This is a genomic window from Enterobacter cloacae complex sp. ECC445, from assembly GCF_021892025.1.
GTDB classification, from domain to species: Bacteria; Pseudomonadota; Gammaproteobacteria; order Enterobacterales; family Enterobacteriaceae; genus Enterobacter; species Enterobacter chengduensis.
Genome location: NZ_JAKLRZ010000010.1, coordinates 1 through 57671, shown reverse-complemented (window position 1 = coordinate 57671; position 57671 = coordinate 1). Strand labels below are relative to the sequence as shown.

Annotated in this window: 61 protein-coding genes (1 of these 61 running past the window's edge); 15 read left to right on the top strand and 46 right to left on the bottom strand. The window is 46.1% G+C overall.

From position 1 onward, the window contains the following. Positions 1 to 595: the 3' portion of a DUF1173 family protein gene (locus L6R44_RS11085; RefSeq protein ID WP_237424219.1), read on the top strand. 695 nt of this gene lie to the left of the window's left edge; 595 of the gene's 1290 nt are visible here — the last part of the coding sequence; the start codon falls outside the window, past its left edge; it ends in the stop codon at positions 593 to 595. 122 nt (positions 596 to 717) lie between these two features. Then, complete coding sequence (locus L6R44_RS11080; RefSeq protein ID WP_237424218.1) at positions 718 to 1071, top strand: hypothetical protein; 354 nt, start codon at positions 718 to 720, stop codon at positions 1069 to 1071. Here the strand turns inward: L6R44_RS11080 and L6R44_RS11075 are convergent. Together L6R44_RS11075 and L6R44_RS11070 are read right to left on the bottom strand one after the other, a co-directional pair. Next, entirely contained in the window at positions 1068 to 2276 is a 1209-nt protein-coding gene (locus L6R44_RS11075; RefSeq protein WP_237424217.1) for a hypothetical protein, read from the bottom strand. The genes L6R44_RS11080 and L6R44_RS11075 overlap by 4 nt on opposite strands. Beyond that, positions 2273 to 3076: a DUF4942 domain-containing protein gene (locus tag L6R44_RS11070; RefSeq protein WP_237424216.1), complete on the bottom strand. Its 804-nt coding sequence runs from the start codon at positions 3074 to 3076 to the stop codon at positions 2273 to 2275. The genes L6R44_RS11075 and L6R44_RS11070 overlap by 4 nt, the downstream gene beginning before the upstream one ends. A 1171-nt stretch (positions 3077 to 4247) precedes the next feature. Between L6R44_RS11070 and L6R44_RS11065 the strand changes: the two genes are divergently transcribed. The 4 genes from L6R44_RS11065 (at position 4248) to L6R44_RS11050 (ending at position 6636) form a co-directional block, all read left to right on the top strand. After that, on the top strand, positions 4248 to 4703 hold the full coding sequence (locus L6R44_RS11065) for a hypothetical protein (RefSeq protein WP_237424215.1): 456 nt from the start codon (positions 4248 to 4250) through the stop codon (positions 4701 to 4703). Between the two features lie 105 nt (positions 4704 to 4808). Next, the gene (locus L6R44_RS11060; RefSeq protein ID WP_237424214.1) at positions 4809 to 5102 is read left to right on the top strand and encodes a hypothetical protein; all 294 of its coding nucleotides are present in this window, start codon (positions 4809 to 4811) and stop codon (positions 5100 to 5102) included. A gap of 176 nt (positions 5103 to 5278) precedes the next feature. Continuing rightward, complete coding sequence (locus L6R44_RS11055; protein ID WP_237424213.1) at positions 5279 to 5683, top strand: H-NS family histone-like protein; 405 nt, start codon at positions 5279 to 5281, stop codon at positions 5681 to 5683. 674 nt (positions 5684 to 6357) lie between these two features. Continuing rightward, entirely contained in the window at positions 6358 to 6636 is a 279-nt protein-coding gene (locus tag L6R44_RS11050; RefSeq protein ID WP_237424212.1) for a hypothetical protein, read from the top strand. A gap of 352 nt (positions 6637 to 6988) precedes the next feature. On the opposite strand, the gene L6R44_RS11045 is transcribed toward L6R44_RS11050, so the two are convergent. From L6R44_RS11045 to L6R44_RS11025, 5 genes are all read right to left on the bottom strand, one after another. Beyond that, positions 6989 to 7792 (bottom strand): HNH endonuclease, encoded by an 804-nt coding sequence (locus L6R44_RS11045; protein WP_237424211.1) that lies wholly within the window; start codon positions 7790 to 7792, stop codon positions 6989 to 6991. A gap of 81 nt (positions 7793 to 7873) precedes the next feature. Then, on the bottom strand, positions 7874 to 8086 hold the full coding sequence (locus tag L6R44_RS11040; RefSeq protein WP_237424210.1) for a hypothetical protein: 213 nt from the start codon (positions 8084 to 8086) through the stop codon (positions 7874 to 7876). Between the two features lie 145 nt (positions 8087 to 8231). Next, the gene (locus L6R44_RS11035) at positions 8232 to 8597 is read right to left on the bottom strand and encodes a hypothetical protein (RefSeq protein WP_237424209.1); all 366 of its coding nucleotides are present in this window, start codon (positions 8595 to 8597) and stop codon (positions 8232 to 8234) included. Positions 8598 to 8709: 112 nt separating this feature from the next. Continuing rightward, entirely contained in the window at positions 8710 to 9231 is a 522-nt protein-coding gene (locus L6R44_RS11030; RefSeq protein WP_237424208.1) for a hypothetical protein, read from the bottom strand. Between the two features lie 427 nt (positions 9232 to 9658). Beyond that, complete coding sequence (locus L6R44_RS11025) at positions 9659 to 10042, bottom strand: hypothetical protein (RefSeq protein ID WP_237424207.1); 384 nt, start codon at positions 10040 to 10042, stop codon at positions 9659 to 9661. A gap of 222 nt (positions 10043 to 10264) precedes the next feature. On the opposite strand from L6R44_RS11025, the gene L6R44_RS11020 reads away from it, so the two are divergent. Both L6R44_RS11020 and L6R44_RS11015 read left to right on the top strand, forming a co-directional pair. Beyond that, on the top strand, positions 10265 to 11182 hold the full coding sequence (locus tag L6R44_RS11020; RefSeq protein ID WP_237424206.1) for a restriction endonuclease: 918 nt from the start codon (positions 10265 to 10267) through the stop codon (positions 11180 to 11182). A gap of 91 nt (positions 11183 to 11273) precedes the next feature. Further along, on the top strand, positions 11274 to 11969 hold the full coding sequence (locus L6R44_RS11015) for a hypothetical protein (RefSeq protein WP_237424205.1): 696 nt from the start codon (positions 11274 to 11276) through the stop codon (positions 11967 to 11969). Positions 11970 to 12033: 64 nt separating this feature from the next. Here the strand turns inward: L6R44_RS11015 and L6R44_RS11010 are convergent, their stop codons facing one another. Further along, on the bottom strand, positions 12034 to 13098 hold the full coding sequence (locus L6R44_RS11010; protein WP_237424204.1) for a competence protein CoiA family protein: 1065 nt from the start codon (positions 13096 to 13098) through the stop codon (positions 12034 to 12036). 164 nt (positions 13099 to 13262) lie between these two features. Continuing rightward, a complete protein-coding gene (locus tag L6R44_RS11005) occupies positions 13263 to 13472 on the bottom strand; it encodes an Hha/YmoA family nucleoid-associated regulatory protein (protein WP_174341324.1) in 210 nt (69 codons plus the stop codon). A gap of 175 nt (positions 13473 to 13647) precedes the next feature. Between L6R44_RS11005 and L6R44_RS11000 the strand changes: the two genes are divergently transcribed. Further along, entirely contained in the window at positions 13648 to 14817 is a 1170-nt protein-coding gene (locus tag L6R44_RS11000) for a tyrosine-type recombinase/integrase (RefSeq protein ID WP_237424203.1), read from the top strand. Positions 14818 to 14889: 72 nt separating this feature from the next. Here the strand turns inward: L6R44_RS11000 and L6R44_RS10995 are convergent, their stop codons facing one another. The 26 genes from L6R44_RS10995 to trhI form a co-directional block, all read right to left on the bottom strand. Beyond that, on the bottom strand, positions 14890 to 15243 hold the full coding sequence (locus L6R44_RS10995) for a hypothetical protein (protein ID WP_237424202.1): 354 nt from the start codon (positions 15241 to 15243) through the stop codon (positions 14890 to 14892). Between the two features lie 17 nt (positions 15244 to 15260). Then, a complete protein-coding gene (locus L6R44_RS10990; RefSeq protein WP_237424201.1) occupies positions 15261 to 15704 on the bottom strand; it encodes a hypothetical protein in 444 nt (147 codons plus the stop codon). 64 nt (positions 15705 to 15768) lie between these two features. After that, complete coding sequence (locus L6R44_RS10985) at positions 15769 to 16113, bottom strand: hypothetical protein (RefSeq protein ID WP_237424200.1); 345 nt, start codon at positions 16111 to 16113, stop codon at positions 15769 to 15771. A 16-nt stretch (positions 16114 to 16129) separates the two neighbouring features. Next, the gene (locus tag L6R44_RS10980) at positions 16130 to 16930 is read right to left on the bottom strand and encodes a hypothetical protein (RefSeq protein WP_237424199.1); all 801 of its coding nucleotides are present in this window, start codon (positions 16928 to 16930) and stop codon (positions 16130 to 16132) included. Positions 16931 to 16939: 9 nt separating this feature from the next. Then, positions 16940 to 17890 (bottom strand): DNA replication terminus site-binding protein, encoded by a 951-nt coding sequence (locus L6R44_RS10975; protein ID WP_237424198.1) that lies wholly within the window; start codon positions 17888 to 17890, stop codon positions 16940 to 16942. Then, complete coding sequence (locus L6R44_RS10970; protein ID WP_237424197.1) at positions 17859 to 18479, bottom strand: DUF2913 family protein; 621 nt, start codon at positions 18477 to 18479, stop codon at positions 17859 to 17861. The genes L6R44_RS10975 and L6R44_RS10970 overlap by 32 nt, the downstream gene beginning before the upstream one ends. Then, positions 18472 to 18804, bottom strand: a complete 333-nt coding sequence (locus tag L6R44_RS10965) for a hypothetical protein (protein ID WP_237424196.1) — start codon at positions 18802 to 18804, stop codon at positions 18472 to 18474. Before L6R44_RS10965 ends, L6R44_RS10970 begins: the two co-directional genes overlap by 8 nt. A 129-nt stretch (positions 18805 to 18933) precedes the next feature. Continuing rightward, positions 18934 to 19461: a hypothetical protein gene (locus tag L6R44_RS10960; RefSeq protein WP_237424195.1), complete on the bottom strand. Its 528-nt coding sequence runs from the start codon at positions 19459 to 19461 to the stop codon at positions 18934 to 18936. 73 nt (positions 19462 to 19534) lie between these two features. After that, the gene (locus tag L6R44_RS10955) at positions 19535 to 19792 is read right to left on the bottom strand and encodes a hypothetical protein (protein WP_237424194.1); all 258 of its coding nucleotides are present in this window, start codon (positions 19790 to 19792) and stop codon (positions 19535 to 19537) included. A gap of 6 nt (positions 19793 to 19798) precedes the next feature. Continuing rightward, positions 19799 to 20389: a hypothetical protein gene (locus L6R44_RS10950; RefSeq protein ID WP_237424193.1), complete on the bottom strand. Its 591-nt coding sequence runs from the start codon at positions 20387 to 20389 to the stop codon at positions 19799 to 19801. 42 nt (positions 20390 to 20431) lie between these two features. Then, on the bottom strand, positions 20432 to 20704 hold the full coding sequence (locus L6R44_RS10945; RefSeq protein ID WP_237424192.1) for a hypothetical protein: 273 nt from the start codon (positions 20702 to 20704) through the stop codon (positions 20432 to 20434). 270 nt (positions 20705 to 20974) lie between these two features. Continuing rightward, complete coding sequence (locus L6R44_RS10940) at positions 20975 to 21922, bottom strand: hypothetical protein (RefSeq protein ID WP_237424191.1); 948 nt, start codon at positions 21920 to 21922, stop codon at positions 20975 to 20977. 101 nt (positions 21923 to 22023) lie between these two features. Beyond that, entirely contained in the window at positions 22024 to 22965 is a 942-nt protein-coding gene (locus L6R44_RS10935) for a hypothetical protein (protein ID WP_237424190.1), read from the bottom strand. 65 nt (positions 22966 to 23030) lie between these two features. Beyond that, the gene (locus L6R44_RS10930; protein ID WP_237424189.1) at positions 23031 to 23951 is read right to left on the bottom strand and encodes a hypothetical protein; all 921 of its coding nucleotides are present in this window, start codon (positions 23949 to 23951) and stop codon (positions 23031 to 23033) included. A 105-nt stretch (positions 23952 to 24056) separates the two neighbouring features. Then, positions 24057 to 24935: a hypothetical protein gene (locus L6R44_RS10925; RefSeq protein ID WP_237424188.1), complete on the bottom strand. Its 879-nt coding sequence runs from the start codon at positions 24933 to 24935 to the stop codon at positions 24057 to 24059. Between the two features lie 76 nt (positions 24936 to 25011). Further along, on the bottom strand, positions 25012 to 25536 hold the full coding sequence (locus L6R44_RS10920; protein ID WP_237424187.1) for a hypothetical protein: 525 nt from the start codon (positions 25534 to 25536) through the stop codon (positions 25012 to 25014). A 267-nt stretch (positions 25537 to 25803) separates the two neighbouring features. Continuing rightward, entirely contained in the window at positions 25804 to 27036 is a 1233-nt protein-coding gene (locus L6R44_RS10915; protein WP_237424186.1) for a DUF7146 domain-containing protein, read from the bottom strand. Between the two features lie 116 nt (positions 27037 to 27152). Beyond that, a complete protein-coding gene (locus L6R44_RS10910; protein ID WP_237424185.1) occupies positions 27153 to 27371 on the bottom strand; it encodes a hypothetical protein in 219 nt (72 codons plus the stop codon). Positions 27372 to 27440: 69 nt separating this feature from the next. Then, a complete protein-coding gene (locus L6R44_RS10905) occupies positions 27441 to 29423 on the bottom strand; it encodes a VWA domain-containing protein (RefSeq protein WP_237424184.1) in 1983 nt (660 codons plus the stop codon). Positions 29424 to 29492: 69 nt separating this feature from the next. Then, positions 29493 to 30605: a DUF3150 domain-containing protein gene (locus tag L6R44_RS10900; RefSeq protein WP_237424183.1), complete on the bottom strand. Its 1113-nt coding sequence runs from the start codon at positions 30603 to 30605 to the stop codon at positions 29493 to 29495. Between the two features lie 77 nt (positions 30606 to 30682). Next, positions 30683 to 30970, bottom strand: a complete 288-nt coding sequence (locus tag L6R44_RS10895; RefSeq protein ID WP_237424182.1) for a hypothetical protein — start codon at positions 30968 to 30970, stop codon at positions 30683 to 30685. Positions 30971 to 30981: 11 nt separating this feature from the next. Next, complete coding sequence (locus L6R44_RS10890) at positions 30982 to 32043, bottom strand: ATP-binding protein (protein ID WP_237424181.1); 1062 nt, start codon at positions 32041 to 32043, stop codon at positions 30982 to 30984. Between the two features lie 56 nt (positions 32044 to 32099). Continuing rightward, entirely contained in the window at positions 32100 to 33089 is a 990-nt protein-coding gene (locus L6R44_RS10885; RefSeq protein ID WP_237424180.1) for a hypothetical protein, read from the bottom strand. Between the two features lie 61 nt (positions 33090 to 33150). Continuing rightward, positions 33151 to 33528, bottom strand: coding sequence for a hypothetical protein (locus tag L6R44_RS10880; protein WP_237424179.1), 378 nt, complete (start codon positions 33526 to 33528; stop codon positions 33151 to 33153). A gap of 53 nt (positions 33529 to 33581) precedes the next feature. Continuing rightward, positions 33582 to 34472, bottom strand: a complete 891-nt coding sequence (locus L6R44_RS10875; RefSeq protein ID WP_237424178.1) for a hypothetical protein — start codon at positions 34470 to 34472, stop codon at positions 33582 to 33584. A 387-nt stretch (positions 34473 to 34859) separates the two neighbouring features. Beyond that, entirely contained in the window at positions 34860 to 36650 is a 1791-nt protein-coding gene (gene trhI / locus L6R44_RS10870) for an IncHI-type conjugal transfer helicase TrhI (RefSeq protein WP_237424177.1), read from the bottom strand. Between the two features lie 175 nt (positions 36651 to 36825). Between trhI and L6R44_RS10865 the strand changes: the two genes are divergently transcribed. Next, complete coding sequence (locus L6R44_RS10865; protein WP_237424176.1) at positions 36826 to 37701, top strand: hypothetical protein; 876 nt, start codon at positions 36826 to 36828, stop codon at positions 37699 to 37701. A 37-nt stretch (positions 37702 to 37738) separates the two neighbouring features. Here the strand turns inward: L6R44_RS10865 and trhN are convergent, their stop codons facing one another. The 4 genes from trhN to lepB all read right to left on the bottom strand — a co-directional run bounded on the left by trhN (position 37739) and on the right by lepB (position 44261). Next, entirely contained in the window at positions 37739 to 40924 is a 3186-nt protein-coding gene (gene trhN / locus L6R44_RS10860; protein ID WP_272930077.1) for an IncHI-type conjugal transfer protein TrhN, read from the bottom strand. Between the two features lie 15 nt (positions 40925 to 40939). Beyond that, entirely contained in the window at positions 40940 to 41995 is a 1056-nt protein-coding gene (trhU, locus tag L6R44_RS10855) for an IncHI-type conjugal transfer protein TrhU (RefSeq protein ID WP_237424175.1), read from the bottom strand. A 144-nt stretch (positions 41996 to 42139) separates the two neighbouring features. Then, a complete protein-coding gene (locus tag L6R44_RS10850; protein ID WP_272930076.1) occupies positions 42140 to 43762 on the bottom strand; it encodes a TrbC family F-type conjugative pilus assembly protein in 1623 nt (540 codons plus the stop codon). Then, positions 43749 to 44261, bottom strand: a complete 513-nt coding sequence (gene lepB / locus L6R44_RS10845) for a signal peptidase I (protein WP_237424174.1) — start codon at positions 44259 to 44261, stop codon at positions 43749 to 43751. The genes L6R44_RS10850 and lepB overlap by 14 nt, the downstream gene beginning before the upstream one ends. Before the next feature lie 282 nt (positions 44262 to 44543). Here lepB and L6R44_RS10840 point away from each other — a divergent pair, with 282 nt between their 5' ends. Further along, positions 44544 to 45491, top strand: coding sequence for an IS30 family transposase (locus L6R44_RS10840; RefSeq protein WP_237424173.1), 948 nt, complete (start codon positions 44544 to 44546; stop codon positions 45489 to 45491). Between the two features lie 91 nt (positions 45492 to 45582). Here the strand turns inward: L6R44_RS10840 and L6R44_RS10835 are convergent, their stop codons facing one another. From L6R44_RS10835 to parM, 6 genes are all read right to left on the bottom strand, one after another. Continuing rightward, a complete protein-coding gene (locus tag L6R44_RS10835) occupies positions 45583 to 49887 on the bottom strand; it encodes a hypothetical protein (protein ID WP_237424172.1) in 4305 nt (1434 codons plus the stop codon). A 114-nt stretch (positions 49888 to 50001) separates the two neighbouring features. Next, positions 50002 to 50574, bottom strand: a complete 573-nt coding sequence (locus L6R44_RS10830) for a plasmid transfer protein (protein ID WP_237424171.1) — start codon at positions 50572 to 50574, stop codon at positions 50002 to 50004. Next, positions 50562 to 50993: a hypothetical protein gene (locus L6R44_RS10825; RefSeq protein WP_237424170.1), complete on the bottom strand. Its 432-nt coding sequence runs from the start codon at positions 50991 to 50993 to the stop codon at positions 50562 to 50564. The genes L6R44_RS10830 and L6R44_RS10825 overlap by 13 nt, the downstream gene beginning before the upstream one ends. Beyond that, entirely contained in the window at positions 50983 to 51429 is a 447-nt protein-coding gene (locus L6R44_RS10820; protein WP_237424169.1) for a transfer repressor, read from the bottom strand. The genes L6R44_RS10825 and L6R44_RS10820 overlap by 11 nt, the downstream gene beginning before the upstream one ends. Positions 51430 to 51801: 372 nt before the next feature. Beyond that, a complete protein-coding gene (locus tag L6R44_RS10815) occupies positions 51802 to 52518 on the bottom strand; it encodes a hypothetical protein (RefSeq protein ID WP_237424168.1) in 717 nt (238 codons plus the stop codon). Positions 52519 to 52531: 13 nt separating this feature from the next. Then, entirely contained in the window at positions 52532 to 53575 is a 1044-nt protein-coding gene (gene parM / locus L6R44_RS10810) for a plasmid segregation protein ParM domain-containing protein (RefSeq protein ID WP_237424167.1), read from the bottom strand. A gap of 382 nt (positions 53576 to 53957) precedes the next feature. Here parM and L6R44_RS10805 point away from each other — a divergent pair, with 382 nt between their 5' ends. Genes L6R44_RS10805 through L6R44_RS10790 form a run of 4 tightly spaced genes read left to right on the top strand, consistent with a single transcriptional unit; the run spans position 53958 to position 56627 of the window. After that, entirely contained in the window at positions 53958 to 54905 is a 948-nt protein-coding gene (locus L6R44_RS10805; protein WP_237424166.1) for a hypothetical protein, read from the top strand. Next, positions 54902 to 55723 carry a hypothetical protein gene (locus L6R44_RS10800; protein ID WP_237424165.1) on the top strand — a complete coding sequence of 274 codons (822 nt, stop codon included), beginning with the start codon at positions 54902 to 54904 and terminating at the stop codon, positions 55721 to 55723. Before L6R44_RS10805 ends, L6R44_RS10800 begins: the two co-directional genes overlap by 4 nt. Next, complete coding sequence (locus tag L6R44_RS10795; RefSeq protein ID WP_237424164.1) at positions 55720 to 56238, top strand: hypothetical protein; 519 nt, start codon at positions 55720 to 55722, stop codon at positions 56236 to 56238. The genes L6R44_RS10800 and L6R44_RS10795 overlap by 4 nt, the downstream gene beginning before the upstream one ends. A 2-nt stretch (positions 56239 to 56240) precedes the next feature. Continuing rightward, entirely contained in the window at positions 56241 to 56627 is a 387-nt protein-coding gene (locus tag L6R44_RS10790) for a hypothetical protein (RefSeq protein WP_237424163.1), read from the top strand. Positions 56628 to 56979: 352 nt separating this feature from the next. On the opposite strand, the gene L6R44_RS10785 is transcribed toward L6R44_RS10790, so the two are convergent. Continuing rightward, complete coding sequence (locus tag L6R44_RS10785; protein WP_237424162.1) at positions 56980 to 57165, bottom strand: hypothetical protein; 186 nt, start codon at positions 57163 to 57165, stop codon at positions 56980 to 56982. Between the last annotated feature and the right edge of the window lie 506 nt (positions 57166 to 57671).

Genomic DNA, 57671 nt, shown 5'->3' with positions numbered 1-57671 from the left:
GCGCCTGCTTCTACTTTCGCTCCTCCCCCGATATGATGAAGCCAAACACGAAGCCGAACTGAAGTTTCTGCCCTACCGCTTTTTTGGCGGACTGCCATTAACCTTTTTCTCTTCAACGGGCCAATGGCAAAGCGTTAAAAAGCGTTTTCCGGCAGAATATGCGGCCTGGAGAAAGGGCGGAAAAGTCGTTGTATTCGTGGTAACGTCGCCACCGACACAGACGAAGAGAGGAGTCTCTGTCCGTGCGCAACAAATCGCTTTAATGATGGTCAGTGAAAACTGGATACCACTGGACTCATCTTACGAAGCGACGGTTGCGAGTAAACTGGATGCGGAGCAACGGAGCTATGTTAAACCTCTACGCTATGATGCCAGTCTCAGTGAGGTGTTCCCGGATTTCTGCCTGTTGGACACGCGGGCTAAAGATCCATTTCCGATGGAGGTATTTGGTATGACCTCACCGGCCTATCTGGCGAGAAAAGCACTTAAAACCGACTATTACAATCGTAACTTCGGCCCGTATGGCTGGTGGTTCTGGGATGCGGCGGTAGCGGGAGCCGATGATGAGTTACCGCCCTTTCCTGCCCGGAAATAACATCCGGCACTGTGTGCCACTGCCTTAATCATGAGCATAGTGATGAACATTAACGAGCCTGAAACGAATGCGAGTGTTTCCGCAGAGCTGTCCGCCATGGCCAGTCGATTAGTGAAATATTTTTGCAAATTCTAATAGCGACCACACCGGGCGGGCAGACTGTCGGCACCTGTGCCTATTCGGTGCTCTTACTGAAAACCATGATAGAGCAGTTTACCGACTATACCGCGATTCCTCGTGGTGGTGACGGCCATGCGGACGGAGGGTATTTTGATAGTGCAGGTACAGGTCACGGGCATTACTGGCTTGAGGTCCGGACCTGCACTGGTAATTTCATTCTTGATATAACGGCCGACCAGTTTGGGGAAGCGCCGGTACTCATTGCTGATGCTGATACATGCAGCAATTACGTTCCCGGCAATCAGGCCCTGGTCGAATCCCATCTGGCGGAAATAGCGCTGAGCTTGCCGGTTTAAGGCTTATCGTTCTTCTTGCTGCCCGCTTTGACACTCTTTACCGGCTTAACAGCGCGTGGTGTTGCGGCACCGGAAAGCATGGCTACGGTCTCTTTCAGACTGGACGAAATAGCCTTCTCTGCGGTCAGCAGCGAGTTGGTTGTTAACAACTCTTCTTTCAGTGTCTGCATGCCCTCGACAAGATCCTTATTAATCTCGGATTTCTCATTCAACTGACCCGACAAGGATTCGTTCTGAACAAGGACCTCCCTGTAATTGCCTTTCAGCGTGTCGAGTTCAGTAGTTGCCGTTTCACATTGCTCACCAAGGTCACGCAGCTGGCTTTCGGCTTGGGCCAGACTTTTGAGGGCTGAATCGAGCTCCCGTGCATGCTCCGTTTTCATTGTGGTTATCACTGTGGCCGCAGCCTCTAACTTGTCGTTTAACTCAGCTACCGCTGAATTCAGGGTATCCCGTTCACTGCGAAGACTGCTGATCTCACCCTGCTGGGTGCGGGATTCGCTGACCAGTTGTTTGAGGTAGTCCTGCTGAGTGGCCAGTTCCTCTCGACGTTCTTTCAGCTGACTGGTCAGGCTGTCATTCGACAGCTTTAGCCGGTCTGCTTCGGACTGTGTTTTATTCCTCTGTTGCTCAAGTTCGAGATTCTCATCCCGTGACTGCTCATATTTTAAAGTGGTGTCACTCAGCGACAGTGTGCATCTTTCCAGTTCTTCAGACAGCTGTCGGTTGATGTTTTTCAGGTGACCGATCTCTTCTTCATTCGTACGGTGGCGGGTTTCGTGGTTTCCAATGTCTGTCTGCAACGCCTGGATGTGGGAGGCCAGCTCTTTCACTTTATCGCTCTGAATGTCCTCATAGCTCATTCGGTAATACCAGTTGATCAGTGACATCAGGTCATCTACCGCCGTAGTGATCCCTTTAGGTATCGCCAGCTGGCGGGCTTCTTCAGGGACCGTTTCAACGTATTCAATATATTTCAGGAACATTTCCTGAGCCCGTTTGAACGAACCGCCGACGGCATCTCTCAGCCAATGAACCCGAAAGAACTGGTCCAGGTTCTCGGGCGAAATTTTTTTCTCTTCACAAAGGCGCTCGATTGCACTGAAGTAGGTAAGCATGCCAGTGGCAGTGTTCCGAGGCTGCTTTGCTTTGTTACCTTCGGCGTCACGCTCCTGGGGAAGAGACTGATCTAATTCTGAGGTCATGCGATTTCTCCGGCCGGGAGTTGACCGGCAAAGTAGAGGCTGATGAGATCGTTAAGGGCATTCAGCAGTGACGGCGAATCAATGTGAATATGCACGTTGCCGTTCTGAAACAGCTTGCAGCGCCAGCCATGGGAGTTAACCAGCGTACCGGCAGTTTCCTGTGTTCTCAGAGCGGTCAGTCTACCGGCCATATCGACGCCATTGGCAGGCGTACTGACCCCGGTACAGATGCACACGATATTCTCAAAGTCCCGAATATAAACAAGATTGTCAGGATTATACCCGTTATACGTTAACGGATCAGTGTGCTGGAATACACCGCGAAGAACAAAACGCGATGGCATGGTTGTTTTCTGCCGGTTACGGATAAAACCCCGGTCCAGTTCGGTCAACAGGCCTACAAAGCCATCAGCAAGAGTCTGTGGCCGGTTTGCAACTGCTGTACGCAGAGTTGCACGGATAACCGAAATGGAGGCAATCGGCGGATCGGTACGAAGTGACACGCTGAACGCTTCGCGCTGTTTGTGGTTCCAGTACCGGTCGAGCCCAGTTTCACTAAACAGCTTATTCCACGTCACCCGGTCCAGCGCTTTGCGGCCGGTCTCGATAGACCCCGGTAGCGACTGCGGCAGGCCAAAAGCGTTTGGCTTCATGATGTCACTGCTAAAGAGACAGACCCCGGCCATTGTTGAGGCTTCTGCAATGAGCTGCATGCCCTCTTCAAATTTCTGCATTGCAGTATCGCGTATTGCTGCCAGCTGCTCGGCCCGCGATTGCATCTTCAGTTGTTGTTCAGCCATCACTTATCACCCTCATATCTTTCTGGAACGGGCTGACTGCCAATTCAGTCCAGCTCCGCCCGGTTCGGTAACCGGCAGCTGCGTGCCGTGCCGTATGACTTTTAGGCGCGGAATTCAGCACCTGCATTCATCGCGTTGAAATTTAAAATCCAGCGTAAATCATCAGGCCATCTTTTTTAGATTTCACACAAACTCACCTTTAGTCACTGCTTTACTATTCATTATTTATTATAATTCTATCACCTCCCGGCTCAGATCTAAGAGTTCTGACGGGGTTAAATTGAGTCATTTATGAAATTCATATTTTTCAGTGCGTTATATGTAATTAAATGTCAAGCGATGCGATTTACCTATAATTAAATCTCATCGTATGTTTTCCGAACGCGAAAAAGTGACCTTGTCACGTAAAGGGTGGGCAAATCACGTTGCATTTGGTATTTAGTAACTAATTAAGCAATGACTAAACGTGACAAGTACGTGACATTATGACGCGTGCGCTCGTTGTACTCGCTTTCTGAGGCATGACCGATCGGTCATGTCACAATGACTTGAATGAGCGGATACTTCGGCTGAAGGGCTAGTGGTTCAGTTGTCGTGCATAGGACGTAATCGAGAGGTTTTTGTGTGAATCGATTAAATCAGGACTACTGGCCGAGAAAGAATCGGCCAATGTTGAAATTGTCAGGCGGATCCTGGAGCTGGTGGTCAATAAGGGGTCCGCTTGGAATAGTGAAACTATCCTACGCGAAGACTGTTTTTTAACCATCGTCTGTTAGCAAACGGTCCAGGCGGAGGGGCTGTGTCATTTCTGCGTCCGAAACTGAGCGATTACGTACACCATGCCGCCCCGTCTGTACGAAAGTCGGCAAAACCAGAAACGGACTGCCTGACCCTTCCGTACACCACTTAAGGTCAGGGGTTTGCGCTCAATGGAACGAAATCGCCCGTTAAGCTAAAAAAGCTAAACACAGGATAATTTCCGAATTCTAAGCGGACGCCTAGAAGCATTCATAATTAGGAGTTCTACTAGAATGATGAAAGACCTGGAGTGCAATATGTTGTGCCTGAATATAAAACTGGCTCAATACATACTTAAAAGTGGTAGTCGTTAGATCTTGCCTGTTTATGATACAATTCTTCTGATTTCTTAGTTTGTTAAAAGGGCTCAAAAATGTTTAAAACCAGACTTTCTGTCTTGTGTTTCGCTGTGGCTTCATTACTCACGCTTTCTTCCTGCGATGCGTATGAAGCAGCCTATGACGAAACCCTGAATGATAATGCGCCCCAAATCGTAATAGCTGGAGGATTCAAAATGGATATCCAGGGTAATTCTGTTCCGGTTGAGGGATTTGACAAATGCACTCAAAGCACTATTCAGGGGATCGTTGGTCACGAAAAATCAAATTGTATCGTTCTGGATAAAATACGTAAAAACGTACCGGTTTTAGTTCATTGGTCATCCGGCCCTTTAAAAGAAGAATGGAAGATCGAGCATCTGGTTAATAAAACCAATAATGGGAGAAGTTATGTCCTAACGCGTTTGATTAGACCTGACGGTAAGTTTGTAGTGCCTGCATCCTCAGAACTGGGCTTCTTTAGTGGCAAATATTACAGTCAAGCAAGCTAGGTAAGCCTGTCCGTTCAATCCAAAAGATGGTTTCTGATGAATGTCGCGTCCAACTTACTCGTGTTATTGCATCAGAATGAAATCTCTTTGAGGAAAGTTACTTTTATGAACGTAATTGCAGCTGGGATTTTTTGCTTTGTTTTTTACCCTTCAGCTTTCGCTTATGCTTTTTATAAAAAAAGATGGCTGGAGTGGATTTTCCTTACTCTGAATTTGATTCTTGCTTCAGCCATTTCGATTCAACAATACAATGATTCGACTTTTGTCAGTGAGTTAAGTTATCCGATGTTTATTTCAGCTATATATGGATTGTCTCTGGCCTGGTTTCCTTTTCCGATTCCGTATGTTGTTCTGCGTTTCCTTTGTGGTGAGTCACAGCTGGACAACCCAAAGACGTGATTTAATTTTAAGACCACGGTTCAACTTTGAAAGCACGACTTAGTCAGCATAAGAAAGATAAGGAGTATTCTTAGCAAACTATTTTTGAACATGGAAGATAGAGCTGGCATCTTTTTCCTTATAGAGTGTATTATGAATAAGTAAACCCTTTTCAAAGAATTAGAAAGAGAGGTCGTATGTCTGAAGCACTCAAATCGTTAAACAATATTCGTACTCTTCGCGCCCAGGGTCGCGAGCTACCTTTAGAGGTACTTGAGGAAATCCTCGAAAAGCTTAATGTTATTGTTGATGAGCGTCGTAAGGATGAATCATCCAAAGCTGCCGAACAGCAGGCTCGTCAGGAGAAACTTGACGCTCTGCGTAAGTTAATGGAAGAAGACGGTATTAACCCAGAAGAACTACTTGGCTCATTCCAGGCCAAATCTTCAGCTACAAAGAAAAACCGTGATCCACGCCCAGCCAAATACTCATTTACTGACGAAAATGGCGAAACCAAAACGTGGACTGGACAAGGGCGTACTCCCAAAGCTCTGGCAGAACAACTTGCAGCCGGTAAAAGTCTTGATGATTTCCTGATCTAACTTTTGCCACTAGCTTTGATGGAGGCCACTCCGGTGGCCTTTTTTTCATACGGAACCTAATTTCAGGTACAGAACATATGAAAAATTCAGAACCTAAGAGCCGTGATCACTATGTGGACCGTTTGATAAAAGATGCAGATGCAAAGGAAGCCAGGTCATTTCTTAAAATATTTATGCCTTTACCATTCATTATCGTTATCATCGCAGTATTCTTTTTTGTGTCCTCGTTTTCCCGGTTATTATCCCAGATCGCGTAAAACCTTTTCAAAAGACACTTATGATCCAGAGACGTTTCTTCACCGGGATAGCGTCAACCTACTTATTTTCCAAGACTGACAAAACGGTCAGGAAATAAGACGATATGTCACTCAAAACGCTTCCGCTACACCTGAAAGGTCATAATGATGTGGTATAGTTATGTTATTCTGGCACAGTGGGAGCTTGCCTGATATAGTAAAATCAACTGGCTGATGCAAGTATGAGGTTGACATGTTTTATTGTTTAAACATCATTCAGGTTTTTTTCGGCTATGCCGGAAACGAATCACTAGAACCTCACATCATTGTTGGTTCAAAGTATAGTCTGGTTTAGTGAAGATCGGCATTATGATCACAGGCAGGCAAAAAGCCAAAGACTAACGCAATTATTTTTAGCAAATATAGGATATTAAGGCAATGCGTAACCACGACTCTTCTAATCCAACCAGAGCTGGCAAAGTCCAAAAGGTGCCTGAACTGAACTCTGATACTGCCGCTTGTAAGAACAAGCGTAACACTATTAAACCGCCATTATTCTTTGCCACGTTCCTTATTGTTGGACTGATTGGGCTTGTTCTTTCATTAATGTTTGGTGTCAAAAGTATGCAGGTGGTTTCAGTGTTCGCAATTTGTATTGGCTTCTTCTATCTCACGGTAAAGCCGAAAGGCCAAGCCTCCGTTAAATGTGATAACTAAGCTGAAGGTTGACAGTGCCTGAAGAGCCAACCGTACTTGGGGTTTGAAGTCCATTGGATTGAAAACGCACGTTAGTGATGTAACTGTCTGATATATAAAATATAATAGACAAGGAAAGCAGACCTTCAATGGTGACTTTTTTAATCAGAAAAAGGCATTTATCGGACAGCGCTGCCTATTAATCGATTTTTCAGATGATAATTTCCCTCTTACCGTACGTTTTGGTACGGTTGGCCCTCAAACCCTGTATATGAAGATTATTCCACGCTTTTTCTTGCGTGTCGGCTTCACCAGCTCTGACTAATATACGGTTATTGTCAAAAACAAACCTGCGTATAGACTTATAATCCTTTCAATGCCCAAGGTATTCCGCCCAACGCACGGCAAGACGATTTATATCGAGGTCGTACACTTGTGGGTTAATTTTTCTTCCTTCGAACTGCTCCCCCAGTTCGATGCCTGGCTTGAAATGGACGGTAAGGGTAGATGGATTAATGCCCATCAGATCTGCGTCATACAGCGCATGCATTGTCGGCGTCATCAGAATGCCGTTTGAGGGGTTATATCTTGTCCCGTGTTCGATATGTGCTGCTTCCAGCACTCCACCATTAACCCATCCCGTTACTGCACAACGACCGGAGAAGTTCTCGATCAAGAGTTCCTTAAACTTACCCTGAGCAACGCCGCTGCGTTGCGTCACCACGCGCTCACAATGTTCACCCTGAATATTCACGTCAGGTTTCCGATTCGGTGTACTGGAGGCTTTCTCAGCGTGTTTTACGGGGTTACGTGGATATGCGAGGTTATAGGCGGCGCCCGTCGTCATTTGTTCAATCACCGCTGGCGCATAACCTTCAGCTTCCAGTTTGCGGTATGCTGCGCGGTAGTCGCGTTGTGTTTTGAGTGGATAAAGCTCGCCACCTTTCCCGTTAAATGCAATAAACCAAAAATCGTCTACACCCGTAGAAAGGTTCCGGCATCGTTTGAGGTGCCAGCCTCCACTTCTTGCCCATGCTGTTCGGTTGTTTCGGGCGTTTGTCGTGTCGTAACCGTGTGATTCAAGCCAGCTCTGGAAACTGGTTAATCCCAGGTCAGTGACGTCCAGCGATGGTACACGAACAACCTGTAACGTGTGATATGGCCGTGGTTCTCTCACGTTAGACCCTCGTAGATTTGAATACCGACAGTGTGACTAACCTCCGAATAGTGAAATTTGGCCACTGATCGTTACTTTGGGTCATATCCGGTCCAGAAGTATGGAAATAAGTGCTGGGTCATCATCAAAATGCCCCTCTTCTCCGAAACCAAATTCATCTTCAAGAAGTGCGCACACATTGATAGAAGCCTGAGATGCATCTCCTTGTGCCGAACGGATCGCTTCTAGAATCTGAAATCGAAGTGTTGGGGGGGCTAAATCACCCTGTTCCAGATTTGCTGGTTTATTGGTCATTGCTGAGACTCCAGTAACAGTAAATACATTCAGTTTTGTTGATGACTATGATTGAAGGCCGAAGAGATGTCACTCAAAACACTTCCGCTACACCGGCCAATCAGAATTCTTAACGTCCTAACTGTGACAATTTACCCTTTTGAAGCTAACCAGGCGGCCAGTAATACCTGTTCAGATGCCTGAGGTGAAAATGCCGGATGCCGAGCCTGCCAAACAGGACATCGTTTGCCGGTTTGTCGCGTTCACTGGCAAACCAGGCACAACGAACTATGGATTCGCGTTCGTTAATGCTGAGGGGACTGCTTGCATACGATAATGTGCCACACAAACCGTCGATCAGTGCGCCGCTAACCATCCGGTTCAGATTCATCGAATCACTTTCCGGATTTACTGCAAATGCCATGGAGGAAACCATCATCATCGGAATAATTGCGAATAACTTACAGAACATCATTGAGGGTTCTCTTTTGCTAAAGGCAATGCCGGTGGCCATGATGTTATCATCTTCCAAGGTAACTCCTCCGGTTAATCACCGCTGTGTTAGGGACTCTGATAATTTACGCACCCAATTATCGGGCGGTAAATATGACTGACACTGCTTCAACTTATTGAGTTGCGTTCGGCTAATCGCAGTTTTGGCCCACGATAAATATCACCAGTCCCTCACTGACCTGAAGCGCCCCCAGGTCAATCTGATCATCGGAAAGAATGGAGAGATTCATTTCCGTGGCATCTACTGGATAGAGGGCCTGGGTCAGCTGCTTCAAATTCTGCTCGTTACAGGACAAACCCACACTGTGAAGTACTGAAAGATAGGCCTCTCTGATTTTAGTCCGGGCCTGGTTGTCCATCATGTTAAAGTAATCCAGACCGTCGCTGGTGAAGCGCTCCTCAACGATACTTTCCAGAACTGTAGCAATTTGAGAGCGTATTGAAAGTGGCAATACGGCCGCGTCAAAAGTATCGCAAGAAAACCCACCACAATCTTCAGATGCCAGTCGCCACTCACTGGAGCCAACAGCGGGAACCGTTTCGCTCGATGCCAGGACAAGGGATGGCCACCTTTCATTTGGGTCAAACCCATATCCGAATTCCTCTTCGGCGATTTGTGAAATATGCATGCCGCAGTATTGAATGTTAATCATGGTCATTAGCCTTTAAGTTCTGTTCATTAGTCGCAGCATATCCGATGTCACCGGCACCGCAGACTGTTTCCTTAAACGGAGCGCTCATGAGGTTTTAAGTATTGTGCATGTCATCATCCCAATATAAAGAGTGGGCAGGTCAACACCGTCAGAAACCTCACCATTTCCGCCCATACCTGACCTCCCCCAACATGCAACACTGTCACCCTGACGGGCGCCCCGCGTGTTTCGAGGAGATGACGAGGAAATAAAAAGAAAACAAAGAGTTATCGTCTTGAAGATCGGCGATAAAGTCAAAATCAGGCGAAGCCTGACAGCTCCCTTGGGCTTAGCAGGGGCTTGTGGGATGATGACATGCAGATTGCTTACCCTTCCCCGGGTACGCTGCTGGTTTAGCGCCCGGGTCTGCATCGAGTATCGCATCCGGTTACCAGCCTTCCGGATAACGAGGCCAGCTCAGCCACATATCCATGACCTGGGTTTCACTGATGGCCATGGCATATACCCCGTTGTGCCGGAAAAAATACACCGGAGCCGGGGAAGCATCATCGCGGGTCACCGTGCCGATGACCTCGTGTGGACCCGCCAGCCAGGGGATAAAATATTCATCCGGACGGATGCCGTTGTGCGACGTGGCCATCTCAACAAATTCTGCATTGGTGTGGCGCCCCAGATATCCCCGGTACACCTCACAGGATATCGAGACACACTCGCCCTCTTCCGAAAATGTCGCCCATGCCGCCCGGGCTTCCGCACTCAGGTTTTGCATATGGGCCACAGCGTGCTGCTGAAACTGTTCCGTGATCGTCACTCGCTTCCCCTCAGTGAAATGTGAAAACTGACAGCGTCCATTGTACTGGTTCGCTGGCGCCGTTTTTTTCACTACCGGCCTGGATCTGCCGCTATCAGGTAGTTTCTTTCCATCTGCCGGTTGCCTGTGTGAGGTGCCGTTAAACCGATCATGCGAAAGTACGCGTCAATTCGAATTCAGGCGTAAAATCTGAATCATATCCAGTCAACAACGTGAGGCTTAATGGAAAAGATCCAGGCAAGGGAAGTGAAATACATCAAACTGGGCGAAGGGGGTGAATGGGAGCCCGAGTGTCTTGCTACCGGCACTATCCGGTTCGGATACCATGATACGCCCCACCAAATGTGCCTTGAGGGAAAGTGGGAGGACGTGCATAAAGTCTGGTTACCGCTCAGGAATAATAATCCGTCGACGGCCACCAGTGATGTCAGGCAGATAAAAGCGTTTTACACCGCCACCCCCGACATAGTCTTCATCACCTTCAGTCAGGGATTGATGCACTGGTGCCAGCCCTGCGGTGACGTCACCGAACTGGAAGATGGCAGCAGGATGCGACCGACAGTTAACGGCTGGCACAGCATCAGTCTGGCCGGTCACCTTCTTTCCTACAGCGTCCTCAGCGGTGAGCTTCTCGCGACCCAGAACTACCGGGGGACCATCTGCGATGTGCGCCTCGCCAGCTACGCTCTTCGCAAAATCAATGACGAACTTTCACCAGAGATTATCGCCGCCGACCTTGCTGAAGCGCAGTACCTGAAGGCTATATCAGGGCTGTGTAGTTTGCTGACCTGGCAGGATTTTGAGCTCCTTGTGGATCTGATTTTTTCCGCCAGTGGCTGGCGGAGAACCGGCGCCCTTGGCAGGACACAGAAGATGGTCGATATTGAACTGGAGCTGCCCACCACCAGAGAGCGGGCCTTCGTCCAGGTGAAGTCTGTCGCCGACGAGTCGGTATTGTCTGAATACCTGTCACTGTTCCAGGCAAGCCACAGCTACAGCCGGATGTTCTTTGTCTGGCACCGGGGGGCTTTGCGTGAGGATCGTGTGCATGATGGCGTCACCCTGATTGGCCCCAACCGGCTGGCAGAACTCATCGTATCCACCGGGCTGACCCGATGGCTCAGGGACAAGGTGTCGTAACTGGCCATTCTGGCTTTTTCATTTCTCCATTTTACCTGCCCCGGCCCGTACACAAGCGGGCCAATCGTCCGTATATGACCGGGAACACTGAATGAAAACGTTAAAGAAAATTCTGTTTATGGTCGGCGTTTTTATTGCCTTTAAAATTATATTTTTCTTCGCCGCAGAACCAAAACGCAACAATGTGCAGGCTGACCCCTCCACTGCGGTTTCACAGCTGCCTTCACCGGACGCACTCCCGTCCCCGGGCCATCATCGTTATGTGGTGGGCAATGGCATGAGTGTTGAGCTTCCTGAAAGCTGGCATCTGTTGTCTTCAGACCAAATAACCGCGATTAAAAACCGTGTACCGGCTGACGGCACTCCCCCAAGTCTGACGCCGCTCGCCGCTAATTCAGACTCCGACGCACGGCGGAATTCCGGAATTTTTCGGGCCTCTTTTTCATCAGCAAGGTTGACCGACGCAGATATCAAAGGCGCCAGCAAAGCGGATCTGGATGAAATGTGCCGTCTTATGGCGGGTCCATTGAGAGAATCCCTTGGTAAATGGGGAATGAAGATCGTCACCGCCCCTGCCTGCTCGGTCGGCGAACTGGCAGGCAAAGCCAGTGTTGTGACACGCTATCAGCGAACGGATGGCAAAACAGATGCTTTCTGGCAGGTTGAGATGCAGCAGGTTCCCGCCGGGAACGCCACCGCTATCGTGACCACTTCGTTTAAATCGAGCGGAGATGACAAGGTCAGGACACAGCTGCGTGACGCACTGCACAGTATCCGGTGGAATTAAGGGGGCTACCGGCCATCGGGCTCAGCCATCCCTGTCGGACCGGCAGATGATGGCCCCGATGGCGCTAGAAGAGCTCCCCGGAATACCCTTTCTCCGGTTCCGGGTCATCGCTTTTCGTGACGAACGCCTCGCAAAGGCGCTGGTTAAAGTACCCGATGCGGACCAGCTCCCCCAGATAGTCCCGCTCCTCCTGAGTGAGGCGCTGCCCCTCTTCGGTGGCGGCTATCATGTCTGAAAAGATTGCCAGTTTTTCGATGCTCACCGTGTCGCAATTCTCAAAACAGTGCAGCCGGAAGTAACGCAGGAATAGTGGAAATTCGTCGGTCTGAGCTATCTCGGTACCCCGTACCGTCAGCCGACTCAGACAGGTTATCGTCGCCCGACGCTGCATGATTAACGCATTCTTGCTGGCAGGTAAGGTGTCCCGCATGACAATGGCATGGTCGGCCAGCCGCTGCCGAAGTGGACCGGCTTCCGCTGGCTCCCGGCCATGATAGATTTTTTGCTTTTCACCATTGAGCTGATGAAGCACCGGATGATACAACCACTCGCGGGACGCAGCATCCCCGGTGATGAGCTCCTCGATACATTCGCTGTAGGTACAGTGCCGCTCGCCTCGTTGTACCCGGCCCAGCTCGAATTCGAGATCAGGCACGTCTATCCGCAGGGCGGCGACCGGCTCAGAAGGATGGAGCTGCTCAAAGGACAGGCAGGATGCCAGCGTTCGGTCTAGATCCAGAAATACCCCGACCCGGAGCTTATCAATAGTGACTACCAGATCGGCGGTAGCGCCAAACATACGCTGGCTTTCTTCCACTTTGTCCAGCGTGACTGTTCCACCTTCGTACCCTTCGAGCACGTGCGGCACCGCCAGCTGACATTGTTCGTTCAGGATCTCGATGATCTTGGCCCGGATAGCCTGCATCAGTCCATCACAGTCGCCGAGCAGCGCCGTCGAGTGAGCGAAATGCCAGAGGTTGACCTCTCCCTGCTTAGCCACCAGCTCTGTCTTACAGCCGGGGCAGATACAGCCGCAGTCCGTTCCCCGCTCCACCTCGGTGATATCGAGGATCTGCCCTGTTTTTTTGTGTATACCGAACGGTATGCCGTAGGTGTAACTCTTTCGCATATTCGCCATCCCCCTCTTCATTCCGGAGACAGTATATCGAATGGGCAGTTAGATATTTTCTCTCAGGGGGTCAATATTCTTGTACTCACAATTCAGTGTTTGAATATTAAAAAAGTTACTTTTTATTATTCGGATGCAAAATATATTAATTTTCGACATTCCTGTTATCTGACAAATGCCCAGACGCTGGCTGGGACTTTATCGTAAAGCTTCTTCATGGTCAGCTCGGCCTTACGGTGATCGTAAGCGCCGGATAACTCCATTGAATCGACATTCGCGGTTTTCTCACTAATGCGTTCGAATACAAGATCGAGGGTTTCAAAGGTAGAGCATTTACGGAATTTCATCAGATATTGCTGCTTACTTTCAGACATGTTTGGCCTTATGTTAGTACTTGTCCGTCATAATTAATTCTCGCATCAGCGAGCCTGGTCCCATAGTCTTATGCACCTAGCATATCCTACTTTTGGTGCTGTCAGCTTATTTTATCTGGATATAGGCAATGTTATCATTACTGTTGATTCATCCAGTGGCGAGGCAACGCGATTTATGAAAGAAATAACCCACCGTATTGCGGAGGCCGACGTGCTAACGCAGGTTGCACGGTTAAACACCGACGGCCGGTTAATGACCCGCCTGGTCCGCTATTTCTCTCATCTCAAATTCAACACAGCCAAAACATACCTGCACTGGATGCGAGTCTGGGGGGACTGGTATTACGCCAATGCAGCCCACGAAACCAGCTGGCCCGCCAGCGCTATACCGGCACACCCGGAAGCTTTTGAAGCTTTTGTCGAGCACCTGGGAGGCAGGCTTCGCCGCAGTAGCGTCGTCAGCTGCGTCCAGGCTTTAAACAGCATTCATAAAAAAGGGCTCGATGCACCCGGCGTTCTCTCTTCAGAAATCTGGTTCATTCTGGAAACCCTGAAAAATGATGAAACCCGGCGTCAGACGGTAACGCGTCAGGCAACGCCCTTTATGCTTCCCGATCTCAAAAAACTGATAGCCCTCTATGCCGGGACCCACTCCGTCAGGAAGCTTCGTGACCTGTGCCTTATCTGGCTGGGATTTGAGACGCTCCTCCGCTCAGTAGAAATCCGCCGGATCCGGCTCCAGGATCTCCGGCTGGATGATATGTCTCTTGCATTCACCCTGTCGGTATACCGTACTAAAACCACTGCCAGCACCAATCTGTCCTATCGCCTGTCACCGCAGCTCTCCACCAGCCTCCTGCGACTGATGAACCTGGTTGGCAAGGATGGGCGCACCCACCCGACGGAATTTCTCTTTCAGGCGGTGAACGCGCACGACACCGGTTATATGCCTGAAGGCTGGCGACTTCGCAGCCGGGGCAACGATATCGATACGCTGCTTCAGCGCCACAACATGCCCTATCGGGCCAGCAGGACGGTAGTTCAGGAAGTGGAGGAGGAAAAGGCCGATGATGAAGGAATTCTTAGCAAGGACACCCTGTTAAGGGCGTTTTACTCTCTCTGGCACACGCTGAACCCCGATGAGGATGAGAGCCTGTGCTGGACCGGTCACAGCGTTCGCGTAGGCGGTGCCATTCAGCTTGCGCAGAACGGGTTCACGTTGGTGCAAATTATGGAAATGGGGAACTGGTCAAGCGAGGAAATGGTGCTTCGTTATATTCGCAATATCGAAGCCGGGAACAAGGCAATGACGCTGTTTATGCGTGAGGCCTTTCGGGAGGCGTGAAGCGGCAAATCGCGTTCGGGCCCGGTTGATGGCCCGTTTTTTCCAGGCGAGTAACGTGTACTGCCCTGTTTTTTAATTCGATGACTCAGGCACGATGCGATACACACCGTGCCACCACGCGGTAGCGGAGAGCGCATGATCACAACGGACAAAGTGCCCGTTGATCTTTTCCGAAAAGGCAATCATACCCCGTGTAGGGCCGCACACTTTATCCACATACTCGAACAATCCCCCATCGGTCATGGACGGCGGATAATTCTTTATAGCGAGAGGTTTTGCCAGCCACGACGGGTATTTATCGGCATGAACCCAGATCTGGAACTCTGTAAAAGAGGCTATAAAAATGACCACATAGATGGCCACTATCGTTTTTAGCAGAGCTTTTAAATATTGCTTTTTTCTGACCACTGGTACCGTGTTATTCATCTTCCAAGCCTTAATTGTCATTCAGCAGAATATGACATGCTCCACTGACCGCTGGTGCCTTTCCACTCACTGATATACGTCTTATCCGGACGCTTCAGCCTGATAACATCATCAGGAGCAGCACCCGACCGCTCAACGAGCCAGGTTTCATGTTGTGCTTTATTGATGCCGGAATTAGCAGCAAGAACACTGACCGTGACGGTTTTATCAGCAGGTTCAATTACCAGACATCCATTCTCACTCACGTTGCTGAATATACCCTCCGGACAGAGGTTGGTGCCGTACACCGTTGCAGGCTTGCCATGATCGTCCATCGTCCAGCCAGGATAGATGACAATGGAGGGGATCTTCATCGCATCACGAGCGATATCCTGCTTTAGGGTATTCACACCAGTTTCACAAAATTGATCGCAGCCGTACAGCAACAAACTCATGGCCATTAGCAAGCATCTTTTATTCATGCTTCCCCCTTTATTTTTTTAACAATTAAACGCCAGTACTTACAGGAGCTGGCAGTTATCACGTTCATTTCTTTTTAAAGGGATTAAACCGGGCCAACGGCGAAACTGGTTTGACCGGCATAGTGCCATTCCTGCGCTTAAGTTTGTAGACCCCATTAAGCTTCATGGTCTGTATTGCAATATTGGCCAGTGAAATCAGTTTCAGGGTGTAGATCAGCTCAAAGGTGGGAATAGCCAGTACGAAGACATACAAAATGCCCGCGAACATAACCCGAAGCCAGGCAAAGTACTCCATGCTCAGCGCCTGTTTAAAATAGAGTTTTTCCAGCACCGTGACGCAATAATTGGTGAGAAAAGAAGCACCGATTGCCATGAAGATGACAATGCCAATCATAATTGCCAGTTGCACTAATGCACTCCTTTTTTTAGTTAACCGCGACGTTGGTTTTGGGTTTACGCCTGGCCGTCTTACCGCTATTTTTTGGTTTGGTATGATGGAACAAAAACGCATCGACCATCATCCATTCCTTCCCGTGAGTGCGGACCAGCAGCAATTTCTGGCTCGGGTAGTGCGAATGAAAGTACATTTTGACGTCTTTCGTCCCGAACATCTCCTGCTTGCGACTGAGTTCCTGTGCCTCCATCTCAAACTCGATAAGAAACTCTGACGTCAACCGGCGGCTCAGCATTCGCAGGGCACTCGCATTGGCATCATGTTTGGCCATGGTGCCGAACCGGACCAGTGCCTTTTGCGTCACCTGCACCGGCCCCAGCACAGACTCGACGACCTCGTTACGCCAGTAGTAGCGCATATCCACTTTGACCCAGCAAATGCCATCTTCCATCGCTGACGTCCGGAGAGTGCCGGTCATGGGCACCATGGTTAAACCCTGCCAGCGCATATGCATATAATCGGCGAGCGGACGCAGTGTTTCCGGGACGTCTTTCCCCAGCAGCAGGGACTGGAGGGCGGGTGTGTAAGCCTGCCAGCTTAGCTCATGGCCGTTCCAGAGATGATCAATCTGATTTTCCTTGCGCAACAGAAAATAGTTTCCGCACAGCAACTCTGCCCGTACCTGATCCTCTTGCGCTGGGTGTCGTGATTTTTGCAGATCCACGGTGTAGACCACCCGGTGAATAGAATCGGCATGGTATTTTTTCGCCCACAAGAACACCATGTAGAGGCGCTCATCAATTTGCTGGCTGGCGGTAGAAATCCATTGCATATGCTCTCCTCAAGCATCTCTGACGATATAGATACCCGTCTCCACCCCGGGCAAGAGGTCGGAGTACTCCAGATCTTGTTTACGCACTTTGCCTGGTTCTCGCGGATACCACGTTTTCAGAACAGTCACTTCTGGGTCATTACCCGTTGCGAAAAACGGCAGCGAAGCCGGTTTAACAAAATAATTCACATCGAGGTACTTTCCACCAGCTCGTTGCTGATCCTCTGGACGCTTCACAAACAGATGGGCAATCGGAACAGGGAAAGCATTATCGCGACGTAGGCGAAATGACTCTCCCTGTTTCAGCACACGGTTTTCCAGAGCATCGATAGCTTTCTCAATCTCGACCAGTTTTTCGGGTCCGTTGGTGGCAGGGGACATTTTGGCCACTGCGAGACGCTTTTCCAAAAGACTCATCAGCTGGGAATGGTCTTTCACATCCTGATTACGGTGCATTCGCCATGAAAAAGTAACTTTATTAAGTTGCCCCTCTACAAAGTAAATTTTTCGCGTTGCCTGCTGAACAATAAGCCCCGGGAACTGTTGGTGTACCTTCTCAAAGCGGCGAGATTTATCTGCCGCCACTTTTCTCAAGGCCGAAGCAAAAGTAATTTTTGCAGTATTAATGGCTTCGATGTGCCGATTAAGTACCTTAGGATCACCCGGTACAATAATAATACCGGGATATTTCTGGGTGATTTTGGTCGATTCGGTCGACAGTGTTGCGATATCTGATACCTGAAAGTGCTTCAGAGCATCCAGGATCGCTTTCGGTGATACATCATCAGTGGTATCAACATCCAGACTGTTGATTACCTGCATCCGCTCGTTATGCCGCGTTACGGGGTGGATCTTCATCAACGTCGAACGGACGGGTAGATGAGCATCGAGATACTCTCCAAGCCGGTCGATCTCAGTGAGAATCACATCATGCAGCTCTGTCAGTCTTTCGGTCGTCATAGACCTCTCCCGAATAAATGTCGCAGCGCCAGACCAGGATGTTATCCACCGATTCCGGCTGTCCTGCCTGGCAATGAAATCCGCAGAGATGCGCCTCTTTCGCAAAGTCCTGGCACTCCCCGGTAAAGTACAGGGATAAAGGCTCAATCTGCTGACCCCGAAAATCGAAGCAGCGTTCGACGTCGGTAAGCAGACCAAAACAGACGGTGCGGCTTAGCAGATCCAGCCTCTCCCAGTCCGTCTGGGTTCCGAATTTTACCCACCAGCCACGTCGGGTCAATGCATCACGCAGATCCTGTACCCGGGCTAAGGGAGAGTTCGGAATTTCCGGTATTGCGCCATCACCCTCAATGAGCAGCTCAAGGATACTCATCAAATCCTTCACCTGGTTCTTTTTGGCTTTTTTAAGCGCGTTGCGAAGGCACTTGAGAGCAGGTCGTGAGCACAGCCCGCGACGTTCTGCGGAGTCCAGCCAGTCCAGGATCAGGGCATTGGTCACGCTTAAACCATTCCCGCGTTTATCACGGTACTGATGAACATACAGCAAACAGGAAGTCGCCGCGCTGACCGCTTCTGGATTTTCACTCATCGGTGCTGCTCCTGGTCGAACTTATAATTTCTGGCGTCAGAAATAACGGCAGCTGGCACGGGCGATACGGGTAATGCACGGTATGTCCATCCTGCGTGATCCTGTTCAGCCGATAGCGTCCGTTCACCCGGTCAACAGACCAGGTTCCCGGCATCAACGGCACCCGGCGGGTGAAAATGTTAATCCCCGCCAGGTAAAATGACTGTACCAGCATACTGTCCAGTTCGACGGCCCGGACCTTCACCATAAAACCCGGTAAGGGAGATAGCCAAATCAAAAGCCATACCGGGGGTAAAATGGAGTGGCCCAGGAGATAGCTGGTCATTAGCAGTCCAAATAGCTGGATAAAACTGATCCCTGTCCACAGAACCATCCAGCCCAACCAGGCCCGCGACTGACAGAGCTTCCACTCCAGAAGAAACAAATTTTTTTGCAAGCCTTCCCCCTGTGTCGGTTAATGGATTGCGGCCGTATTCATCAGCTGGATCGTGGTACGCGGATAGATTTCATTTCTCCACAGCTCGGCCGATGTCCCCCAGCCATGGAAGACCCCGTCCCCCGCCAGCGCATTAAAACCGTTTATTTCATCCCGGATCTGATAGGCAAGAGGTCCCGGCATATCCAGATATTCCGGCAGAGACAACAGCAAACCGTTAACCAGTTCGCCGGTCAGTACAGTCATTCGTTCGAATTCTGAAAACTCTTCGCCCGGTATGGCGTCACGCGGCATTGAAAAGCAGCATAAATCCAGACCGTCAGCCTGCTTTCCGGCATCAAAACCGTCTTCGTTAACCACAAAGCGGAAAAAGGCTTCCCGCCGGGGATCCGGACCCACATTTTCACCAGGCGCAACCTCAACGCCATAAAAGATCCGTGTGTCCCACTGACTAAGCGAGGAAGAGAAAATCCAGCATGACAACGACAACGCTAATTCTTCTTTATAAATTCTCTCTACCACGGTGCTTTTACCCTTACTTTGCATGTTGATCCCTGATTTATCGGCTATACCCGCTATCTAAACACAGCAAGCAGGAAATCTAACAACCTCCGGTACCCTAATAATCACAAATGCTATTCCCACGTTGTTTAAGCAGGTGTTCCAGATAAATACTGGCCATGTCAATCGGCTGGTGTTCCTCCAGACAGGCTCGCAACAAATCTTCAATGGCTACGTCCTCAAGCCCCCGCGTCTGAAGTATGGCTTTAGCACCCGCCAGCATTTTATGTGTGCCGCGACTTAAATGCAGGCGCACCTGATTGCGGGTATCAAACGGAATATCGTCACGGCTCAGAGGGTCCAGTTCACTTGTCATGCGTTCTCACTCCAGATCAGGGATCAAATGAAAATTAACAGCAATAGAGGTTTGCGGGTCACCATTCTCAACCACGCTCAGCCAGCTCCTGGCTGCGACTTGCCCTTCACAAACCAGTAGGTAGCCGGTACCCGCTGAATGAAGAGCGGAGAGTCGACTCAACACATCATCCGAACGCGGCCCGAGAGCTCCGGGTACATGTATAAAAGCGTCGTCCGTTAAGGCCTTACGCAGCCGGGACAGAAGCACTTCTTTTTCTTCTTCACCTTCAGGCAGAACCAGTAAGATCCGACATCCTGCCCGCACCCGTTGCGCCAGGCCTGAAGTCAGCTTCTGAAATCGCAGCGCATAGACAACCAGCCTGAACCGGGTCATGCATAACCCGCTGACTATGAAAATGACAATGACCCCGCCCAGAGCAGAACGGTATAACCACCAGTTGGTGGCCGCAGCGACAACCAGAAGGACCGTTAACACCACACTCCCCCAGAAAAAAACAGACGCAAAGCGACTTTGCTTGTTTTCCCAAAATGCAGAGATGAGGATCACCGCCGTAACGGCATATATCACGCAGTCATAGAACGATTCGGTTAACATTAATTTTAATTCTCAGGGTATTTAAAACAGCCTTACGAAACGCTACTCCGGCACGTGGCCTAGACAACCATTTTCCGCAGAAAAATTACTGCACGTCACCGTCGTTATATATTGCTCTCCACGGAGGAACCTCAACATCAGTTCCTCCCGTACCGCATCAGCAGGCCGCTCAAACAGATATTCAAGCTGACTATCATCGGGATTATTCAGTAAACGCTCGATGCTGAAAGCCGTGTGTTTGTAAAGGAATTCAGACTCAACCGGCGAAAAGGCATTTACCTGCACGGACTGGCTATGGGAACTGAAGCGGGTCATAAAATCTCCTTTCACGCTGTTGAAAACAGTATACAAATCCGGGTGGGCTGATTTTTTCACTAACCGGCCTGATTTCCCTGCTTTAGCACATTTCTGATGATGGGTCAGGCGTGTTTATAAATGTCATTGTCCCGTAAAGTGTTACCCGGTGTACTGGTGAACCAGATCGCCACCCGGCACGGTACAGGCAAAAAAAAAGGCACAAACCCCCTTCGCGGGAGCTCGTACCTTTTTATCGTTACATCTTACATATTTTAAGGACATCTACATCTAAGCTGCACGGGAGGCAGGTAATGTCATGATGTTTCTGAGTTCGTGGAACGCCTCACTCAAAAGGCTTGTCCGGTCTGCAATTTTCAGCATCCCATTTTTTTCTTTAGAGACATACGTTCCTGAGTATGAAGAATAAACTTCGTCTCCATTCTCATCAGTAAATAAAATGCGCATCACAGCAGGAAGGCTCGACTCGTCAGCTGCACTATTGAAAATATTGATAATCGTTTCATTGTTACGCTTCTGAATAACTTTACCGTTAGGCAATGTTACTTCATCCATATAACAGTCTTCGTATCCAAAAGAGTCCATCTCGTCCATTAGAGTAATATTAAGCGTTAAACCGTCGTAAATCCGGCGGCTATACTCATATTCACTCAGTCCGTAGATGGCCATACTTATACTGGAAAAGGTTGCGTATGCCCGGTACAAACTCTCGGTCAGTAAATCCTGTAAATATTCAACGAATGCTTCGAATTCAGTATCCCAGAATTTTTGCAGGGCAAAACGTGCAATATGCACTTCCCCGTTCACTTCCATTAAATGGTTGTAGGTCCGGAGATCAAAACCCGACCGCTGGGTTACGTCAGCACTGTGGGCAAGGATTTCATCCACGACTGGTTCAAACTCCACCAGGCTGCTGGCATAGTGTTTCCCTTCAATGATAATTTCCTCATAGGCCAAATTATCATATGCCGAGAGAAGGGATTTAATTTTTTTACTGAGGGCCGTGTGCTCTGCACTCAGAGGCGTGCAAGCTGATAAAGTGCCTATATAGATATCGACGGCATCTATAAGGTCAGAACCTTTTAGCTTGCAGGATAGTGAGACCTCATCGCCTTGTGTATGACATACAGAAGCAATAATGTCAGCCTCATCAAAATCAATCCCCATGCCGCCCAGTTCAGCACGCACATAATTTTTCATGTCATCATAATTAAACATATTGTCTTCCTTCTTAATTACAAGGAAGAGCTTCCCCACGGGAAAGCTGCTTCCCCGTGAGGTGAGTTAAATTTAAATGCTTTTTCGTGTTTAACGGCTAGTTAAGCTACATACTGCCGTTCATCCTGGAGACATCTGATTACAGGAATGATCTCCTTCAGGAGCTCCTTCCGGTTGTGGATTTTTATCTCTGCTTTACGGCTGTACGCTGCACTGGCCGCAAGTAAGCCTGAATAGATACACACACCGCCCTGAGCCATTACATCCACTTTAATATGAACAGGCACAGAATCACCTGACGCGACATCCATATAAAGTTTATTGATAGCTTCATTATTGCGGTTAATCAGTTGTTCTCCATTCGCAGTATCACGCTTAATATATCGTTCATGCATGTGAAGAGGATATGATGTGTCATCAATAGATAGAGACAACGTCCAATCCTTGTTAATTTTTCGGCTGTATTGATACTGGTTCAAAAGTGAATACGTGCGTGTCATATCCACAAACGTCCAGTATACAGCCCCCAACACATCGATAAGCTTATTACGGCAGTAGCTAATAAAATCTAAATATTCGGAATGATAGAAATGGGTTAATGCATGGCGAGAAATCAAAACTTTCCCTTCCACTTCCATTAAACTTCTATATTTATCTTTTACAGAATCTGGCGTCGAACAGGTGAGTTCTATTCGCTTCTTAACTAAATCACATATATCAAAGAAGCCAATATCCGCTGCCGAAGTGTCAGAATGTTTAAGCAAAAAGGTGCCATAGCCGAGTTTGTCGAATACCTGAAGAAAATACTTCAACTTCACCCGTAAAGGTTCAGTCTGAAGGAAGGGGGCATTCGATGCGATCAACTCGTCCACATACATATCTACTAATTGAGACAACTCATGTGATTTAAACTCAGCACGGATTGAGGAACTGTTGTTCCCGGATTTTGCGAGTACTAAAAACACGTTATCAGACTTTACGTTAAGTCCTAAAGAGTTAATCTTCGCGCAGACAAATTGCTTATTATCAAATTCGCTAAACATAGGCACTTCCTTAATGGAAAGGGAATGCCTCCCAAGGGAAGCGAAATCCCTTGAGGGTTAAAAATTTACATGTAGAGGGCATCCTGATCACGCGAGCACTTGACGTCTTGTAACGTCTTCACTGCGTGGTTGATGGCCTTCTGAAATATAGCATCGCATTTTATACCGGTTAGTCGGTATTCTGTGACGATAACCGGTGCTGAATATTTTCCAGCCAGAGTACTCACTGTCGAAACCCCATTTTCCGGCTGATGTATTTCAGCATAGATATGGCGTTTCATGACTCGACCTGAAAGATACCGTTGAAGGTGGATCAGATATTTGTCGGCTTCGGAAAGCGTTTCAACGGTCCACCCATTACAGAGTATTTCGTCAACCATCCCGGGCACGACCTTTTCCACCACGATCTTGGCAGTCACGCCATAACGTTCGCTGATAAACTCACACAAAGGGCGCGTAACGCTGTTCTCCAGCACTTTTTCCAGCAGAGACCGGGCCAAAGGCATCACAGCCATCAGGCACGTCTGCAACCGGTCGAAAATGAAGGATATAAAGTCACTGCCCTTCTCAACCAACCCCAGTATCAGATCCTTTCCGGCCGTGGAAGTACGGTAAAAAACATACTCCAGCCGGTCACGATTTGGGCCTGAATGAAGCAGTTCAGGCTGACCACTGAGCAAGTGCAGGTGGGTAAGAGTTAACGGTACCGAGAACCGTAAAGAAGATAGATTCACGGGCCCAGCAGACAGCAAATGCGCGCTCCGGCAGTACATCCCTAACGGGTGGTCATCAGCAATCCCTGAATATCCCTGGCAATTTGATGCCAGATATTTTCCAAGGAATGGCAGTAACGAACTGACCGGAATATCAACGTCGACAACAAACCGTTTGGCCTGAAGGATGTCCTGCGTAATGCGAATGCCGGAACACTGTGCAAAGCCATTCTTAATCAACGTTGCTGCTATCAAATTTTGGATGCATTTCATTTTTCATTCCTCGATAAGAAATGAGGAACAACTCCCTGAGGGAGAGTCCCTCAGGAGAGTTAAATTTTGGAAGCTATTACAACTGACTACAGGATCTGGTCTGCATCAAAAATCGCACAAACCAATATCCTGATTCCTTCCTCCAACCGTATCAGTAATCAGCCGGTTCAGTTGTTTCCGATCACTGCCAAGCCCTCTGTTTCGCAAAAACGCGGGCAAAGAGCGGCAGACAGGTACACCTGATCTGAAATGACGGCAGGTTACGTAACCCAGACGACCGCCGGTTTGAGCGAACGACTGAATCCGTCGGATATAATCAGCTGCATTTTTTCTGGTGCTCACAGGCGTGTTATTGCGCAAATGCCCGTCAATTGTTTCTGAGTCTAACCGAGACAACTCTATCGTAAGCACGTCAGTACCATGCGTTACGGTCTTAATGATCTGCGGTATACTGCGGCTGAGCGCAATGTGATGCAGGTCATCAATCAGGGACAGCATAAACTGCATCTCCCGGGACAGGGTATTTCGGACATAACGCATAAACTCGTCCATGTGCAGCAGCCATGAGCTGGCCATTTGACTGATGTTGGGCTCCCAAGCATGCGCCAGCTGGTTCGCCAGTTCGCAATGAGCGTCCGACAAACCAAAGTAGCTTTTCCTGTAATCCCGTTGCCGCTGCGGCTCTCGGTGTAGTTCTAACCATACCGAAATATACCCCAGCGACTCATACTCATCACAAAGCACATCAGCACCCGACAGCAACTGCTGGAGTTCAAGCTCGACATCAAAAGCCAATACGCTTTCTTTGAACGTAGCTATATAACCGGGGATAAATACGGCCAGCTGAGAAACCTTGCAATAAATACTTAAAGAACAGTCATCAATAGGTTGTTCCAACGAAAATCTCGTCTTCACTTCCACATTTACAGGTTCAACACCATTTTTTAATAAAACAGCGGTTACCAGTTTAGTTAAAAATTTCATAAGGCCACCATAGATATGAGGGCCTCCTGATGGAGAGCCCATCAGGGATTAAGATAACTAAATGTGCAATTAGAAATCACATTAACGTCATCACTTTATCAATATAATTAACCAGCGAAGGACGCCCGTCATCTTTTGCAAACTTACGCAATTCATCAAGGTTATATGCTGGCAAATAATCGGCATAACCCTTGTTGCGCAAATCATCCACTACTTTTGTCAGATATTCAAATTTGCCAAGGCCATTCCGGACAGGCAGCGACATAGGCTTAGACAGAATTTTTTGCGCTTCTTCCCAATCAATATTACGGTGATCTCCGGTCTGCAAATCAAGGTGAACATAAGAAAATTCACGGTAATTCCCACGGCAGGTAACATAATATTCCGGAAAGAAATAGCGGTCGCAACGCAGCATACAGGTACCTGTAGGTCTTACTATATACAGCAGGCTTCTGTCACTTTCATCAATGCTCTGTTTCAAAATTCTCAAATCTACCTCATTGTCATAGAGATGATAAATCGCTGACGGGTTCGGTATAATATGTGACTTGATCACAGAAGCTAATTTATTATAAATCTCAGTTTTTAAAGATACTTTCATAATGCTCTCCAGGATAAATGAGAGCATTACCATAACGGTAATACTCCCGTTATGGGTTTTAGATTTTATGGATATACCATGTCGCAAATCCGACCGTAGCCAGAAATACCGCACATTTATTAAACTGAGCAAGCATCTCAGCCGTAAATCTCACCCAAAAGGCGAGTGATTTTCACGAAGAAAAACGGTAATTCCTTTTTAATAAAGGTTGCATAATCTTTATTAAAAAGGATACCCCCCCCGCAAAATGCGGGGGAGTTATCGGGTTTAAAGCTGAGCCAGTTTCGAAGGTCCCCAGATAACAGGGAAACCGTCTGGACCAGCCAGATTCAGCACATCGTTCCAGTCAATCCCCTTCTTGCCTTCAGGGATCTCACTATCTGGTTCGAATACTGTCACTGTCAGTTCTGAAGCTGGATAGCGCTTTGTCAGAAACTCTGTCATGCGAGCCTGAAGCTTATTTGCAGCTTCACGACCGGCACACAGGCCCTGACTATTAGCACGATCCTTATCCGACCAGATGTAAAACTGAATAGTTTTAACGTCCGGAGGGGGCAATAAAGAATCGGGAATGACAACGTTCTCCAGACACCAGGCTGAGCTTGCAGCCCAGCACGGTGTTGAAGTCGCTTCAGTTACAGACAGCGCGTTTTCAATTCCTTCGGCCACACCGAGCGTCCAGGTCTTAGACCCTTTGGCATAGTGTGGATCGAACAGCTGAATTGAAGCACCAAGCAGATCCGCAGGTGGCTTCATCATCAGTTTCGGAGTCTCTACAGGCGCCTTATCACCACTCTTTTCAACGTACGTTCTGTGCAAGGTCAGGGCCCGCCCGCGAGTATCCCGCAGAATGGCCACCATCCCCGGATAAATCAGACTGGACTGCGCGTCTTTATCCCAGTAGTACAGGCGAGGGTTATAGCCCAGGTCGGCGGGCAGGTGACTCAGGATACGTGAAAGTCCACGCTTCCGGAGATACTCAGCAACCGGTGAATCAGGGCTAATTTCGCGAGTGTAGTGATACATAACTTCAAGTTTACGAAGCCGGGTCGCAATCTCTTCAGCTGACAGAGACTCATGTTGCTTCACGATTTCGTGATATTTACGCTCACTTTCTATGTCCGAGCGCGTCATCGGTGCAGCCAAATCCATGCCAAAAAAATCTGTCAGGATCTTCTTACACGTCTGCGTTTTGCTCATCTGATAATATTCAGCCAGCACGTCAATCCCATCACAGAAGGCATTTATCGGGAAGTCATTGTGAATGGCACAACCCGTGTACAAATCTTTGTGGCGGAATCTGAACTTAGACTTACCCGCATTGGTAAAGGGGCAAGCCACTTGTCCAGGGGCTTTCGTGACGGCTAAATCAAAAGCAGCGATTTTTTCAAACACTGAACGCCATCCGCCCACTTCCGCTATGCGGGCGTGGACAAGTTTTATAAAGTGTTCGGAAATTTCCTGCGGGCTGCCCTGAACTGCTGAGGAAACATAAGTCATTTTATTCTCTCTTATCTGACATTGTGGGTTTCGCAATGTCTTCTGCGTATCAGAGGACATTGAGAAACCCACAACGCAGAATTTAAGAAAGAGGGCCAGTTAAGGCCCTCATAAAATTAAGCTTCAGTGAAGCCCTGTTTTTCCAGTCGTTGAATGAAGTCACCAACGAGCACCTGAGTTTTATGAATTTCATCCTCGGGTATAGAAACTTCCCGAAGAATAATTTCCTTTGGCTCAGTGTCATTAATGACTTCACCTATACGACCAAAAATACGGATCTTATGTTTTTGCCCCTCAACTTCATGCACAACACGGTAGGTTTTTATCTGACTCATAATTTGCTCCATTAACCTTCAAGGAGCAAATAACCCCAAGGGGCCGTTTGCCCCAATCGGGTAGAGTTTTTAATTGGTGAGAATATCCATAACCAGCTTATTAACTTCTAAAGCCAGCATTGAGATATCCTCAACATTTACGAAAGTACCGGACTTAAAACCTTCAAGTTCGTCGGTATTAATTCCAATACCTGCGACTTCTATTCCGTTCTTATCAGCCAGTTTTAATACTTCCTCAACTGAATAATTCGACCTTGTTGGTTCCCCATCGGTAATCAACAAGACAATTTTTCTGTCGAACTGACTCTCTAACAACAGATCGTGTGCGACCTTTAAAGCATCCCCGGTGGGAGTATGACTACCGGGTTTACCCAGGTCGAACCGTGAAATTGTTTCCTCCACCGACTGGTCGAAAGATTTAATAATTTCACAGGCTTCAGTTCTGTAGGGAAAAAGCATATTAGCAACATGCATATTCCCGTAACTTTGCAATGCCAGAGACAATGCAAGGTCGGCTTTTATTGCGTGGATATAACGATCATCACTGGCCATGGAGGCGGAGATATCTCTGAGGATAACAATGCCTATGTGGCCACGACTCTTCGATGCGCCCGGTGTCCGGAATACATCCCGTACACCCATGGGGGCCTGTATCAGCCGCCCCGGGTCAAACGTAACGCCTCTGTCCCGTGTCTTATTCATGGTCCGGACATTTGCCTGTTGTAGCATCGACAAATCATCGGCCACGGTCTGACTCAGACGCACTGCTTCGTTATAAACATCAATATCAATTGGCAGGTCTGGCAAATCCCATGGGCTACCACCAAATTCAGCCTTAATGGCCGCAGGGCAAGCCTCAGCGATTTGCTCCACCAGACCGGCGAGTTGGTCATGGTAATCCGGGCTTTCTTCATCACACTCCAGAAAATCATTCAGAAGTGCCTCAAGCTTCGCCCATTGCTCTGAGGAAAAGTTACTTTCCTCTTCACCAGCAGTTTCATCAGCTTGACCGTTTTCCTGGTCCGATTGCCCATCCTTTTCAGTCTCGTTGCCGTTCTGTGCTTCACTTTCACCCGTCGCTTCCTCAGTATTGTTTCCTGAGTGTTCATCCGGGTCTGGTTCAGCATTAGAATCATCAGCATCAGACTTCTGGTCATCACTCTGAGCATCACTGTCATCCGCGTCGTCATCAGCATTACTGTCTGATTCTTCCTCGGCTTCAGGTTGATTATCAGAATCATCAGCATCAGGGGTCTGATCATCAGTCTGACCTCGGTCCTGTTGCCGCTCTTTTGCCTCATCGCGCATGCGCTCGATCAGGCTGAGAGTTTGTTTGGCCAGTCGAATAGCATCACCGGTACACCTGCTGCTGTGTGCGTCGTGAATGATATCCGTAAGTTCAGACAAATAGGGTTTCAGAAGCGTAGCCGCGAACTCAAAAAAAGGTTCGAGTATCGCTGCCTGCCCTTCCTGTTTAAGGACCTCAACTCGCATTGAATTGAGTAAAAACCCTTCCAGGAACCTTACCGGATCAGGCTGGGATGACGTTATATCGCAGGTCATCAAACCTGCCTCAACCATCAACTGATAGGTTCTGGCAAGACGGGGACCCGCCTGGGCAAAATCGCCACCAACTTGTCGCTCCATCTGTATATCATCAAAGAGGTTTATCAACCCCCCCAGTCGGCGCGATTTAGCATATGCCGCCCTTTTGAGTGCAGGGGTATCAAACATTCCTTCATGATTGCTGTCGAGAGACTGGAAACCTGGGGAGGAAGACAAGACAGCTTCCATTTCTTCCTGCCACTGGTCACTATCAGTATATCTACCGTGTCCTGCCTCATGACAAATAAAACCTTCAGTTAACTCTACAAATTTCTGGTCGCTGTAATCTCCATTTGGAAGAACACAAAGATTACGTGAAGGACTAAAATACGGGCCTTTTACGCCAGAGGATATAATAACGGTTATATCAGGTATTCCACTGATGACGTTTGCAATATTCTTAAGACGCTGTATGTGCCGAGGTGAATTTTTTAAATCGAATTTCATTTGAGTACCTTAAAAAATTAGGGTACTCACCCGGAAGGTGAAGTACCCATCCGGGAAATTGAAATATGATTACCAACCGTTTAGAGACATTTCATCGTCCTCTTCAACTTCAGCCATGGATTGCGCTGGAGCGTTAGACGATTTCAGAACTGAATCCTTCACTTCGGGCTCGGCTACGATGACTTTTGAAGCTGAACCAAAAACATCAGCCGACATTAACTCGTCAGCCAGGTCCACACCAGAAGCCAGCGATTTATTTACAGAAGGCATATTGAATGAGTGGGTAATAGATTCCAACCAATCCGTTATTTTTTGCTCTCCTGAAATAATTCGCTTCAGCATTGCTGCGTCACTCATGAATAAAAACCATTGATGCAGAACAGCAACATCACGCGGCTCATTAATTGCACCCGCAGGTAAATTACTTATGATGTGGTTGATAGCATCTGCAAGAACCGACGCTTCTTTATGAATAAACATAAAGCTGATGATCTTGTTTTGCATTTGCTTAAGTCTGGAAATAGTGCTTGAGCGCATATTGTCATTTTTGCTGATTTTTGCATAAACCTTAGATGCCTCATCGGCAAGGTCAATCAGCAACTGGTCCTGATAGAGACTGTCAGTCTCCTCCCCTTCAACGCTTATCGGGTTAAAAGGGATGAAATGCGCAAGATTGAATCGGAAAGAATTTTTGAAATCCTCTTTCGATAACTTGAGCTGGTCAATCAGGTTTGCCATTTTCGGGCTGCGATCTTTTTCAGCCTGAATATGCACTTCATAGTTTTCAAGAACCTTTTCAATACCTGCCTCGAACTCCCGCTGGATTTCCTGAGCTTCTTCCAGGAACTCCTGCATGCTTGTCACCGGTAAAATCCACATATGACTGTAACGGATGCACAGGCGGGAACAGAGAGATGATATTCTGCTGGTGATCGTGCTCTTGAAACTTAGTGCCTTTACATCTATCCAGCGAACCTCGCTTTTGGCGACACTCTTCTGGTTAGTGACATCGGTGCCCTCGTAGGAGAGTTCAATCTCCCCGGTACGACGTGCCCCCTGACACCCACTGATTTCAAGTTTGGTTATTACTGCACCTTCAGCAAGCTCAGGATAGCGCTTAATGAAATTAGAGCTAATCACTGCGGCATTTTCTGAAGTTAAAGTAGAAGTATTAAGAGTCATGAGTTTTCTCCAAAATAAATATGAGGGGAAAACTCCCCATACGGGAAATTTCCCCGCGTGGGTTTAAGACAATCGAATTAAAGAGTTATAAGTTCATTACCTAATTCAGTTAAGAGTGAATCAAATTCGATATTACCCTGAGGAACATATCCTGCTTCAGAATATTCCTTAACCACATCAAATATGTCCACCTTTAATGGCTTAACTTCATACAATGTTCTATCTGCATCCACCGGGGAAAGTAAAATCATTTCAGTACCGGTTCCCGCAATCACTATGAAAGATTTACCATCATAACTTAATAAGTAATGAAACTTCAGATGTGATAAGTTATTTAATTCAAGTTTAATTCTTGAATAGCTCACCCCATCTATTGTTACTTTTTTGCGAGCAAATCTCCCATAGATGAATTCTTCACATCACCAAGGACAAGGTCTATGGCTTCTGTTACGAGTTCATTTGCATGGAGAGGCAAAGCTGCTGAAAACGCGATTTCAAAGGTCTTAAGCAGTGCCAGGTTTGATAACGTCAATGACGTTGCCACCCAGGTCACCAACTGACGCAAATCCATCACGCAATCTTCAACGCCAATGTTATTCACCGAGACAGCCGTCGATACGAACTTCGAAACAACCGCTGCTGGCAGATGATTGAAACGTTGCATAAGAACACCAGTCAAAAACACTTCGTCAGGCCTTTCCATTTCAACGATCAGAAAACGCTTTATGAAAGCCGCATCCTGACGCTGTGACGAAACAAAGCGACGAGCCCCACCATTCATGTTCGTGTTGGCTGTGCCCATAAAGCGAGTAAACTCGCTAGGATGAACTACCTCACCACCATTGGCACTCACGGACCAGGGTTTGCGTTCGATTGGCATGTGCAATTTTGCCGCTGTATCAGGGTCGATCTTGTCAATTTCATCCAGCAGGATTAGATGACCATCACGAAAACCCTTAACCAGTTCACTCAATACAAATCCAGTATTTCCGTCAATCAGACTTCGTTCACCTTCGAGCTCATCAGCACGTATGTTGCTGTTGATTTGCTTTATAGTGAGTGGCCAGTTCATCATATGACTGATGTACATCGCCATTTCCGTTTTTCCCGACCCCGACTCTCCTTTCAGACAGAGACTTAAATCCAGATTCGTCGTCACCAAAAGCTTTACTACCTGCTCAAGGATTCGTGGATTCGGGATGTAGTCTTTATTCAGAGGGGCACGGTAAGGTGTCTGTTTTTTGAATACTGGTACAATCATTTTAGGATCCAGTTCCGGTATGCCGAATAAATCAGTTGCATATACCAGATAGAAAAGTTCTTTTGAATTACTGCGCTTGGGCTCGCGACATGCATCCGGAAGAAGTTCTTCAACAGGGACATTGGAAACCATTGCATCAGTATCTACTGCATTAATTGCTATAGCGGTGTTATTCATATCATTTCTCCAGATAAGCAAACACCGCACCCAGGCGAATGTTTGCCGGGGGCAATTTAATGGAATGCCATTTGACACGTCGTCATAATCTGTTTTCTAACAGACTCAACGTCATATCCAAGATGGGTTCCTATAATGTTAAATACATCAGACTTAATCCATTCTAATTCCGATTCGAAAACAGGATTAATCTGGACCCAGCCTTTAGCATCTCTTGTCGTAAGTTTATTAGTTACAACAAGGGTTTCAAATAAGTCAATTGCATCGGTGAAGGATTTCTTAAATAAAGTAACAAGTTCAGAGTCCGACCATTTCAACGCCAGCTTTTTGCTGGAGTAAAAATAATCACCATCAAAAAATGTTTCCCAGTCCGTACCATCAGAACAATCATGGAAAACCATGGTTGGATCTGATTTATACAATTCACTTTTCAATTTCATCTCTTTATAGGCATGTGTTTCGCTATACAAGAAATCCCGAAGCTGGTGACGAAATTCAATTGGATCAATTCCGTTTACAGCACAGGCCATCTCGAAAACTTCAGACATATACCATTGTGTTTCCACTATGAGCATAGGGTTCACGACTAATGAACCATCATCCTCAACATTAAAGAGATTTTTGTTTTTAATCATAAACCGCAGATTTTCAAAAGACTCCTCCATTGCGGCGACATAAATTGCCACTACAGATTCGGTATTCCAGTTGAAAACTGCTGCACCTAATTCAGCATCATATTCCGGCATACGGAAAAGATAATCATTTTCAGTGGCACGGATAATAGAGTATATGATTGCATCAACAGGAAGGTTTTTGATTTTCCGGTTCTGCTGATCGGAGTCAGAGCCAGATGGGGTTATAGCATCCGTTGGCAGGTCGTATATGTTTCTTACATTGCCATTGACGAATTCTGGATTATTATCATAACCAAGAGGTTTCCCGGTTATGTCTATATGACTTTCTTCTTCTTCATCATTCAAGTTAAATAATGCGAAAAAGTCGAGTTGCTTATCGCTACTCGAAGTGGATTTGAGCTTTATTCTCATGGGAACTCCTTGAGGGAGTCATCCCATGAGGGATGTCTCCCCCACTGGGTAAGTTAATGTATCAAGTCTGTTTGAAGCTACTTGCGCTAAATCCCTTTGTTGGTTTCGGGATATGCGCTAATTTGCTGATGGCAGTCACTCGCATATAGTCGAGAGGTTGATCTCTCCCTGCCAACTGCACAGTGTCTACAACAAGATAACCTGCAACCATCAATTCATCTCCGGATTGAACATTGGAAAAACATTCAGAATACAGCTCAGGTGACACTTTGATTTGAATTGAATATTCTCTCTCAGTTATTTCACCATTAATTTCCGTTTTCATTCTGTTTTTCAGTTTGATTAGTAGACCGGTGGAACAATCGGACACCTCTCGCTCTATTGCACTGATTACAATGCCGGAAACTTTCACTTCATTTATATACTCAAGAAATGACATATTATCTCCTTACGAGCTTAAGGAAAGCCCATAAGGGTTTCCCCTTTTCAGGATTAAAAAAAGAATACATTGATTACGATAGCCCCAACAAATATGGCCGCTGCCGATTTGCCGAGAATTTTATAAAATTTGTCACTTCTGCTTTCTGTCTGTTGCTCAAAAAGCGGATGATCAGATTGCAACCGAATGATTTTCTGTTGCTCCTGCTTTAACGCATCTTCTTTAAATTGGGCTTCCCGTTTTGCGAGAAACTCCATTTTTGGCATTATTGCATTGTCCCAACCTTTAGGACTGAAAACCGTCAACTCAGAGAATGTGTGTTCCTTCAGCGAGTCTGGGAATCCAAGTTCAAACATTAACGGTCGAACAGCACAATATAACTGCTCCACGCCTTCATAATGTGCTTTTGTCGCATTATCGAATCTCTGCCGTAACAATAAAACGTCACGTTGAGAAATGATTTCACTAAGCCAACTATTAAGTTGTGGACTGCGAAGTTCATTGGATTTATCAAGTGAATACTCAAGGTTTTCAGCATCAAGAAAAGCCTCTAATCCAAAGCGAGTAAACTCTTTCACGACAAAATCCTTTAATTCTTCTAGCGTTTTAAACATAGGTACGACTGGAGATTCCTTCAATAAATGCAAGGCCTCATCATAGCCAATTTTGTTGACTGTGATATCAATCATACTCACATAAAAAAGCTGAGTATTTTCGGCAAGATTTACCCCTAAGATAGACACTGGCTTCAGAGTTCGCAGTTCTATTGCAACCGGTTCCTCATCAGAAAGAATAACTAAAACATCATTATCTTTGTCTGAATGATTTAACAAGACAGACTTCAGGTCATCTAATTTCTTTTCATTACCCGGTGATTCCAGTTCAGGAACGAGGGTACCGAAAACTTTAAGTAAAACATTGCTGCGAGCTTTATTTTTAGCCATTTTAGTCACCTTAAATTTTTTGAAGGAAGAAATAATAAAATTTCAACACTAAGGCAAAGCCTGTCATTCATCTCCCGTAAGCTATGAACCGCCTGATTTATACTTTCTGGCATTAAAAGTACGCAACTAAATTAGCCCCTTGAGGGAGCTAAAGAAGTTACGATTTGGTAAATCGGGTTGGCCTTATGACATGAGGTATCGCACCTGCGAAAAGAAAAGTAACTTTTCCGCAGGTGTCTAGCAGCCCTGGTAGGCTGGCCGCTTTTCACGGCATATTGGCGCTGGAGCGCAAACTAAATGTGTAGCAGGCGCTACATAAAATTTGAGAACAAAAAAACTGTTCCTTTCCTTTATAGCCTATTTATCGAAACTTGTAAATCGAAGTTCCTATATATTTTCAGAACTTTTTTCCTGTGTATGATTAATTGCGGCATTTTTTACTTTTTCTTCACCGCATTCATTCAGAAAGAATGACGGATCACCGTACCACATGACATATAACTCCCGTTCAGCCCGCGTCATTCCAACGAAAAGTAATCTTCGCTCTTCTTCTATCGCTTCAGGACCAACTGACCGTTTACTGGGGATTTGGTCTGCATTGCAACTCAATATAATAACCCGGGGCCACTCAAGACCTTTTGACCCATGGAGAGTCGAAAGAACTACTTTATCTGGCGTGTATTCCTGATTTTTAAGTTTTGGACCAAGGCACATCGCCGCCGCTCTATTTATCATGTTTTCCCAGCCGCTTTTTTCAGCCCACTGCTGGCATGTATCAAGTGCGATCCGGCTCAGAGAAGGTGTTCCCTTATTTGTTTTCATTTTAATGGAAGCCATTTCCATCCATTTAACAAGATTTCCAATACGCCGTGCGATTTCAGCTTTGTCGTGGCTGTTTTCCTTAAACCGCCTGAAATGCGTATGCAATGTCCGGGATTCAGTACTGCTTTCTTCCGGAAGACTCACGTCATCAAAAGTTACTTTTCTCGATTTCATTCGCTCATGAACCTGGTCAAGGATTCGCTCATGCTCACCAAATAGCGCAAGGACACGCTTCATAAGTCGCTTATCGCTGGCCTGCCGAAAAAATGCCATAAGGTGTAAAACGTCGCTTGTTTCCTTTTCATCCCAAAATGATTTACCACCATACCGTATCACCGGCTGCGTAATGAAACTTTCTATCTGATCCAGATGTGCATTCCCTCGGCTTAAGATGGCCCAGCCATACGGGTCCTTTTCTATCAACTTTAGGACTGCTTGGATCTGATCCTCCATGCTAACAAAACTTTGAAAAGTGACTTTTCCTCCACCTTTCTTCGATGAGCGCAAATCCTTTGCGTACCGGTATACGTTTTTGGTTATTAGCGCATCTGCTATAGATAAGATTTCCGGCTCACAGCGAAAGCATGTGTTCAGGTAAAAAATATTCGGTCGAAAGTTTTTTTCAAATTGTTGAAAAATTTTCACTCCGCCAGAGGCCCGGAATGAATAAATTGCCTGGTCATCATCTCCGACTATGCTCGTATTCACACCAGCACGTGTGTGCTGTGCAATCCAGGCGTACTGGATAGAGTCCGTGTCCTGGACCTCATCTACGATAAGATGCGTCAAATCAAGCGGCCTCATTTTTCCCGAATGCATCTGACTGACAACGAAACGGGACAATGCATTCAGGTCGGCAACATTATCCTTTTGGCAGAGTGCCTGGTAAACGTTGAAAAGGTGGATTTGCTGCCGCGTATGTCTTACGGAAATGATATCCGGGTCCATTTCCCGTCCAATGCCGTCAATGGCAAATTCGGCCTCAGGGTATTTAAATATGACACCGGCTTCTTTAATAGAACGATGAATGACAGATCGTTGTGCGGAACTGATGAGCATCTTCCCGGGCCAGCCGACTGCATCCAGCTGCATTTTAACGAACCCGTGAAACGTGTTCACCATGACTCTTTCGTACTGTTCGGCATTGAGCTTTTTTTTAAGCTTTTCTGCCAACGAATTAGTTGCAGCACGGGTAAAAGTTACCATGCCAATCCGTGCGTATGGGGATTTAGCCAGAATAGCCACCACACCCTGAATCATGGTGAAAGATTTCCCACTACCGGGGGCAGCAATGACCATATTATTTGCACTGATATTATCAATTATTTTTTGTTGTTCCGTCGTCGGACTGCCCATATCTTCCCCTTGTCATACTGGCTCAAAATTATACCTGCTACACACCTCTCAGTTTTTTGGTTGAAGGCCTCAACTTACGTTCATCTCTCTTTTTTGTGTGTAGGGGTTATCAGGTTTTCAATCTGGTGTGAAATAATAGGTTCATAAACCACTGAGACCCTAGAAGGAAAATTGAATGAAACTGAGCCGTAAACCAATTCTGGCTGCTGTTGCAGTTCTGGCCACCAGCCTTACCGGTTGCTCCACTAACACAGGTAATGCGCCCGACACGGCGATGACAACTTCAGATCACGGTGTTTATTGGAAAGCTAATCCAAAAGATTCCATTGCTAAAAATGCTTACTCCCTCGCTGGAGTTGATGTCTCATTTAAAGATGAAGAGGTGACTCCTGGAAGTTCTGATGAAGCTGGCCTTTCGAAGTATTTAATTAACGGCACAATGGGGGCAGTAACTGGTGGGGTCAAGGGTCTGAGTATCATGTCTTTGGCTTCACTCTATAGTACTGAGGACGCTGAATTTATTACAACTGAACAATATGTTGCATTTGTGCCTAATCCAAATAATCTTCCTTTTGACGATGAATCTTTGGTAAAAGCCGGTGCCCGCACTACATTTGAATTTGTAAAAGGCAGTGCATCCAACCGGGGATTCGACGCATCAAAACGTATTGCAGCTGTGGATCAATGCAAAATCAACCGTTCGATGATGGCCAAGTTTGATGAATGCCTTTTACCATCCAAGCCTACAAAAGATATTGCATTTGATAATCGGTTATTCGAATTTCAGGCCATTCGTCCAGCAACCGGAAATGAACTCGCTATTTTAGGGCTGAAAAAAGGGTCATACTCCGTTATCCGCTATGGCCTTATGCAAACAGATCTGGCGCAAACCTCTAAAGGTTACAGCGGTTTTATCATGCGCCCAAATGTTCCCTATACTACTCCACAGCTTCCAGCAATTTCAATTAATGGCCAGGACTATTACTTGTTCAAAGGCACACTGGGGCTGAAAGGCTTCCCTGAAAAAAAACTTACCAAAAAGTTTTGGTAAATCAGAAAAGGGGCTTACGCCCCTTATTTATTAGTAACTAGTATTTTGGTATTGTGCGCCCGGATATAGGATCAACTGAGGTGGAGCCTACATCACAAATAGCGGGCCTCGGTAAATAACTGCAATCCACATTTTGTTCCTGTATTGCCTGGGAGTTTTCCTGCCTGGCCTTAATCATATTGTCCTCCCCTCCCATAGCCTCTTTCGCTCGCTCTGAAGGTAACTGATAATCTTCGTTTTTAAATGGCAGATTCCCTATAACAGATTCTTCCGTAAATGTACTGTATTGATCAGGTACCTCGCCAACTTGGACAGCATCATTAATCCACTCAGTTAAATCAATCTTATCGAAATCGAGTTGCTGGATCTGCGTAATCGACAATCCGACGCACTGGGATTTCATTGGGTCTATACCTAATTGAGGATAGGCCTGTTGCATGATCACACGGGAGAGCATTGAATTATAACAGCACATATCCGTTGCTTTCTTAACGCATTTCTTTGTAAATCCTACATTTAGATATTTAACACAGCGCTCTGTATCAAGTGTAAAACAGGACTTTTGATTTTTGTGTATCGATGCTTCCATTTCCTTCTGGTCGCATGCCACAAGCATTTCAAGTAGCATTTTAGTGACCTGGTATGCAGTGTAGATCCAGCCAATTACGTTCAGGGCAAGCATAAAGTTCGTTACCGCTGTGGAGAATACCGCATTTTGGGCAGTTGATTTTGCCGCATCAAATACGAAATCTCTAATTGCACCGGGCAATAGATCATAGGCTTTGTTCATCGCCATTTGCTTAAGCTGACCTAAACCAAAGGTTGTCATCGTATCCTGGGCTAATTGACCGGTACCAGCTGCGCCCCCCGAGGCAGACCCAACGGTACGACCAAGGTTCCCTGCAACGTTTTCATAAACGCTTGTCAGTGAACTAGTCACATTGCTCCACATCTCTCCGACTGTTTTGCCAGCTGAAGCAGTCCACTCTCCTACTGAATTGGCCATAGTTGACCATGTACCTGATTCACCACCGGTCCAACTGACCAGGGTCGAGTTCACTCTTTCCCAGTTAGTATTTCGCATCATAGAACCTGCCAGCATAATCGCATCCAGGCTGCCCGCTGTTCCCTGAGGGGCTTCACAACAGTCAGTCTTAGCCAACCCATTTACAAAGCCTACTGACCGGCCACACCATTCTTGCTTACCTTCAAAAACTGAGCAGGTGCTGGGGTCATTGGGATCAGTGCATTTGGCTTCACCCTGCATGTACTGGACCATATTTGAATATGCAACAACCTTTCCGAAGTCCCTGTTTTCTTCCTTTGGCCCGGTTTCGCACGTTCCACCTGAGCAAGGAATCATTCCAATGCAGGAATTGGTTTCAGACTCGACTTCCCTGGTTACATCGTGTCCCTTGTCGCACGTATATTTTTGTTCATACATGTAACAAGAGTTCGTACCTTCATCGAACCAACCTTCGGCACAGGTTTGTTTATCCAATACACATGCGGAATCATTTTTATAAACGCTGCATGCATCAGGCATATTTTTTATATCTTCATAGTTATAGCAAAGGTCATTTCCTTTCTCGTCTTTCATAATCTTACCATTGGCGTCATACGAGCAGATTTTGTCCTCCGCTAACGGGTCACAGAAATAACCTTCAAGGTTCGTTTTCCACGTAATGTATCCCTTATCTCCATCATATAAAGGTTTAGCCATATCCAGAACTGTGTTTGGCAGACGTTTCGTGCCTACATCAATGTCTTTAAAGTTTTTGAACCGACAGAAAGTGTTCGGCGTCTTAACGGCGTCATAGCATCCAGCAGGCTCCTGAATATGATTATCTTGAAGCTTCATATTTTGAAATTTTAATTCAACCTGGAAGTACCCTTCACCGCCACCACCGACCCAGACACGGGAGGCCATTGTCACTTCATGATCTTCCTCATCGTAAACTGATGAGGCTACCTTTTCAGTAATATCAATTGGTGCATTTAATTTCCATGATTTCTTCAGCTCCCAGTTACCCTTTGGTTGCTCATAATCATAATCCCTGTAATCGCCATCAATGTGCGCAAAAATTTGCTTGCCATCAAGAGTGACCCTCATATGGTCATCCCATTCCGCTGCAATAATCGTTGCTGATGCTAATTTTGCATCTTTGTGGAATTTAAGTGTGAGGGCATTGTCATAAACACCGTCAGTCCAGTAGTTATCATCCAGACGGCCAAACCATACCCTCACACAATTGTCCCCGCACATAGACATCTCACCATTACCTCCCGAAATGTAGACGGGAACTGAAAAGTCGCGCGTAATAGTGCAACTGCTGAAATTATCCTTTTTAGGTGAATTACAGTAAAACTCCTTATAATCTGGGTAATGCGTTGTGATAGTGCTTTTTTTAGTTTCCGTATTGCAATTTTGTAGCCAGTTGCCTGTGCCAGCGACAGCATTCCCTATTTCATTGCGACCAGCATTAAACATTGGATCATTAGGCTTTACATTCGGTGCAGGATTATCTTTATTCGCATTCACCAGTGTTCTGTAAGCAACCCCATCCATGCTCTGGGCATCAAATAATTGACCTTTTCTGTTTTTGATATCTCCGATGAATCCGTCCTCGTCCCCATATCGCCCTCCAGCATTAAACTTAATGTCTTTATGCTTTTGTTCGGAGCTAAAAATTTCCCCAGTGTTAGTCTTAGTCCCGGGTGTAGTACTTGGGTTATTGCTTATTGAGATTTTTCCATCAGCGCCGCGACTAAGGGTTTTCGCACCTTCTTTGGTGTAATTTGAATTGATCGAGTTCCCAGACATGCTGGGCAGCGATACGGCTTTACCTATCGATTTACCATCTGATGCAGCATTTCCCAATACGCTATCGTTAGAATTCGAGGCCCCATACTTCCCGACATTGAGGTTTGGAGAATCGCTTTTACCCGCATATTTCTCAGTGATCGTGCTGCTGATATCTTTACCCGAATCGGCATTTTTGTACTTCTCAACTATTTCCTGTGCGCTGGTAGTCGCGTTACGGTTCGCGTTCGGATTTGCCAGGTTGAAGTTGCTTTCGAGCTGGTCAAAAATCTGGTCCGCCGCGTAAATTCGCGGTGTCATTACAATGTTGATGAGTGAGACATAGAATGCCCAACTCAGTGTATTAGCCACCAGAGACAGGATTAGTGTTGAAGCTACGATTTTATTTGATATAATCATAAAAATCCTTTGTATTCAAGCACCTGGCGTCCAGCGAACGCAACAGTCATTGTAGCGCCACAGCATATAAACGTAGTTATCAATGCCTATTTTCTTCCTTCCGCCCTTTAATGTTGACCAATCATGTACAGAGTCACCTAAGCGATGACAACAGTCAGGTCCATTGGCCTCTGGCGTAGGGAACAACATCGATAATCGATATTGAGAGCGGGGTGTGAAGTATTCCCAGGACTTCTCGCACATCGCATCAGCCCCCATTGTTCGCATTAACATTCCCGAGCGATGAAGCTTGGTCAAAAGCCTCTGGGTGATTAGGGAACTTGTTCTTACGGCATCATCATTTGCGTAGATGTGGCCAGTAAGTGGATAGAGATTCCCATCGCATCCGGCACAAAAGTAGGCCGATAGATTGTCTTTTCCAGCAGTGACTGCAACGCAATCAGCGGCGCAGACCATCGAAGCTATTGGGTTCGCGAATACAACCGCTTCAGGGTTCAATACCAGGGTCAGAAGGTCACTTTCCCACATAGGGTCCACTTCGCTTATGTATGTCAGGCTCGCGTCAATGTAGGGTTCAGCCGTACACTCACCAATGATCAGGAGCTTTAGCATGGTCATAATGGGGAATTCCCATAAATGCACGTCGTAAAACCCTGCCTCGGTGGCCGTCATTGGCTGATTGGTGTTACTTTTTCCAATATCAAATTGAGATTTCTGCAACATCGTCCCTTCAAGGAACGGGCTGCACCACGGGCTTTTTACAACCTCTACTATTTTCACCGGTTGGAAGAAACTTAGCTGCCACCCAATTTCAGGGATACCGTTCTGGTCAGTGCAATAGCACCCGGGCCGGGAGGGAGCTGCGCCCTCTGGTGCATCACCGATCCCCATTATTCGCATAGGAAATATGCAGCTCCAGCAGATGTTTTTAACCAGACCCTGCCATACGCCAGCAGACTGGCACATCGCGCCGGGTACGCCTGTTCCAGCAGCTGAGGCTAATGCTGGCAAAGAAAGCGACAAAAAAATCGCAACGAGGATTTCTAAAAGTAACTTTTTTAGTTTCAGCACCGGTATGCTCTCTATGAATTGAAAAAGGTCATTCCGCTTTCAACATATGCCATGACCTTACTGAAGGCCATCCGCATCTGGTCGGGGTAAGTTAATGTCAACCACGTTGCCAATATGGCTCCTATGATAAATCCCAGTTTCATTTTAATTACCCTCCCCTGCCAGTTGATCGCCAATTCCGCGAACTTCAGCCTCAGAGAATTGTGTTACACGGAACCTCTTAGGTTCTGTTGTTACCAAAGCCGGTGTGTTTTTAATCTGGAATCGCGTAATTATCTGCTCGTTGACTTTAAATACTTTTCCATTGAATTTTTCCCGAAGGTCATTGAGATTATCCCATCCATTTTCCTGGCCGATCCGGGTGAACATTGGCATGACCTGGCCGCTGCCTAATCGGGCCTTGTATTGTTTCTCTGCCCATTCAAGCTGACCTGGATTTTGTGGGTCGAAGATAATCAGTGTTAAATTTTGAGGGAATCTGGAAAGTGGATTGATTAGCTCTCCTGCGGTTGCGATCACCCGGCCTTGCTTGTCTTTGACATCCTGAGTAACCCTTACTGTCGGGTCAATAAGCCATTCTTTATGCTCAGGTGCCGGTGGCAAATTAATCATCCATTGATTTTTCCACGTGTCAGCTATTGCTCTTTTCTTTGCACCTTCCCAGTCATATTGTTGCGACCGTTCTTCGAGCTCTTTAATGATGCTCTTTTCTTCGACCGGATAGGTTGGGCCTGCAACCGGGAATAAATCCTGTCCCGGCTTATTTTTAATTTCTTGCTTGAAGTAATCGACGTTAAATGACCCAACCATTTTTGCGAATCGATTTTCTTCGCGAGAAATAATAGTTGGCACCTGATTGATCTGATACTGACTGAAACTATCAGGATCTATTGTAACCAGTGGCGATTCAACTTTTGCCTTTACAAGAACCTGATTGATTGCTGCCTGTGTTTCTGTTATTCGAGTTGTGCCTTTTTTAAGTCCATTAAAAACGACTCGCGCTTTTTTATCACTTGCTGTTTTTAGCAAATCCTCAAGGACATTATCAGGCAGACTAAATGATGCGAAGATCGTTATGCCCGTTTCTGTAGACAACACTTCATTGCGGCCCTGATCTATTTTATTTTCCCAGTCCGATGCAGTTATCCCTGAGGAGCCAAAAAGCTTCTCAATATTCCGTGATTGAGATTTCATCGCCTGCGGCTTATCCTGGACAGCTGTCAACGCTGAATCCTGTATTGATGCGTTTTGCTGTATCTGATCCCGACGTTGAATGATTTCGCTGACTGCTTCTGACTGGCTGCTTTGTGTTCGGAGATCCTGGGTGTGGTTGATTACTGCCTGCACGCTGTCTGCATTCATTGAGGGGACATAGCCACGGTTGACGCCCTGGTTGATATCCGCATTTTTCTTTAATTCTTCTGCCTGCTGTATATAACGGTCTACGGCGGCTGGTTTAAGTTGACCTACGGAAGCGGGTCCCGTTCCTTCTGCTCCCTGTTGATTGAGCTGTGCCTGATTGGCTATGCGCTCGGCATCTTGTAAGTATTGGCCATCAGGCATCGACGTGGCCATGACCGGGCTCTGCTGGGCTGTCACCCCGCTGCTGCTGTCTGACAATTTTGAATTTAATGCAGCTGACTGTTTCAGAATAGATTCTGCATCGTTATGGTAATTCGGATTAGCACAAGCCGAATCCGCGACAAATGTCATGATAAATGCAGTTGTCATAGCTTTTTTTCGAGGCCTACCATTAAAAAATTGCATATGTTTTCCCAATAACAGAATTCAATTTTACCGGACCCCAAAACCGGGAATCCCATGAGTGGTCTGTCTGTCCAACAAGGAAAACCTCTCCTTCCGGAACCACAATTTCTTTCTCAATTTGCTCTGGCTTAATTTTGTATTTAATTGAGATCCTTTCTGCATTGACTTTATAGAACCGTTGTCCGTTTCTTACGCCATGCATTGAAATTTGAAGTCTGTCCCCCCCCACTCCGGCGACTATTTTTATCACTCGCTCACCCTTATTTATAAAGCGGACGGTTTTTGGCATATTGAATGCGACCAGCTGCCCATTTCTGACGGTCTTATCGCTATGGTCAATCATGTAAAAATCAGCAGGAAGGCATCCATAAAGAAGTCCATAACCAAATGAGAAGCGCCAAAAGAATGCAGCCATGATCAGCAAAAGGAAACCGATATTGACCGGAGAGTACCAGTCTAATTTCAATACTCCATGCTTACCCGGGATAAGTGATTTCATAGTTTCCTTTAAAAAAACCCTGAATTTAGCGTTGCAATTAGTTAGTTCTATTATCACCTTTTACGCGGACGGAAATTTTCATTACAGGCCCTATTTATCGCCCGTTCTTGTTTGAGTTTCGCCTAACCTTTGTTGTTGCCTTTTATTTATCAAAACCAAATTCATATGGATAAAGTTACCGCGAATTCAGATAATAAGTGCAACGCTCGGTCATGATGGTGAGGTGGGGGTTAGCTGCTGATAAGCTATCCTGCTCCTCCGACCAAAGATGAGCGAGTAACCATGAACTACCAGCAGCTAACTGAGGGGCAACGATACCAGATTGCTCTGCTGTATGAAGATAATTTTACCCTGACGGAGATAGGTAGGCGACTAGGTGTTAACAAGTCTACGATATCCCGTGAGCTCAGGCGCAACAGGGCGTCTGATGGCTATAAGCCCTATCAGGCTCAGCGCCTCTGCGAGGTAAGGCGGAGTTCCTCAGCTAAAAGGCGTATCTGCCCCAAGACAGTTGATTTTGTTGAGTTTGCTTTGGGCTGGAAGTGGAGTCCAGAGCAGATAAGCGCGGTGGCAACGGTGATTGGCCTGACGGTCAGCCACGAATGGATTTACCGGTATGTAGCGGCAGACAAAGCCCGTGGTGGTGAGTTTTACACCCACCTGCGTCAGGGGAAGCGCCGCTATCGCAAGGGTTACGGTCAGAAGCGAGGCCGTATTCATGATGCGGTGTCCATAGAGCTGCGTCCGGCTATCGTAGATGAACGCAGTCGTCTGGGCGACTGGGAAGCAGACCTTGTATTGGGTAAACAGGGAACCGGAGCCATAGTGACACTGGCAGAACGCAAGAGTCGAATTTACCTGACAAAAAAGGTTTTTTCCAAGGATGCGGTGGAGGTCAGCAATGCGATAATCTCGTTACTGAGCGATTACCGTGACGTGTGCCACACAATAACTTTCGATAACGGTCTTGAGTTCAGTGAGCACAAGGCTATCGCGAAGGCGCTGGAAGCAGATATGTACTTTGCTCATCCGTACGCCTCTTATGAGAGAGGGTTAAATGAGAACACGAACGGCCTTCTGCGCCAGTTTATCCGTAAGGGGACTGACTTGCGAACCGTGTCAGAAGAGGATTTACAGCGCTATCAGGGAGCGCTGAACAGCAGGCCACGCAAGTGTCTTGGGTTCAGACAACCCTCGGTGGTGTTTGCAGAGCTAAGAAAGGCGGCTTAGCGTTGCACTTCGGAGTTGAATCCGCCTACTTTTTACTGAAATGAATAAAAAAACCCGGGCCATCGCCCGGGTTCAATTTACTGATAACTTTCTATTCCGTAGCAGGCTCATTTTCTTTAGGAGCAGGTTTTTCCTGTTCCTCTGGACCATAGACAGTCAAATGCTGCGTTACGGAATCACCGCTGTCATCGTATGCAACAACCCGCAAATCTTGTTTACCTCGATTAAGATTTTTGGAAAGCGTTGCTGAGCTGCCGTACACATTGCGCAGTTCGTTGTTGATAAACCATTCATAGCGGGCAATTTTTCCATCTCGATCCTCACATTTATTTGTGAAGTTCCAACTCAGGTTTGTTTCTGTGTAATTAAGTGAGCACACAGGCACCGCATTTTTTACGACATCGAAGTCAACACTGGCTGATCCTCTTTGCCCCAGCTGGCTAACGACCTCTACCGTAACCCTATACTTATTCTCCTTCAAACCAGGAATAAACTGAGCCCAGTAATTCTTACTTCCTTCAACCGGTACACCATTCACCAAGTAAGTAACAGTATCAATTTTATCTGCCGAGTGAGAAAGCTTTATATTGGACCGTAATGTCACGTCGAGTGGTGAACGCATAAATTTATTTGAGAATTTAGGCGTCATCTCCACTTTCATCGGCGCCGGTTCGTCCACGACAAATGTGTTCTCAATGCGCTGCTCATTGTTACGGTTATCCTTGAAGACCAAAACAAGTGTATATTTCCCCGGTTTATTGATAGCAAAATCTTTAACGTCACCTTCATCTTTGGTCAGCACCAGGTCTGCATTGTCGTAGATCCACTCACGCGAGTATGTAACGCCCGGGTAATCGTTATCATCAGCTCCGGACAACGACACATGTAAGTTAGTTGGCGACATGGCGTATTTAAGCTTTGTGTTCAGCTTGATTTCAGGGAACTTGTAAACCCACGATTTGATCGACACTCTGCGAGTCGAAATGGTTTTTTCCTTGTTATCCGTCAGCCAGGCACTGTACTCAAATGCTGCATAGCCTTGCTTATCGAGCATCGCCTCAGTCAGAGTGACAGTAAGATTTGGCCCACTAATAGACTGGCCATCAGGCGTTTTCCACTCTTCGGTAACTTTGTCCCCGTTTTGCAGGCGGCTATTCGGGTTAGTGAATTTACCAACCAAAGTTACTTTTTCGCCAACCTCCGTTTTTGAAGACCCACTGGTTGACACTGACAGACGCTTCGGTTTTGCTGCTGACAATTTAGCCGACGTTTCCTTCCATGAAGACTCCTCTGCTAGTTCATCAGAATCAAGGTAGCGCATCCGGGCGTAGATAGTGGCTGGCAAGGAATCACCACTGGCGACGGTATAGGTCGGCCCACCTTCTGTCCAGTTGACCTTATCCTCTGACCACAGAACTTCTGCCGTCCCTTCCGGGATTGGCTCCTCGTTGTCCATCAGAGTCACCGGCACATCACTTCCTTCCAGCGTATCGGTTACGTCGATGCTGAGCTTTGGCTCCTTATAAGTCACAACAGTTAGAATATCGGTATAGGATTCTTTGGCAGTGAACTTATTGGTCATTTTTGCACGATACAGCCATTTGCCCACAACGGTTTTCCGGATGTTAACGCTGCGCTTGGCTTTCATATCTTCAAGCGATTGCCAGGTTTCCCCATTGTCCGCAGAAGACTGCCACTCCGTTGGGGCAAGTGCGTCGGCATTAGCCGTGCTCTTGGTCTTGAAGGACACCAGCGTACTAAGCGGAATCCTGCCAATGATGAGACTCTTCGACAAGTTTCCTTCCAGTTCCTCACCCTTGAAAACCCTGATACCAATTGCGCTGGACTCGCGCTTCATTACAAAATCTGCAAATGGAGACCGGACCTGTGCAACGGCAACCAGACGAATATTCCCCAGATCCATATTCTCAATTTTAATGGTGGTTTTGACCTCACCGGCGTCGTTGACTGGCAATGGCCCGGTGAGCGGCGTCCTTTCATAGGTTGTTTTATAGCGGCCCGTTACAGGGTCTTTTCCGTACACACTTTTCTGCGAATAGATGGTTACATCCCAGTCTCCCATATTTACACGGTCGAATGTGCTTTTACGGGTCGCATTGGAGTAACGTCCAAGGTTTACTGTGATCGGCAAATCCATCGTTGTCGCAATTTTCTTGTCATCGATAGTCATAGCCGCCCTGATATTAAAATCAGGCACTGTATAGATGTTAAGAGTATCCTTCGTCCGGAGCTCTGGGTCCTTCGTGTAGACCACATCGATGTCCATCACATTTTTAGTCCACAGCGGCGCTGCGGCCACTTTTATGCGCTGAGTAAACGTTGTGGAATCGCTGCTTGAAGATCGGTTCTTATATGCTGTTTTGACCGGCGCACCGCCGTTTTGTGAGATAGAAATGCCAATATCTGCTGGCACTACTTTAGCCAGAACCCTTGCTGCCTCGCCACCTGTCGTATACACCAACGCGGTATTGGCGTTGATCCCGGCCATCGTTTTACTTTTCTTGTAAGTGATGATTGGGTTATACGGCAACTGTGTATTGAGAATAAAGCGATTTCTGGTAGAGATCGCTTTGGAGCCTTTCCCGTTTACCATCAGCACGTAGTAATCAAGCAGGTTTTCACCTGTCTTGTTAAAGAAACCCGTCAGACCAGGCGTCCGTCCTTTGAAGTAGAACTCCATGCCATCCGGCACATTGTTCCACTGCGGGTAACAGGCGGTCACTTCGGATTTTTCACCATACCAGGACAAATAGGCGAGCGCGTTTTCTTCAGTGGTGAACAACGTACATTTATCCCCAGCCGTCTGGCTAAGCAGCTCCGTATACTGCCTTACTCTTGAGTAAAGCGTCAGACCCTTCTTCTCCAGACCTTTCAAGGTGAACCCTGTCGGCTGGTAGGTAAAGACCGAGCTGAAGCTTACGTTCTTACCATACAGGTTTTCGGCCATTACAGTAATTTCATGGTCTTCATTGACGGTCAGGTCATCACCGGCAGGGAGGTAGTAAATACCTTTAATGTTTGTTGGGGTCAGCGTGACGGCCTTATTATCTATGGTCACCATTTTAATATCGGCAACCCCGGCCTGCCCTTGGTAGGCCGCAACAATGATTTCATTAAGGAAATATACCGGCTCCCTTTTACCAAGCGTTTTACCGTCTTTAAGAACCATAAGCGTTGGGTCATCAGATAACATGAGTTTGCTTTCTGACTCATCATATTTTGAGTTGTTCTTACTTTTGTTCTCAACTGTAAAGCTAGCGGCATAAGAGCCGTTGATCAGGTCCGTAAGGTCGTATATGTATAAATACTCATCACCAACCCGCTGCGGACCACTTACTGGTTGAAGGGTACGGCGAATAGGAGTTGCCCATGACTGTTTAAAGTCAATGACAGTGCCGTCATCCAAAGTTACTTTTGTGACTGGTTTAAAAACACCATCGGGGACTAAATCTAAGCTCATCGTTGTCGGAAGCCACCATTCCCCTTCTTCACCCTGCTGAGGAACCTTAACCGCCACCGCAACGGTTTTCGCACCGGTATAGATTTCCTTGCCACCAACACTGATAGTCTTGGCCTCATCTGTAAAATTCCACAATGTATGGTCAACAACTGGCGGACGGTAGTCCCAGTTCAGCGTGATTGGGTAATTGGAGGGAGGAGCAAAATAGTTGTTTTTGGAGTTTGATGTAATTGAAATCGTTCTCGTACCCTGGAGCACATCAGAATCGCTAAATTTGACGCCTCCCACTTCAATAGTACAAGAGGAAGCGCCCAGTGGAACTTCACAGGCTGACCCATTGCCGATTGAAACATACTGGACGAAGTTACGTGGCTCGACTGTAACGGAGATGTCCTTGATCGCTTCATCTTTGATGTAGGAATATATGTTATTGCCGTCTAGCACCTTACCATTAACCGTGGACTTAACGCCCAGGATGACAGGTTTTACAGGGACAACGGCATTAATGACATATTCACTCTTAAGTATTTCGACTTGCTTTCGCTCAGAACCAGAAAAGTACGAAATGCGGTAAGGCAGCTTGAGCTCGCCTGATACTTTCGATATACCGGATAACGCAAATCCATTTGAGGTGAGCCCATAGGTATTTGGCAGCCATTCAAAAAAGCATGCCAGGTTATCTACCGTTGAAGTTGCCCGGTCGTCAACAGTCACATTACAGGCAGTCCCTTTTCCGGTTGCAGTAATGGTATTGTTATTGACGAATGCAACGAAATCCCCGGGCCCTGAGTCAAATGCCACTTCTGGAACTTCAGCTTTTAACTTACCGGAAATCATAATGGCTTCAGCGTGGGCCATTTTTAGAGGCGCAAGTAACGATAACAACAGGGTTAGCCCAACTCCTGATCTTCTCATGATAAATTCCTGTAGATTAGCGCAGAATTTTCCTAACATTACGCTAAAGAATTCGATTAATTCGGAGTTATGGGCCGTTAAATTTATGCAATTTTTCGAAAAAGTGAAGACGATTTAAGCTGAAGGTTGCTTTGATTCAGATAATCGCAGCGCTGTAATAATAGATTCAGAATTCATCCATGGCATTTTCAAGGTGAGATACCCCAACAGGAACATACCGGTATTTAGACAATCCATTTGGTTAATCGGGAGGGTATGCAGAAACCGGGGAAAGTTACTTTCTGTAAGAGGTACGACGCCTGCACTCAGGTAAAGCCCTTCTCCCTGGTTGGCCGCAATAGTAAGATTCTTATACGCAGGGTGAGTGCGGTGAGAAGTCTTTCTGTTCCGAAACTCAACAACAGGCTTGATACGCAAAAAAACAGAAGTCAGCGCTAACACCTCATTCTGTGATAATTTAAAGAAAATACTGCTTGCTGAATTCCAGTCGTACTCACGTTCGTCTTTTGAGGGAGCAATTTCAAGACTCAGAAAAAGGCTTTCATATAGGGAATTATATTCAGAACGACTTGTCCCCTGTTCCGGTGCGCAATTTATTTCGAAAGCAAGTGCGCATTTTTTCCCAAACAATTTGGTCTTGTGTTTTTGAGGATGCACCAGTCCGTCGTTTAGAATCACTTCGCCCATTTATACACCCAGACTCCCGGCAGAGATTCATCAGTTTGCAAATTTTTCAGATTAGAAATCACGAGAGCTCCAGCCGCTTTACTAAGATTTAGTGAATACACTCCAGTCCTGACTTCTCTGCTCTCCTCAGGGATGAAACCGGTACACTTCAGGCCAGCTTTCTCAATAGTGACTTTAGTAGAAAAAGTTACTTTTGATTGAATTCCATTAACCTGTAGCCCGTCATTGCCCGTAACCTTAACTTTAAGGGACGGCGTTTCCTTATCGCAGGCATCAAAAACTCCGGGTGACTCTAAACGCTTTGCTGTGAAATCGTTAAGGTCTGGCTCAATCGACGTTGGCTTCAGCAAAATCGCGATCGTCACAGCGGCGCAACTGACTAAAGCAACAAGACCGATCTTCTTTACATTACTCGTCAAGATCTTCTCCTAGCAGGTGTAACGCGCTCACGCACATCAGCTTTAACTGGTGCAGTAAGTTATCGATAGTGGTTCCACCGACGAACGTCACAGTTCGCCTTATTGAAGCCCCACCCGGTTCGCACTGAATGAACCCCATTCCCGAATATCTGAGGAAAGTGTCCTCTGCCTTAACGCGCTCGAAATCAACCGGCGGGATGATCACCTCAATGAGGATTGTATCAACAGGAGCCCATGACCAATCGAAGTTGAGGTCCGAAATTGGTGAAATAGCCACATGCAGCTCATCAATATTAAAGGTAATCGGAGCAATGCCCGATGTTTCTGGATGTACGAAAGGGCTCTCGATGGGAACAATGGGTAACTCCGAGATCTGAAGAACTTCAAGTAACTGATCTCGCCTCAAGCCGTGCAAAAGAGAATTTCGAGTTAACATGTTTCCGACCTTTGTTCTAGTTATCAGCAGGTTACTCATTCGTAATGGTAACCTAAGGATTTTGGGTACAGCGTAAGCTCTGGATTAATATTTTTACTTAACTAAATTTAACAAAGCATCAATTGCATGAAGAAAACTGTGTTCAAAATGCACTTTAACAGAACTATTTATATAGTATTTCAATTATGTTCAATTATCTCGTTGCCTATTTACTTTGAACGCATTTTCAGGGTAAGAAAACCGTTTGAAAAAAATCAATTAAAATGCGCACTTTACTGAATATAGCATTAAAAATGCCAGCTTGTAAGCTGGCATTTTTGAGTGTTACTGCAAGATTCGATAACCATTCCAGAATTTTTTACTGCCACCAAGTTACTTACTAAGGTTACCTAATTGATTTAGGGGGGTTGGATTTCTTTTAACCCGGCGGTTGTTTTCAGACGAATCCAGCCGGTTCGGGCTATCCACCTGATTCTCTGGCGTTGAATCTACAAAATTCAACACTTCTGGTACTGTTTCTTTCGATACATGTTTAGGATTTGTGTTGTTTTCATCATGGTTTTGAGAACTTTCTGCTTTAACCGAATTTGTGACAAGCTGCGCATCTTCGGGGGCAGACTCGTTCCTCACAAACCTCATACTTTGTTTTAAATCAGTAGTTTTGGTCATACTGGTAATACCAGTTTCACTTGCATCATACTGACTGACCTGCGGTTCAGCAGGTGAATGCAGATCACTTCCAAAAAGATTTAAATTAATTTTGCTCGCAATTTTCTCTATATCATCATCACTTAATGATTTACCTAATGACTCTTGGTCTGTCATGAGGTTAATAAAACTGATGACTTTTTCAAGGGTTAATTTATCGCCAAGGGAACCAATGAAATTAGCTAATCCCGGCACTAAGTTATTTAGCACTATGCCAGTTGTAATGGACTCTCTAATTTCATATACCATGTCACCTTTATTAGCGAACCGTTTATTCTTAAAATACTTATAAACATATGGTGTTTGCTTGTTAGAAAGCCAAAATGCCCGGATCTGAATCCGGTCACTTTCTTTATCTGTATTTTTCACATCATGGTCCATTGCCCTCCCCCTCTCAAGAAGCAAACACTGAATCAGCCATAGCGAGAGACAGAGCGAATTGTGGATCATCGACCATGACAATTTTGGAATTGGAAAAATGGCTTTCAACCGCAGCGGAAATCAAATAAGACCCCCCTCCAACTAGGAAAACATAATGTGGGTGTTCTTCAACTTCACTGACTGCTTTCAAAACCTTAGCCTGAAGTTTCCCAATGGCCTCCTGAACGGAACCAAAGACTTCATCTTTAAGCTTTTCAGTAACCTTGATGCCCGCGAAATTATCCCGATTTTCAATAAGATGCTGTATGAAGGCATTACTGTTGTTAAGATTGACTGATTCAAGTTTGCGACGAATTTCATCGTAAACGATTGAACATCCAATACGGTCGTATCCACGCACTTTAGAAATTTGCTCAAGTTTTCCTGTAATACTAGCCACATCGAGCGTCGTGCCGCCAAGGTCAACAACCAAGCTTACTTCAAACGATTCAAGCCCATTAATTTCATCAGCCCGGGTTACAGCAGGTAAAGACTCAGGGAAAACAGTAACTGATAACACGTTGAACGAATGGCGGTCACCATTTAAGTAACGTTCAACCGGTTTCATGAGGTTATCTTTTTTCCGTTGAATGTTTTCATTATTTGTTTCTCCGAGTGATGTATAGAACTGGCTCAGAGGCAGGGTCACGTATAAATGCACATCCTGTGGCGTGATCCCTGAGGAATGCAGTGCATGATGCACGTTCAAACGGCTAATTTTATCGTATTGATGAGAAACGTCCGTCGTTTCAAGCGCGTTAGTAGCTTCGCTATGGTATGAGTATTGGCCCAAATCATCGATTACATAGTTATACGGGTTTAAGCCCTCATGCTTAACACGAAAGCCTTCAACAAAGCTGTTATGTGTCAGCTGGGGCACGAGGTCGCCATTCACATCCAGGCTTACAAATTTCGCTGCTTTACTACCATCGTCAATCACAACTTTTAACGGTTCGGAAACTTGTTCTTTGATGTCCGTACCAGCCACAACGAGTTTTGCCTTTTGTAATTCTGTCATTTCGATTAACCCCGCAATTTTTTTAAAAACGATTTCAGATTCCTATTTATACGCTAATGATTACTTTATGACAACATTTTGGGATGAATTAATCTCTGTAAGTTATTGTTATATTTGAATCTGTCTATTTTAACTATCACATCTCAGAGATCGCTGGTTTCATAATGTAACCAATTTGTTTTTATGTTATTTTGTTATTTTGTTAATTTTGTTAATTTTGTTAATTTTGTTAATTTTGTTAATTTTGTTAATTTTGTTAATTTTGAATCATTGGCTTATTTCTAACCACTTAAAAATCCCATAACCCTTGGAACTTCAGGCTTAGCAGAAAAAATTTATATTTTACTCAGGTATTATTGCTCTACTTCAATTAGGGGATGTTATGGCAGACGAGCATGTTCAAACTTTAGACTTAACTAACTTCTCGGGAAGAGTTTTCTTTCTTGCTGATATATATGCGCACTACTCATCTCTCTGTCATCTACTCTGCTCAATTACTGCCGATGGTGAAGAGGTTGTAATATTGTCTACTGGCAATCTTTTCGATTACGGACCGGAGCCGCTCGAATTATTAACTGCAATCGAAAGTAACTTTTTTGCAGGACGGCATGTTCATTTTTTTTCAGCATCTGGTGCGGGTGAACTCATGCTGATGAAACTGCTCCCGGAAAACCCCGACAGAAGAAAGTTCTATCCAAGCACTTTTGAAAACGAGCGTTGGGTTAATCATGGTGGGAGCTGGCATAAAAATGTAAATCGATACTACCTCGAAGGTTTGATTACCAGATTAATGGCCTCGCAGCTCCCATTATTGCTGCATGCCATTTTGCCAGGCTCCATCACCGTGGGAGTCAGCGCTTCAGATTACTGTCCTGTCAGAAAGACTTTTCCTGATACTTATAACGCATTGAAATCCTTCAACAAAACCAACATAACTAGTTTTCAGGGACAGTTTCTTTATGGAATGGACCACGCAATCACTCCACATATTATTGAAGGCGTTAACTTGATGGTTCTAGGCCGCAACCCAGTTAATAGCATTCGTCAAATTCATGATAGGCCATTAACCAATCTGCCATTAATTGTCGGGAACTCGCTTCACATAAATACAGGTTCGCTAGATTTTGATTCAAGCATCAGAGATACCAATCTCACACCGGGTATACCGGAAGAGCATAGCCCAGCGATTACGTTAGTAGAGCTAGATACAACAGATAATCCGTCGCTATTGTCACATCAAATGACAAGGTTAAAAAATGGATTATTGAAAATCAAATCTACTTCAGTAGATCTCTTCTCACAAGATAACCATGTGATGGACCTATTATGATCGAACTTAAACATACTTCCACCGCACTGCTGATTGCCTTTGTTTCCATGGTTTCAAATAGTGTTGATGCTGGCAGTCAAAGTACCATGCAGCCTAGCACGAGTAGGCCGGTTCCAAAAATTTTGAGCCTTAAGGCCACCGAAGAAAATGGCGAATGGCTTATTAATGGAAAGAAGCTGCCTATCGTCAAGACAAGCCTGACTAGTGAAAATATTTTAACAATAGAAAATACTTCCAGTTCAAGCTCTCTAAACTTAGTCATTCCAGCCTTATCATATTCTGCAATTGCAAAAAATGGGTTCCTATTTACTCCACCGTTGACGGTCAGTGAAAATGATTCAGGCTCTAAAGTTATTTGGCTTGAACCTTTATCAAGACTTACTATTGCATTTAGAAATGACCTTGCTGATACCCCACTACAGGCAATTGTTGCGGTTACCAAGAATAGCAAAAATGTATTAGCGATTTTTGGCCCTGACCAGGCCGGAAGATTCAAACTTCCTGAAACAGTCTCCGCGCAAACAACCACTGATTATTCGACCTTTGGTTTTATCGAAAAAAATGTAATTTGGCCTAAAGGTTATCGTATCAAGGATTTAAGCGCTTCCAGTGGAACTGTGTTGATTGGTAATAGAATATTTTCTACGAGAACAATTAGTAAAAATCAACATGTTGAATTTTCTGATCCTGTTTTCGTTCTAAATCAAAATAGTGCAATCGGTGGTAGCAAATTTTGGACGAAGGAACTTTATCTTCACTCTGGCGAAAAGGTTGAGTTTTTAACAGCCGGGAAAACAACTGTTATTGGTGCTAAATGAAAATACTCGGTTTCGTATTAGCTCTGGCGTGTCTTTCCGGATGCCAGAGTATTGAATCAAGGATTGACCAACTGCCTTCAATCGATTTTGATCCCGAGAAGGTGGGAAACACTGCATCTAACGTTGATGGGAAGGTATCATTTCAGGTGGCAAGCGCCGGAACCGAAGCCTGGATGATTGTTAGAAATGGCACTCGTAATTTCATTGAATTCAGTGGGCTTAACCTCGCGGGTAGCCGCTGTTCGTATACGAGTAGAAACAAATCGTTTGTGTCGCCCGGTACCGTTGAAACGTACAGAATACCGACTATCGGGCTATTAGGGTTATGTTTTAATAATGAAGATCAATCTCATTTCATCAATCAATCTTTTAGCCACATTTCAATCAAAGATGAAAGCACTGAATATCTGAAATTAGACTTTTTGGTCTCGTATGACAGCCCAGGAATGCAGCCGTCAACAGCAGTAAAAATCTCTCAAACCCTTTTCTTGAATTTTATTGAACCGGAGAGTTAATTATGAAATTTACATTGCTGTCTTTGATTTTTATTGGCTTTCTTGCTCATGCCTATCCATATCAAATCATCTCTCAACCTGCGGGAGCTCAAGTTAAAAATATTTTAACCAACCAAATTCTCGGGAACACCCCTTTACAGGTTGAAGTGAGCAATACTGATGCGGGTTCGACATTCGGGGTATCTATGTTTAGGCATGAGAATGTTGCTATTAAAATTTTCACTGTCCAACCTAGCGCTGAAAATAATTTCGCCGTAGCAGGGCCTGACGTTGCCACAATGGCATTGCCTGGTAAGTCACCGTTGAAGGTCACGAACGATGCTAATACTTCTGTTGTTTATCTTGAGTTAAGACCCTTCATGTCAGAACCTGTTGCCAACGTACAGTAACCAAACTATATCTGTTGGCGCTTTCACAAGGCGTCAACAGGATAATTTGACGTCACCTTCCGTGCCTTACATGCCATCCAATAATCTACTCTGCATCTCTGTCCGAATCACTATGAACGACAATAATTCACTTCAAACCCCTTATTCGTGTGAAACAACAAAATTGCTTGTCCGAAAACTATAAAGACTGTCCGTTAGGCCAGCATTCCAAATAGCCTATGGAGTATAGGCGTTTGAGGATTTTGTATGTTTTGTATGCTTAGGCCAATCCGTCCGGTTCGGCGATGGAATTAACGAATAACTCTGTTCGGTAATCATCTCCCCATCCCAACCAGACTGAAGGTGAAACTTCTTATACCAGTGAACGGTCACCCGCCATGCTGTCCGCTAGGACAGGCTCTGTCACGCATTCTATAATGGTATCTGCTTCGGCAACCAGTACAGTACTCTGGGATTCAAATCCAGCAACTATGACAACAGCAGTCAGATCGAGCAGTTGAAGCTGGGCGATAAGCTCTTTTACCTTCATTTGATTCATTTGCGGATTTTTCTCAAATCTACCACGATGTATGGTCAGGCGAATAACTGCTTAGAAACAACTAAAAAGCTTGTACCTGAGGGTATTCAAATGCAATACAGTTTCGAAATTGCCAGCCCTGCCCGATCACAATGAAAGCTCGATGCTGCAATTAACCACTTATTCGCCAGACAACCACGGTTATAAGGAACCCACGCTCTGCGATTTAACCCACTTAATCGCCAGACCGCCACGGTCAAAGGGAAGCCATGCTCGGTGATTTAACCCCCTTAATCGCCAGACTGCCATTGTCACAAGGAACCCATGCGTTGCGATTTAACCCCCTTAATCGCCAGACTGCCACTGTCACAAGCAAACCATGCACCGCGATTTAACCCCCTTAATCGCCAGGCTGACACGGTCATAGGGAAGCCATGCTCAGCGATTTACCCCCTTAATCGCCAGACTGCCATTGTCACAAGGAACCCATGCGTTGCGATTTAACCCCCTTAATCGCCAGACTGCCA

Bases quoted from the DNA above. Each gene is read 5' to 3' on its own strand.
- L6R44_RS10965 (WP_237424196.1), bottom strand. From the start codon at position 18,804: ATGACCAGCTATCTCCTGGGCCACTCCATTTTACCCCCGGTATGGCTT.
- L6R44_RS10880 (WP_237424179.1), bottom strand. From the start codon at position 33,528: ATGTCATTTCTTGAGTATATAAATGAAGTGAAAGTTTCCGGCATTGTA.
- trhI (WP_237424177.1), bottom strand. From the start codon at position 36,650: ATGGGCAGTCCGACGACGGAACAACAAAAAATAATTGATAATATCAGT.
- L6R44_RS10865 (WP_237424176.1), top strand. From the start codon at position 36,826: ATGAAACTGAGCCGTAAACCAATTCTGGCTGCTGTTGCAGTTCTGGCC.
- L6R44_RS11065 (WP_237424215.1), top strand. From the start codon at position 4,248: ATGTTTAAAACCAGACTTTCTGTCTTGTGTTTCGCTGTGGCTTCATTA.
- L6R44_RS10980 (WP_237424199.1), bottom strand. From the start codon at position 16,930: ATGCAATGGATTTCTACCGCCAGCCAGCAAATTGATGAGCGCCTCTAC.
- L6R44_RS11070 (WP_237424216.1), bottom strand. From the start codon at position 3,076: ATGGCTGAACAACAACTGAAGATGCAATCGCGGGCCGAGCAGCTGGCA.
- L6R44_RS10850 (WP_272930076.1), bottom strand. From the start codon at position 43,762: ATGCAATTTTTTAATGGTAGGCCTCGAAAAAAAGCTATGACAACTGCA.
- L6R44_RS11015 (WP_237424205.1), top strand. From the start codon at position 11,274: ATGAAAACGTTAAAGAAAATTCTGTTTATGGTCGGCGTTTTTATTGCC.
- L6R44_RS10910 (WP_237424185.1), bottom strand. From the start codon at position 27,371: ATGAGTCAGATAAAAACCTACCGTGTTGTGCATGAAGTTGAGGGGCAA.
- L6R44_RS10800 (WP_237424165.1), top strand. From the start codon at position 54,902: ATGATCGAACTTAAACATACTTCCACCGCACTGCTGATTGCCTTTGTT.
- L6R44_RS10785 (WP_237424162.1), bottom strand. From the start codon at position 57,165: ATGAATCAAATGAAGGTAAAAGAGCTTATCGCCCAGCTTCAACTGCTC.
- L6R44_RS11055 (WP_237424213.1), top strand. From the start codon at position 5,279: ATGTCTGAAGCACTCAAATCGTTAAACAATATTCGTACTCTTCGCGCC.
- L6R44_RS10840 (WP_237424173.1), top strand. From the start codon at position 44,544: ATGAACTACCAGCAGCTAACTGAGGGGCAACGATACCAGATTGCTCTG.
- L6R44_RS10925 (WP_237424188.1), bottom strand. From the start codon at position 24,935: ATGAAATTTTTAACTAAACTGGTAACCGCTGTTTTATTAAAAAATGGT.
- L6R44_RS10905 (WP_237424184.1), bottom strand. From the start codon at position 29,423: ATGAAATTCGATTTAAAAAATTCACCTCGGCACATACAGCGTCTTAAG.
- L6R44_RS10970 (WP_237424197.1), bottom strand. From the start codon at position 18,479: ATGAGTGAAAATCCAGAAGCGGTCAGCGCGGCGACTTCCTGTTTGCTG.
- L6R44_RS10875 (WP_237424178.1), bottom strand. From the start codon at position 34,472: ATGGCTAAAAATAAAGCTCGCAGCAATGTTTTACTTAAAGTTTTCGGT.
- L6R44_RS10890 (WP_237424181.1), bottom strand. From the start codon at position 32,043: ATGAATAACACCGCTATAGCAATTAATGCAGTAGATACTGATGCAATG.
- L6R44_RS11050 (WP_237424212.1), top strand. From the start codon at position 6,358: ATGCGTAACCACGACTCTTCTAATCCAACCAGAGCTGGCAAAGTCCAA.
- lepB (WP_237424174.1), bottom strand. From the start codon at position 44,261: ATGAAATCACTTATCCCGGGTAAGCATGGAGTATTGAAATTAGACTGG.
- parM (WP_237424167.1), bottom strand. From the start codon at position 53,575: ATGACAGAATTACAAAAGGCAAAACTCGTTGTGGCTGGTACGGACATC.
- L6R44_RS11020 (WP_237424206.1), top strand. From the start codon at position 10,265: ATGGAAAAGATCCAGGCAAGGGAAGTGAAATACATCAAACTGGGCGAA.
- L6R44_RS10955 (WP_237424194.1), bottom strand. From the start codon at position 19,792: ATGACAAGTGAACTGGACCCTCTGAGCCGTGACGATATTCCGTTTGAT.
- L6R44_RS10815 (WP_237424168.1), bottom strand. From the start codon at position 52,518: ATGGACCATGATGTGAAAAATACAGATAAAGAAAGTGACCGGATTCAG.
- L6R44_RS10950 (WP_237424193.1), bottom strand. From the start codon at position 20,389: ATGTTAACCGAATCGTTCTATGACTGCGTGATATATGCCGTTACGGCG.
- L6R44_RS10790 (WP_237424163.1), top strand. From the start codon at position 56,241: ATGAAATTTACATTGCTGTCTTTGATTTTTATTGGCTTTCTTGCTCAT.
- L6R44_RS11030 (WP_237424208.1), bottom strand. From the start codon at position 9,231: ATGATTAACATTCAATACTGCGGCATGCATATTTCACAAATCGCCGAA.
- L6R44_RS10915 (WP_237424186.1), bottom strand. From the start codon at position 27,036: ATGACTTATGTTTCCTCAGCAGTTCAGGGCAGCCCGCAGGAAATTTCC.
- L6R44_RS10930 (WP_237424189.1), bottom strand. From the start codon at position 23,951: ATGAAATGCATCCAAAATTTGATAGCAGCAACGTTGATTAAGAATGGC.
- L6R44_RS10920 (WP_237424187.1), bottom strand. From the start codon at position 25,536: ATGAAAGTATCTTTAAAAACTGAGATTTATAATAAATTAGCTTCTGTG.
- L6R44_RS10990 (WP_237424201.1), bottom strand. From the start codon at position 15,704: ATGAATAAAAGATGCTTGCTAATGGCCATGAGTTTGTTGCTGTACGGC.
- L6R44_RS10960 (WP_237424195.1), bottom strand. From the start codon at position 19,461: ATGCAAAGTAAGGGTAAAAGCACCGTGGTAGAGAGAATTTATAAAGAA.
- L6R44_RS10830 (WP_237424171.1), bottom strand. From the start codon at position 50,574: ATGGGCGAAGTGATTCTAAACGACGGACTGGTGCATCCTCAAAAACAC.
- L6R44_RS10820 (WP_237424169.1), bottom strand. From the start codon at position 51,429: ATGTTAACTCGAAATTCTCTTTTGCACGGCTTGAGGCGAGATCAGTTA.
- L6R44_RS11000 (WP_237424203.1), top strand. From the start codon at position 13,648: ATGAAAGAAATAACCCACCGTATTGCGGAGGCCGACGTGCTAACGCAG.
- L6R44_RS10995 (WP_237424202.1), bottom strand. From the start codon at position 15,243: ATGAATAACACGGTACCAGTGGTCAGAAAAAAGCAATATTTAAAAGCT.
- L6R44_RS11040 (WP_237424210.1), bottom strand. From the start codon at position 8,086: ATGACCAATAAACCAGCAAATCTGGAACAGGGTGATTTAGCCCCCCCA.
- L6R44_RS10795 (WP_237424164.1), top strand. From the start codon at position 55,720: ATGAAAATACTCGGTTTCGTATTAGCTCTGGCGTGTCTTTCCGGATGC.
- L6R44_RS11075 (WP_237424217.1), bottom strand. From the start codon at position 2,276: ATGACCTCAGAATTAGATCAGTCTCTTCCCCAGGAGCGTGACGCCGAA.
- L6R44_RS10945 (WP_237424192.1), bottom strand. From the start codon at position 20,704: ATGACCCGCTTCAGTTCCCATAGCCAGTCCGTGCAGGTAAATGCCTTT.
- L6R44_RS10835 (WP_237424172.1), bottom strand. From the start codon at position 49,887: ATGAGAAGATCAGGAGTTGGGCTAACCCTGTTGTTATCGTTACTTGCG.
- L6R44_RS11005 (WP_174341324.1), bottom strand. From the start codon at position 13,472: ATGTCTGAAAGTAAGCAGCAATATCTGATGAAATTCCGTAAATGCTCT.
- L6R44_RS10940 (WP_237424191.1), bottom strand. From the start codon at position 21,922: ATGTTTAATTATGATGACATGAAAAATTATGTGCGTGCTGAACTGGGC.
- L6R44_RS10935 (WP_237424190.1), bottom strand. From the start codon at position 22,965: ATGTTTAGCGAATTTGATAATAAGCAATTTGTCTGCGCGAAGATTAAC.
- L6R44_RS11010 (WP_237424204.1), bottom strand. From the start codon at position 13,098: ATGCGAAAGAGTTACACCTACGGCATACCGTTCGGTATACACAAAAAA.
- L6R44_RS10885 (WP_237424180.1), bottom strand. From the start codon at position 33,089: ATGAGAATAAAGCTCAAATCCACTTCGAGTAGCGATAAGCAACTCGAC.
- trhN (WP_272930077.1), bottom strand. From the start codon at position 40,924: ATGATTATATCAAATAAAATCGTAGCTTCAACACTAATCCTGTCTCTG.
- L6R44_RS11060 (WP_237424214.1), top strand. From the start codon at position 4,809: ATGAACGTAATTGCAGCTGGGATTTTTTGCTTTGTTTTTTACCCTTCA.
- L6R44_RS10805 (WP_237424166.1), top strand. From the start codon at position 53,958: ATGGCAGACGAGCATGTTCAAACTTTAGACTTAACTAACTTCTCGGGA.
- L6R44_RS10975 (WP_237424198.1), bottom strand. From the start codon at position 17,890: ATGACGACCGAAAGACTGACAGAGCTGCATGATGTGATTCTCACTGAG.
- L6R44_RS10900 (WP_237424183.1), bottom strand. From the start codon at position 30,605: ATGACTCTTAATACTTCTACTTTAACTTCAGAAAATGCCGCAGTGATT.